Origin of the sequence: Pseudomonas akapageensis, assembly GCF_011355085.1 — a bacterium.
GTDB classification, from domain to species: domain Bacteria; phylum Pseudomonadota; class Gammaproteobacteria; order Pseudomonadales; family Pseudomonadaceae; genus Aquipseudomonas; species Aquipseudomonas akapageensis.
The window spans coordinates 1-57,671 of the sequence record NZ_VXCP01000025.1 but is presented as its reverse complement, the minus strand read 5'-3'; the positions used below and the strand labels follow the sequence as shown (position 1 = coordinate 57,671).

The 57,671-nt window shown below is 60.1% G+C and carries 43 protein-coding genes, 2 tRNA genes and 2 pseudogenes (1 of these 47 running past the window's edge); 25 read left to right on the top strand and 22 right to left on the bottom strand.

All coding sequences use genetic code 11. The annotated features are described in order from the left end of the window. Positions 1-59: pseudogene (locus tag F2S13_RS17090) on the bottom strand (aldehyde dehydrogenase (NADP(+))); its annotated part reaches 313 nt to the left of the window's first position; the annotation flags it as partial. 250 nt (positions 60-309) lie between these two features. Here F2S13_RS17090 and F2S13_RS17085 point away from each other — a divergent pair. The 4 genes from F2S13_RS17085 (at position 310) to F2S13_RS17070 (ending at position 4,464) form a co-directional block, all read left to right on the top strand. Continuing rightward, a complete protein-coding gene (locus tag F2S13_RS17085) occupies positions 310-1,731 on the top strand; it encodes an APC family permease (RefSeq protein WP_166362880.1) in 1,422 nt (473 codons plus the stop codon). 60 nt (positions 1,732-1,791) lie between these two features. Continuing rightward, on the top strand, positions 1,792-2,526 hold the full coding sequence (locus F2S13_RS17080; RefSeq protein ID WP_166362878.1) for an SDR family NAD(P)-dependent oxidoreductase: 735 nt from the start codon (positions 1,792-1,794) through the stop codon (positions 2,524-2,526). A gap of 72 nt (positions 2,527-2,598) precedes the next feature. Further along, on the top strand, positions 2,599-3,507 hold the full coding sequence (locus F2S13_RS17075) for an NAD-dependent epimerase/dehydratase family protein (RefSeq protein ID WP_166362876.1): 909 nt from the start codon (positions 2,599-2,601) through the stop codon (positions 3,505-3,507). A 63-nt stretch (positions 3,508-3,570) separates the two neighbouring features. Continuing rightward, positions 3,571-4,464: a polysaccharide deacetylase family protein gene (locus tag F2S13_RS17070; RefSeq protein ID WP_166362873.1), complete on the top strand. Its 894-nt coding sequence runs from the start codon at positions 3,571-3,573 to the stop codon at positions 4,462-4,464. Between the two features lie 64 nt (positions 4,465-4,528). Here F2S13_RS17070 and F2S13_RS17065 read toward each other — a convergent pair whose 3' ends face one another. Genes F2S13_RS17065 through F2S13_RS17055 form a run of 3 tightly spaced genes read right to left on the bottom strand, consistent with a single transcriptional unit; the run spans position 4,529 to position 8,942 of the window. Next, positions 4,529-5,857: a TolC family outer membrane protein gene (locus tag F2S13_RS17065; RefSeq protein WP_166362871.1), complete on the bottom strand. Its 1,329-nt coding sequence runs from the start codon at positions 5,855-5,857 to the stop codon at positions 4,529-4,531. Between the two features lies 1 nt (position 5,858). Then, positions 5,859-7,199: an HlyD family type I secretion periplasmic adaptor subunit gene (locus F2S13_RS17060; protein ID WP_166362869.1), complete on the bottom strand. Its 1,341-nt coding sequence runs from the start codon at positions 7,197-7,199 to the stop codon at positions 5,859-5,861. Between the two features lie 6 nt (positions 7,200-7,205). Next, the gene (locus tag F2S13_RS17055) at positions 7,206-8,942 is read right to left on the bottom strand and encodes a type I secretion system permease/ATPase (protein WP_166362867.1); all 1,737 of its coding nucleotides are present in this window, start codon (positions 8,940-8,942) and stop codon (positions 7,206-7,208) included. 694 nt (positions 8,943-9,636) lie between these two features. Between F2S13_RS17055 and F2S13_RS17050 the strand changes: the two genes are divergently transcribed. Both F2S13_RS17050 and F2S13_RS17045 read left to right on the top strand, forming a co-directional pair. Further along, complete coding sequence (locus F2S13_RS17050) at positions 9,637-20,694, top strand: peroxidase family protein (protein ID WP_166362864.1); 11,058 nt, start codon at positions 9,637-9,639, stop codon at positions 20,692-20,694. 176 nt (positions 20,695-20,870) lie between these two features. Beyond that, positions 20,871-21,749 (top strand): LysR substrate-binding domain-containing protein, encoded by an 879-nt coding sequence (locus F2S13_RS17045; RefSeq protein WP_166362862.1) that lies wholly within the window; start codon positions 20,871-20,873, stop codon positions 21,747-21,749. A gap of 215 nt (positions 21,750-21,964) precedes the next feature. Here the strand turns inward: F2S13_RS17045 and F2S13_RS17040 are convergent, their stop codons facing one another. Then, positions 21,965-22,801, bottom strand: coding sequence for a bifunctional allantoicase/(S)-ureidoglycine aminohydrolase (locus tag F2S13_RS17040; protein WP_166362860.1), 837 nt, complete (start codon positions 22,799-22,801; stop codon positions 21,965-21,967). A 183-nt stretch (positions 22,802-22,984) separates the two neighbouring features. Here F2S13_RS17040 and F2S13_RS17035 point away from each other — a divergent pair, with 183 nt between their 5' ends. Then, positions 22,985-23,428, top strand: a complete 444-nt coding sequence (locus F2S13_RS17035) for a hemerythrin domain-containing protein (protein WP_166362858.1) — start codon at positions 22,985-22,987, stop codon at positions 23,426-23,428. Between the two features lie 43 nt (positions 23,429-23,471). Here F2S13_RS17035 and lysA read toward each other — a convergent pair whose 3' ends face one another. Beyond that, on the bottom strand, positions 23,472-24,710 hold the full coding sequence (lysA, locus tag F2S13_RS17030; protein WP_166362856.1) for a diaminopimelate decarboxylase: 1,239 nt from the start codon (positions 24,708-24,710) through the stop codon (positions 23,472-23,474). A gap of 127 nt (positions 24,711-24,837) precedes the next feature. On the opposite strand from lysA, the gene F2S13_RS17025 reads away from it, so the two are divergent. Beyond that, positions 24,838-25,743 (top strand): LysR family transcriptional regulator, encoded by a 906-nt coding sequence (locus F2S13_RS17025; RefSeq protein ID WP_166362854.1) that lies wholly within the window; start codon positions 24,838-24,840, stop codon positions 25,741-25,743. Between the two features lie 245 nt (positions 25,744-25,988). After that, entirely contained in the window at positions 25,989-29,414 is a 3,426-nt protein-coding gene (locus F2S13_RS17020; protein WP_166362852.1) for a TIR domain-containing protein, read from the top strand. Between the two features lie 61 nt (positions 29,415-29,475). Here F2S13_RS17020 and F2S13_RS17015 read toward each other — a convergent pair whose 3' ends face one another. Next, positions 29,476-30,294, bottom strand: coding sequence for a helix-turn-helix domain-containing protein (locus tag F2S13_RS17015; protein ID WP_166362850.1), 819 nt, complete (start codon positions 30,292-30,294; stop codon positions 29,476-29,478). Positions 30,295-30,469: 175 nt separating this feature from the next. Between F2S13_RS17015 and F2S13_RS17010 the strand changes: the two genes are divergently transcribed. The 5 genes from F2S13_RS17010 (at position 30,470) to F2S13_RS16990 (ending at position 34,993) form a co-directional block, all read left to right on the top strand. After that, a complete protein-coding gene (locus F2S13_RS17010) occupies positions 30,470-31,918 on the top strand; it encodes an alanine/glycine:cation symporter family protein (RefSeq protein WP_166362848.1) in 1,449 nt (482 codons plus the stop codon). A 98-nt stretch (positions 31,919-32,016) separates the two neighbouring features. Next, positions 32,017-32,997, top strand: a complete 981-nt coding sequence (locus tag F2S13_RS17005) for an asparaginase (RefSeq protein ID WP_166362846.1) — start codon at positions 32,017-32,019, stop codon at positions 32,995-32,997. A gap of 94 nt (positions 32,998-33,091) precedes the next feature. After that, positions 33,092-34,282, top strand: coding sequence for a patatin-like phospholipase family protein (locus F2S13_RS17000; protein ID WP_166362844.1), 1,191 nt, complete (start codon positions 33,092-33,094; stop codon positions 34,280-34,282). A 34-nt stretch (positions 34,283-34,316) separates the two neighbouring features. After that, on the top strand, positions 34,317-34,517 hold the full coding sequence (locus F2S13_RS16995; RefSeq protein WP_166362842.1) for a hypothetical protein: 201 nt from the start codon (positions 34,317-34,319) through the stop codon (positions 34,515-34,517). A gap of 290 nt (positions 34,518-34,807) precedes the next feature. After that, positions 34,808-34,993 carry a hypothetical protein gene (locus F2S13_RS16990; protein WP_166362840.1) on the top strand — a complete coding sequence of 62 codons (186 nt, stop codon included), beginning with the start codon at positions 34,808-34,810 and terminating at the stop codon, positions 34,991-34,993. Positions 34,994-35,248: 255 nt separating this feature from the next. On the opposite strand, the gene F2S13_RS16985 is transcribed toward F2S13_RS16990, so the two are convergent. Continuing rightward, positions 35,249-35,680 (bottom strand): glycine zipper domain-containing protein, encoded by a 432-nt coding sequence (locus F2S13_RS16985; protein ID WP_166362838.1) that lies wholly within the window; start codon positions 35,678-35,680, stop codon positions 35,249-35,251. A 273-nt stretch (positions 35,681-35,953) separates the two neighbouring features. Here F2S13_RS16985 and F2S13_RS16980 point away from each other — a divergent pair. Beyond that, a tRNA-Val gene (locus F2S13_RS16980) sits at positions 35,954-36,029 on the top strand. A gap of 20 nt (positions 36,030-36,049) precedes the next feature. After that, positions 36,050-36,126 (top strand) — tRNA-Asp (locus F2S13_RS16975). 8 nt (positions 36,127-36,134) lie between these two features. On the opposite strand, the gene F2S13_RS29640 is transcribed toward F2S13_RS16975, so the two are convergent. Further along, positions 36,135-36,260 carry a hypothetical protein gene (locus tag F2S13_RS29640; RefSeq protein ID WP_281354560.1) on the bottom strand — a complete coding sequence of 42 codons (126 nt, stop codon included), beginning with the start codon at positions 36,258-36,260 and terminating at the stop codon, positions 36,135-36,137. Between the two features lie 56 nt (positions 36,261-36,316). Between F2S13_RS29640 and F2S13_RS16970 the strand changes: the two genes are divergently transcribed. Further along, positions 36,317-36,628, top strand: a complete 312-nt coding sequence (locus F2S13_RS16970) for a hypothetical protein (protein WP_166362836.1) — start codon at positions 36,317-36,319, stop codon at positions 36,626-36,628. A gap of 4 nt (positions 36,629-36,632) precedes the next feature. Here the strand turns inward: F2S13_RS16970 and F2S13_RS16965 are convergent, their stop codons facing one another. Both F2S13_RS16965 and F2S13_RS16960 read right to left on the bottom strand, forming a co-directional pair. Next, a complete protein-coding gene (locus F2S13_RS16965; protein ID WP_166362834.1) occupies positions 36,633-37,064 on the bottom strand; it encodes a hypothetical protein in 432 nt (143 codons plus the stop codon). A gap of 503 nt (positions 37,065-37,567) precedes the next feature. Further along, positions 37,568-37,804, bottom strand: coding sequence for a hypothetical protein (locus F2S13_RS16960; protein WP_166362832.1), 237 nt, complete (start codon positions 37,802-37,804; stop codon positions 37,568-37,570). Positions 37,805-38,024: 220 nt separating this feature from the next. On the opposite strand from F2S13_RS16960, the gene F2S13_RS16955 reads away from it, so the two are divergent. After that, positions 38,025-38,222: a hypothetical protein gene (locus F2S13_RS16955; RefSeq protein ID WP_166362830.1), complete on the top strand. Its 198-nt coding sequence runs from the start codon at positions 38,025-38,027 to the stop codon at positions 38,220-38,222. Between the two features lie 64 nt (positions 38,223-38,286). Here F2S13_RS16955 and F2S13_RS16950 read toward each other — a convergent pair whose 3' ends face one another. Beyond that, positions 38,287-38,979 carry an SOS response-associated peptidase family protein gene (locus F2S13_RS16950; protein ID WP_166362828.1) on the bottom strand — a complete coding sequence of 231 codons (693 nt, stop codon included), beginning with the start codon at positions 38,977-38,979 and terminating at the stop codon, positions 38,287-38,289. 346 nt (positions 38,980-39,325) lie between these two features. Then, complete coding sequence (locus F2S13_RS16945; RefSeq protein ID WP_166362896.1) at positions 39,326-39,622, bottom strand: DUF6388 family protein; 297 nt, start codon at positions 39,620-39,622, stop codon at positions 39,326-39,328. A gap of 163 nt (positions 39,623-39,785) precedes the next feature. On the opposite strand from F2S13_RS16945, the gene F2S13_RS16940 reads away from it, so the two are divergent. Next, a complete protein-coding gene (locus F2S13_RS16940) occupies positions 39,786-40,397 on the top strand; it encodes a LysE family translocator (RefSeq protein WP_166362826.1) in 612 nt (203 codons plus the stop codon). A 189-nt stretch (positions 40,398-40,586) separates the two neighbouring features. Here F2S13_RS16940 and F2S13_RS16935 read toward each other — a convergent pair whose 3' ends face one another. The 4 genes from F2S13_RS16935 to F2S13_RS16920 are packed head-to-tail and all read right to left on the bottom strand — an operon-like array spanning position 40,587 to position 44,043. Further along, on the bottom strand, positions 40,587-41,150 hold the full coding sequence (locus tag F2S13_RS16935; protein ID WP_166362824.1) for a PqiC family protein: 564 nt from the start codon (positions 41,148-41,150) through the stop codon (positions 40,587-40,589). 16 nt (positions 41,151-41,166) lie between these two features. Beyond that, a complete protein-coding gene (locus F2S13_RS16930) occupies positions 41,167-42,825 on the bottom strand; it encodes a PqiB family protein (RefSeq protein WP_166362822.1) in 1,659 nt (552 codons plus the stop codon). Continuing rightward, positions 42,806-43,450, bottom strand: a complete 645-nt coding sequence (locus F2S13_RS16925; RefSeq protein ID WP_166362820.1) for a paraquat-inducible protein A — start codon at positions 43,448-43,450, stop codon at positions 42,806-42,808. Before F2S13_RS16925 ends, F2S13_RS16930 begins: the two co-directional genes overlap by 20 nt. Next, the gene (locus F2S13_RS16920) at positions 43,447-44,043 is read right to left on the bottom strand and encodes a paraquat-inducible protein A (protein ID WP_166362818.1); all 597 of its coding nucleotides are present in this window, start codon (positions 44,041-44,043) and stop codon (positions 43,447-43,449) included. The genes F2S13_RS16925 and F2S13_RS16920 overlap by 4 nt, the downstream gene beginning before the upstream one ends. Before the next feature lie 164 nt (positions 44,044-44,207). Here F2S13_RS16920 and F2S13_RS16915 point away from each other — a divergent pair, with 164 nt between their 5' ends. Both F2S13_RS16915 and F2S13_RS16910 read left to right on the top strand, forming a co-directional pair. Further along, positions 44,208-45,710 (top strand): DNA-3-methyladenine glycosylase 2 family protein, encoded by a 1,503-nt coding sequence (locus F2S13_RS16915; protein WP_166362816.1) that lies wholly within the window; start codon positions 44,208-44,210, stop codon positions 45,708-45,710. Positions 45,711-45,868: 158 nt separating this feature from the next. After that, positions 45,869-46,888 (top strand): branched-chain amino acid aminotransferase, encoded by a 1,020-nt coding sequence (locus F2S13_RS16910; RefSeq protein WP_166362814.1) that lies wholly within the window; start codon positions 45,869-45,871, stop codon positions 46,886-46,888. Between the two features lie 13 nt (positions 46,889-46,901). On the opposite strand, the gene F2S13_RS16905 is transcribed toward F2S13_RS16910, so the two are convergent. The 4 genes from F2S13_RS16905 to bla all read right to left on the bottom strand — a co-directional run bounded on the left by F2S13_RS16905 (position 46,902) and on the right by bla (position 52,152). Beyond that, positions 46,902-47,975: a lipocalin-like domain-containing protein gene (locus F2S13_RS16905; protein ID WP_166362812.1), complete on the bottom strand. Its 1,074-nt coding sequence runs from the start codon at positions 47,973-47,975 to the stop codon at positions 46,902-46,904. Continuing rightward, positions 47,965-50,442, bottom strand: coding sequence for an ABC transporter permease (locus tag F2S13_RS16900; protein ID WP_166362810.1), 2,478 nt, complete (start codon positions 50,440-50,442; stop codon positions 47,965-47,967). Before F2S13_RS16900 ends, F2S13_RS16905 begins: the two co-directional genes overlap by 11 nt. Beyond that, complete coding sequence (locus tag F2S13_RS16895; RefSeq protein WP_166362808.1) at positions 50,442-51,107, bottom strand: ABC transporter ATP-binding protein; 666 nt, start codon at positions 51,105-51,107, stop codon at positions 50,442-50,444. Before F2S13_RS16895 ends, F2S13_RS16900 begins: the two co-directional genes overlap by 1 nt. Before the next feature lie 172 nt (positions 51,108-51,279). Then, positions 51,280-52,152 (bottom strand): class A beta-lactamase, encoded by an 873-nt coding sequence (bla, locus tag F2S13_RS16890; RefSeq protein WP_166362806.1) that lies wholly within the window; start codon positions 52,150-52,152, stop codon positions 51,280-51,282. A 267-nt stretch (positions 52,153-52,419) separates the two neighbouring features. Here bla and F2S13_RS16885 point away from each other — a divergent pair, with 267 nt between their 5' ends. The 3 genes from F2S13_RS16885 to F2S13_RS16875 all read left to right on the top strand — a co-directional run bounded on the left by F2S13_RS16885 (position 52,420) and on the right by F2S13_RS16875 (position 56,117). Then, on the top strand, positions 52,420-53,124 hold the full coding sequence (locus F2S13_RS16885; RefSeq protein WP_166362804.1) for a GlxA family transcriptional regulator: 705 nt from the start codon (positions 52,420-52,422) through the stop codon (positions 53,122-53,124). Positions 53,125-53,349: 225 nt separating this feature from the next. Further along, positions 53,350-54,561, top strand: coding sequence for a M24 family metallopeptidase (locus tag F2S13_RS16880; RefSeq protein WP_166362802.1), 1,212 nt, complete (start codon positions 53,350-53,352; stop codon positions 54,559-54,561). 218 nt (positions 54,562-54,779) lie between these two features. Continuing rightward, positions 54,780-56,117 carry an MFS transporter gene (locus F2S13_RS16875; RefSeq protein WP_166362800.1) on the top strand — a complete coding sequence of 446 codons (1,338 nt, stop codon included), beginning with the start codon at positions 54,780-54,782 and terminating at the stop codon, positions 56,115-56,117. A gap of 55 nt (positions 56,118-56,172) precedes the next feature. Here F2S13_RS16875 and F2S13_RS16870 read toward each other — a convergent pair whose 3' ends face one another. Beyond that, a complete protein-coding gene (locus F2S13_RS16870; RefSeq protein ID WP_166362798.1) occupies positions 56,173-57,186 on the bottom strand; it encodes a GlxA family transcriptional regulator in 1,014 nt (337 codons plus the stop codon). A 258-nt stretch (positions 57,187-57,444) separates the two neighbouring features. On the opposite strand from F2S13_RS16870, the pseudogene glyA reads away from it, so the two are divergent. Beyond that, a pseudogene (gene glyA / locus F2S13_RS16865) lies at positions 57,445-57,671 on the top strand (serine hydroxymethyltransferase); the annotation flags it as partial.

The following is a 57,671-nucleotide window of genomic DNA, read 5'->3' as shown; positions in this document are numbered from 1 at the left end:
AGGGTGGCGGTGAGTTGGCCGTGCAAGCCCTGCAATGCGCGTTGCAGTGATGCTCTCTCGTCGGAAGATGCCCGGCCCAGGGGCGTCGTCGGGCTGGCAGCTGCCATTCGCTCGATTTTCATAAAGCACTTACTTCGAAAATTCAGATGCAAACATCTGTGATTTTTGATGGTAGGTATTTTTTGGCTGTTCCTATACTTCTCAACCCCTCCCTCTCCGCGAGGAATCAGTCTTATATAAGGACCTATTGCATTTAGATTATTCGGCGTTGCGACATCTTCTATAGCTATTGAACAGAGCATAAAAATAATGAAACTCTATGAAATAATCGGCTATGACCATGATGGAACTGTTCGCGAGCTCAATACAGCTCTTAATAAAGGCACTCTAAATACCAGGGATGTAACCTTTTCGGCACTTGGCTTCAATGCGCCAGGCTGGATCGCTGCTTCTTCGATGTCGATTCTCTACTCGATATCAGGCCACCAGGCTCCGCTGGCCATCTTGATCGCTTACTTCTTTCCAATGTTGGTCATGGCCTTCTGCATGATTTCCCTGACTCGACAAGCACCGTCGGCCGGAGGGGTATTCACCTTCACGTCGCGGTTTTTGCACTCGAGTGTCGGGACCATTCTCGGCTGGGCATATTCCGTTGCCTGCATGGCCGTAATGGCAATGTGCGCAATCATTGGCACCGAATATATACAGGCACTGATTCCGGCAGTGGCGGGCGCGCTTAACGCCAAAATAATCGCCACGTCCATGGTTCTGATATTCCTCGCTATCTCCTGCAACGGCGTCAATGCCACAGCCAAAGTGGCGAGCGTCTTTCTGATCTTTGAAATCACTGTTGTCGCCGGACTCGGATTGATGGGGCTCATCAATCCTCAGGTCCAGGATTTGTCGGTGACTTCCATGTACTCGCTGGAAGGAGCAGGTGGGTGGTCCGCGATCGGGCCGGGTGTACTGTTCGGCGTCTGGATGCTTGCCAACTTCGATTCGGCGATCAACTACATTGAAGAGTCGCGTATTCCTGTGCGGACTGTTCAACGTTCCATGCTGCTCGTGCTCACGTCAGCCTTTGTTATTTACACGCTCGCGGCAATCGGCTGGCAGTACGCGGTGCCGGTAGAGAAGTTGGCGGCAATCATCGAAGACGGTAACGGCGGACCGATTGCCGCGGTCGCGAATGTCTACTTGCCGCCGGCCATGGCCTGGATTGCATTGTTTGTCGTGGTCACTTCGGCATGTGCCGGATTGCAGATTTCCTCCAGTGCGGCCGCTCGTACGCTTTACCGAATGAGTGAGGAAGGGCATCTGCCCGCAGCGTTTTGCTCAGTCAACAAATCAAGGTCCCCTTGGCTGGCCAGCGTTGTCGTTGCGGCCGTCGCTATCGCCCTGGTCTGGTGGAAGCCACTGGAAAAGATCTCCTGGTACTACGACGTAGTGACCATCACCCTGGTCATGTCCTACATGGCCGCTATCGCAGCCTTCATTGTCATGACCTGGCGCCGCCAACCTTTCGGGCTGGCCCTGGCATTGTCGATTCCGGCGTCTCTCGCGATTCTGGTGCTGGGTTACATCGGCTACACCGCCGGGGCGAATCCGGTTTCTCCCGAGGACCAGTACACCGCCTGGTACCTCGGTGCACTGACGATCCTGTCTGGCGCATTGATCCTGGTCTGGCAGTCACGTGTCTCCAAACGCGTCGTACTTTCTCAAGCGTCCTGATTTCGCAAAAACACAATGGGCGCCGCCCTGTGGCGCTCGCTAAACAACTTAGGTGAGCTTATGAAGCGTGTTGTCGTAATTACTGGCGCGGGAAGGGGCATTGGGCTGGCAATCGCCAAGCGTTTTGCTGCGGCTGGGGATCATTTGGTACTCAACTACTTCGACGACAAGGATCAACTGGACGCCGTGTTGCGTACCGCCGAGGAAAACGGCGGCGACGGCATCACTGTGCAAGCCGATGTCAGTAATCCGCAAGGCGCAGCCGGAATCATCCGGGAGGCGGAAAGTCGCTACGGGCGGGTGGATATTCTTGTCAACAATGCCGGGAGACTGGTATCGGCCACGGTAGCGCAGACCACCTGGGCCCAGTGGGAGCAGATGATCAGTACCAATCTCGGCGGTACCTGGGCCTGCATGCAGGCTGTGTTGCCGGGCATGCTGGCTCGCGGGCAAGGGCGGATTATCAATATCAGCTCGGAGCTGGGGTTGATCGGGTTTCCGACCTACGCAGCGTACTGCGCCTCCAAGGGCGGGGTTATCGCGCTGACCAAAGCGGTCGCCAAGGAAGTGGCTCCCCAAGGCGTGTTGGTGAACTCGGTGGCGCCGGGGCCGATCGAGACGGACATGCTGATCAACGACACCATCGAATTCAACGATGAAACACGCGCGACCCTCCCCTTGAAGCGCTTCGGCAAGCCGGACGAAATCGCGGCCATGGTTGAGGCGCTGGCCGGGCCCGCGGGAGATTATATGGTTGGACAAGTTGTCAGCCCCAATGGCGGGGCTGCGATCTAGTCAGGCGTTTCGAAAACAAAGTTCACTGAATCATGTGTTTTCTTATTTTGCCAATAACAAGAAGGATACAAGATGAGCGCTGTGATGATTACCGGTGGTTTGGGCTATGTTGGCAGGTACCTGACGAAAAAACTCAGCGAGCAGGGCGTCAAGGTGGTGAGTTACAACCGTGACTACTCGGAAGCCAGGTCGGAGTTCATGACGCCTGTACAGGGGGAGTTGTTCGATATCCCGAGGATTGTCAGGACCATCCAGGAATTTGGCATCGATTGTGTCATTCATACGGCAGCAATGTCGCACCCCGACTTGTCCATCGATCTTCCGATTACGACGGTCGCAGCGAATATCGATGGCACGATTCATTTGCTCGAGGCAATGCGTCTGGCGGGCATCAAGCGACTGGTCAATTTTTCTTCGGAAACCGTCTACGGGCATTTCGAAGGTGCGATTAACGAGCAGACCCCGGCTTATCCAACGACACCTTATGGTGTAACCAAACTTGCCAACGAGCATTTTGGCCGAGTCTACAATGATCTTTATGGCATGGAAGTGATCTCGCTGCGGATTGCCGAAGTGTATGGCCCTGAAAATAAAATGCCGCAGGTGCTCAGGGATATACTTAAAACAGTTCATCGGGGTGAAAAGTTCACCTTGCCTTCCGGCGGAGATCATCGCTTCCATTATATTCATGTCGAAGATGTTGTGCGTGCCGTGCTGATGGCGGCTGAAAGCAGAGACTTGAAGGGCGGTGTGTTCAATATTGCCGGTGACCGTTCCTGGAAACTGCATGAAGCGGTCGAAGTCATCAGGAAAATAATTCCTGAAGCCCAGATCGAAATCGGTGATGGCTACTGGCATCTGGATCGGCAAGGAGAGTGGGATCTGAGTGCTGCACAGCGGGAGTTGGGCTATCAAGCGCAATGGACACTTGAGAAAGGGCTGACGCATTACTCCAACTGGCTGATCGATCACGAATATTGATATCGGACTTGATCGCTGTATTGGGTAAGTCAAATAACCTTCAGCTTCACTTGGTGATTAAGCATGATCGAGAACCCTATTGTGTGGCCAAATGGCGCCCGCTGCGCCGTGTCCTTTACCTTTGATATGGATGCAGACAGCATTCTGCATGTGGCCCACCCCAAGGATTCAGCGACACGGGTAGCCAGTATTTCAATGCTGCATTACGGACCCAAGGTGGCGATTCCAAGGATTCTGGAGACCTATCGACGGTTCCAGATCAAGCAGACGTTTTTCATACCGGCCTGGTGCATCGAGCAATATCCCAAGGCCATTGAGGCGATCGTCGAAGATGGGCACGAGATTGGCCATCACGGCTACATTCATGAACATCCAAACGAGTTGAGTCGGGAAGAGGAGGCCTATTGGCTCGATCGTGGCTGCGACACCATCAAGCGCTTTACCGGCCGGGCACCACGAGGCTGGCGGGCGCCGCTCTACAACATGTCGGAGCACTCTGCCGATCTGCTGATCGAACGAGGCTTCACCTATGACGCCTCGTTGATGGGGGATGACGTTCCCTATCTGTTGCGCACAAAGGCGGGAGAACTGGTGGAGCTGCCCTCCAGCTGGGCACTGGATGACTGGCCTCAGTACATGCACAGCATCGACCTGAATTTTCAGATGCCGATTCAATCGCCACAACGGGCGGTCGAGGTTTTCAAGGCCGAATTCGATGCGGCCTGGGAATATGGCGGTCTGTTCGTTCCGGTCTGGCACCCGTTCCTTTCCGGTCGCTTGGCGCGATGGCATGAAGTGACGAAATTGATCGAATACATGAAGGAGAAAGGTGACGTCTGGTTTGCCCCCATGGATGAGATCGCGGCTCATGTGAAGCGCAGCGTGTCCGAGGGTGTCTACACGCCACGGGTTGACGAGTTGCCTTACTATCAGGGACCGGTTGTAGCCTACAAGTAATATGAATCAATGTTGGGTGGCGACCATCTCTGGATGGTCGCTCGACCAACGCTGAAGGAAAAAGTCAGTTGGTGACCAGCAGTTCCGGGCCGAGGTAGTCGTTGATCCGGTCGATATCGTCGTCACCCAGACTCCCCACCGAAGAGACCAGGCGCAGGTGCGACATCAAATAGCGCAACTTGGCCTCGAACAGATCGTGACGTGCAACGAAGAGCAGCTCTTCGGCATTGAGGACGTCCGAGTTGGTGCTGGTACCCCCCTCCTTGAAGCCTTTTCGTGCCGAAGCCAGGGAGCGTTCGTTGGACTCTACTGCCTTCTCCAGTGCGTGAATACGTTTGGCGCCGCTCTGTACGCCGCGATACTCACGGGTGGTTCCGGAGATGACTTCCAGTCGCGTGGCGTCGAGTTCGTCCTGGGCCTTGTCGCTATTGGCACTGGCCTGGCGTGCCAGGGCGCTGGTGCCGCCACCGTTGAACAGCGGGAAATTGACTTCCAGCCCGATGGAGCCGTAGCGGTTGCGTTGATTCAACTCGGAGATTGATTGGCTCGTGCCCGCCGTGTAGCCAGCCACGAAATCCAGTGTTGGCCAGTGACCCGCCTTGGCGCGTTTCACTTCTTCTTCGGCGAGGTCGTGGCTATAACGGCGCGCATGGATCAGTGGGCTATCGGCCTGGGCTTTGGCCAGCCAGTCCTGCAGTTCGCTCGGCAGCAGGGGTGGTGTATCAAAGCTCGGACGCAAGGTGGTCAGCGATTCGGGGCTTTCACCGATATATTCCTCGAACTTGCGGCGCGCGTTGACCAGGTTGTCCTGCGCTTCGATGAGCTCGGCCTCGGCGAGGTCGCGGCGAGCGACCGACTCGTCGATGTCGGTGATGGTGCCGGCCCCAAGCTGCATGCGTCGGTTCGCCGAGGCGAGTTGCTCGTCGAAACTGCTCAGTTTGGCCTTGGCCAGGACGATGGTTTCGCTGGCCAGGAGCACGTCGAAATAACTTTCGGCCAGGCGCACCGCGGCGTCCTGGCTCTTGGCATCGAACACCGCGACGCTGTAGTCGGCACGCTGCTGGCCCTGGCGGTACTCGGCCATCTTCTGTTTGTTGAACAGCGGCTGGCGCAGGCGCACGTTAGCGCCCTTGGAGTTGTAGTCGAGATCGTTGTCGATGCCGTTCTGGCGTTGGGTGCCATTGACCTTGTTGTCGTAGGCCGTGGCATTGATCTGCGGTAGCAGGCCGGCCTTGCCGATGGCGCGGTTTTCCTCGCCGGCATCTTTTTCATGCACGGCCGCGCGGTAGACAGGGCCCTGGTACTGCAACAGATCCCAGGCTTGTTTGAGGTCCATGGAGCTGGCCGGCAGGGACAGCCCCAGCAGGCAGAAAAACAGGCAATGACGGTCCATCTCATTGTTCCTTGAAAGAGCTGTCCACACGGTCGAGCATCGGTTTGAGCAGATAGCTCATCATGTTGCGCTCGCCGGTCTTGATGGTGACGCTGGCGGGCATACCGGGGCGAATGTGATTGCTGCCAAGCAGGCTCATGCCATCGGGCGTGACTTCCACCTGGGCCAGATAGAACGGTTGCTTGCTTTCCTCGTCCATCAGGCGGTCGGCGGAGATGGTCTTCACGCGGCCGGGAATGTTTGGCGTCTGGGCATGGTTGAAGGCCGGGAAGGAGATGTCCACGTCCAGGCCGGCAACCATCTTGTCGATGGCCTGCACGGGAATCATCGCGTCGACCTGCAGCGGTTCGTTGACTGGAACGATCTCCATGATCTTGAAGCCGGGCTGAATGATCCCGCCGACGGTGGCGATGCTCAGGGACTGGACCATGCCATCGATGGGCGATCGAATCACCGTGTGGGTCACTTCATAGTCCAGCGCGCGCAAGCGGTCGGCCAGGGTGGTGTTTTCCTTGGCGGTGTCGGTCAGCTGCGATTCGACTTCCTTCAGGTAATCGTGCTGGCGCTGCAGGATGCGCAGTTTGATTTCGGTGGCCTGGCTACGCGTGCGAGCGATGTTGTTGAGGTTCTCGGCCTGGCCGGCGGAGAGGTCGGCATTGCTGCGTTCCAGCTCAAGCAGGCGGTTGCGCGGTACATAGCCTTCGGCCGCCAGCACGCGGGTGCCTTGTAGTTCCTGGTTGAGGAAGTTGATCTGCGAGGCACGGGCGCCATAGACCTGCTGCAGGCCCTTGAGCTGTACCTGCGACGCCGCCAGGTTTTCCTCCAGTATGCTGATTTCGCCGGCGAGACCAGCGCGCCGGGTGTCCAGCAGGCGCTGTTGCAGGTCCATGGCGGCTACCAGGCGGTGGTCATCGCCGAAGCGCTTGAGCAACTCGGGATCGAAGTTCACCACATCGAGGCCGTCACGTTCCGCTTCCAGGCGGTTTTCCACGGTCTTGCTGACGATGTACTGGGCGCTGACCGCACCCTGTTCGGCAACGGCACGCAACGAGTCGAGGCGAACCACTTCCTGGCCTTTTTTCACGACATCGCCTTCGCGAACCAGTATTGCCTCCACGGTGCCGCCGCTGAGGTGCTGCACGGCCTTGCGATTGCTGGTGACTTTGACCGTGCCTGTCGCTACCACGCCGGCATCCAGCGGCGCCAGCCAGGACCACAGGAGGAAGCCGCCGAAGCCGGCGAGCACCAGCCACATGCCCCAGTGCACGGGTTTACCGACGTCCAGATCTACCACGCTCCTGGGATCGGCAGGAATCATCTCGGTGTGTTGGCTCAATTGCATGATCGGTCACTCCCGTGCTTTGACGGAGGCCAGCGGAGTCGGAGCGCCGGCAGGCATCACACTGGCCTTGCGCAGCGCGGTGAATACTTCGTCGCGCGTGCCGAACATCTGCACGCCGCCGTCGCGCAGCATCAGCATCTTGTCGACGGCGCTGAGTACGTTGGGACGGTGGGAAATCACGATGACGGTGGCGCCGCGGTTCTTGAGTTCGGCCAGTGCATCGACCAGGGCCTTTTCGCCGATGTCATCGAGGTTGGCGTTCGGCTCATCCAGCACGATCAGACTGGGTTCACCATACAGCGCGCGGGCCAGGGCGATGCGTTGCTTCTGGCCACCGGAAAGCGGGCTGCCATCGGTGCCCAGGCGGGTGTCGTAACCCTGTGGAAAGCGCAGGATCATCTCGTGCACGCCAGTGATCCTGGCGGCGCGGATGACCGCGTCGCTGTCCACTTCGCCAAAGCGCGCAATGTTGTCGGCGATGGTGCCCTCGAACAGCTCCACGTCCTGTGGCAGGTAGCCGAGCCAGGGGCCGAGTTCGCCCTTGTTCCAGGTGAATATGTCCGCGCCGTCCAGGCGCACCTTGCCGGCCTGCGCCGGCCAGACGCCAACCAGCAGGCGGGCGAGGGTGGATTTGCCCGAGGCGGATGGACCGATAACGCCAAGGCTTTCGCCGTGGGCAAGGCTCAAGCTCACCCCGCGCAGAATCGTGGTGTTGGTACCGGGGGCGCCGGCATACACATTCTCCACCGCCAGCATGCCCTGCGGCCGTTGCAGCGACATGCTCGGTGGCCGGCGCGGATAATCGTGCAGCATCTCGTTGAGGCGGCCCCAGGCCGAACGGCAGCCGAGCAGTTGCTTCCACGACGCAATGACCTGTTCCACCGGGCCCAGCGCGCGGCCGGTGAGGATCGAGCAGGCAATCATCATCCCCGGGGTGATCTTGCCTTCGATCGCCAGCAACGCGCCGGCACCGAGGATCAGCGACTGCAAAGTCATACGCACGAAGCGCCCGGTGCTGCTGATCAAGGCAGCGCGGTCGGAGGCCAGGGTCTGCATTTCCAGAATGCGCAAATGGTTTTGGAACCAGCGCTTGGTGATCGTCGGCAGCATGCCCATGGCCTCGATGACCTCGGCGTTGCGCAGGTTGTTGTTGGCATAGGTGGCGGAGGAGAGGGCGGCCTGATTGGCTTCGGCCAGCGGCTTCTGCGTCGCCTTCTCGGTGAGATAAGCCAGGCCCACCAGAATCAGCGAGCCGATCAGCGTGACCAGTCCGAGGAGCGGGTGGATCAGATAGGCGACCAGCAGGTAGATCGGCGTCCAGGGCGCATCGAAGAAAGCGAACAGGCCATTGCCGGTGAGGAACTGACGAACCTGCGCGAGATCCTGCAGGGCCTGGGCCGGATTACCTCCGGCGCGGCTCAGGTTGCGCTCGAATGCCGCGGTGAAGATGCGTCGGTTGAGGTCCATGTCCAGGCAGTTGCCGACCCGAATCAGCACGCGGGTGCGGACCATCTCCAGCGCGGCCATCAGCAGGAACAGACCAATCACCAGAACGGTCAACATCGCCAGCGTCGTGACGTTGCGACTGACCAGGGCCCGATCATAAACCTGCAGCATGTACACGGCAGGCGTCAACATCATGACGTTGATGACGCCGCTGAAGCCTGCCAGAGAGTAAAAACTGCGACGCAGGCGAAAGAGCGCGTCGGCCAGTTCGGAGCGGGTACTCGATGGTTTGCGCATTTGGGTCATCCCTCTCCGAAAGGCCATTGCCCTTGCGAATCAACAGCTAACAGTGGATGTCGTTGGCTGACAGCAGTTGGCTGACAGTCGATGTAATTCCGTAGGCAGCTGGTTGATACGCAGGTTGGTCGCTCTGTTGGCGAGTCTGCCGAAACCTCTGCACTGCCCCCGCAAGCAGCAGCGTAGTTTGCGTTTGTTTCTTTGACGATACAGCTCGCAAATAACATTTCGCTCTATAGCGGCGCTGTAAAAATCATTAGTCGTGATTAATCGGATGGTGATGTCAAATTGCCTTCCCCGCTAATGCCCAGCAGTCCCCAAAAGCCCCAGAACTGGGGTGGTCGCACCGTCTTTATGCTCCTCGAAAATCTCTCTCCAAGCCTTGCCGCACGGGCCTTTCAGCTGCGTTGGAATGAAAGTTGCGCAAACCCCTTCACCGTTCCATCCCACGGGTCTGGTTCATCGCAGGGGGAAGACTCATGCACCGCAAACTGTCCCCACCCCCCTGCACTGATTGTTGTAACGACAGCTGTCGAGGGATCGGTTATGGCAACGCTAGGCACGGTGATTTTCCTGCGGGTGCTCTCGCCAGAAAGTTGACATCAACAAACTGTGCACGCCAGCACCTGACAGGGCTAGGGAGGTCTTTATCGTCCCGTGCCATTCCCCAGATACAGCGAGGACAATCAACAAAATGGCCAATTTCAACAAGTCGGACCTGGAGTTCATCCTCAAGCAAATCTTCATCGCAGAAGCGCACGCCGACGGCGCCAATCTCAGTGATTTGCTACCCAACAGTCAGGTGCCATTCGGCCTGCGTACCGTCGATGGCAGCTACAACAACCTGGTTGCCGGCCAAAGCGAGTTTGGCGCCTCCGACAATTCCTTCCTGCGCCTGCTCGATGCCCAGTATCGAGCGGCCTATGCCGCGTCAGGCAATGTGGTCGATCCGCAGCCACGGATCATCAGTAACCTGATCGTCGACCAGACCGCCAACAACCCGGCCGCGGTTGCGGCGAATGGCGGTGCGGACCCTGTGATCAGCCCCGGTCTGGATGGCGTGTTCGGCACGGCCGACGACAAGGAAGTGTTCTTCATCCCCAACGTGTCGCCAGACGTCGGTCTGACCGCCAGCTTCAACTCGTGGATGACCTTCTTCGGCCAGTTCTTCGACCACGGCCTCGACCTGGTCACCAAGAGCAGTACCGACTTCGTGTTTGTTCCGCTGCAGGCGGACGATCCGTTGTTCGTACCGGGCAGCCCGACCAACTTCATGGTGCTGCCACGTGCAGTGCATACCCCCGGCGCGGACGGAATACTCGGCACTGCCGATGACGGCCAGCCCAACACCACCTCGCCATTCGTGGACCAGAGCCAGACCTACAGTTCGCACCCCTCGCATCAGGTGTTCCTGCGCGAGTACGTCCTCAACGCGGCAGGTGACCCTATTGCAACGGGGCGCCTGATCACCAACCGCGATCTCGGCGCCGATGGCAAGTTCGGTACTGCCGATGATGGCGACGGCGAAAATGGCGGCATGGCGACCTGGGCAGTGGTCAAGGCCCAGGCCCGTGACATTCTCGGCATCAACCTGACCGACGCCGATGTGCACAGCGTGCCGCTGCTGGCAACCGATGCCTATGGCAACTTTCTCCGCGGGCCGAGCGGCATGCCGCAGGTGGTGATGCGCGTCAGTAACGGTGCTGACGGTACTGCCGGGACGGCTGATGACATCACTCAACTGGTCGAAGGCAACCGGGATGCTCCGATCAGTCTGGCAAACGCCGTGAGCACTGGGCATGGCTTCCTCGACGATATCGCCCACAATGCCGCGCCGGTCATCGTCGACGGAGTACTGAAGGCGGATGGCGACACCGATGTCGGTAATGCGCAGGCGGTCGGCGCGGGCGGTAACAACCTGACCTATGACAACGAACTGCTCGACGCTCACTACATTGCCGGCGACGGCCGGGCGAACGAGAACATCGGCCTGACCACCGTGCACCATGTGTTCCACTCCGAGCACAACCGCCTGGTCCAGCAATCCAAGGACACCATCCTTGCCTCTCGCGATCTGGCCTTCATTAATGAGTGGCTGGTGGACGACGTGGCCGCGATACCGACGACACCCGCCGAGATCGCGGCGCTGGTGTGGGACGGCGAGCGCCTGTTCCAGGCCGCCAAGTTCGGCACCGAGATGCAGTACCAGCACCTGGTGTTCGAGGAGTTCGCGCGGACCATTCAGCCGCAGGTCGACGAATTCCTTGCACCCAACGGCTATGACACCTCGATCAACCCGGCCATCCTCGCCGAGTTCGCCCACGTGGTGTACCGCTTTGGTCACTCGATGTTGACCGAGACCGTCGATCGCTTCGACCCCGCGTTCAATCCGCTCCTCACTGACCCCAACAACCCGGACTCGCAACTCGGTCTGATCGCCGCCTTCCTCAATCCGCTGGCGTTCGCCGGCAGCGGGGCGACTGCGGACGAAGCGGCAGGGGCGATCGTTCGCGGTGTGACCCGCCAGGTGGGCAACGAGATCGACGAATTCGTCACCGAAGCGTTGCGCAACAACCTGTTGGGTCTGCCGCTCGATTTGCCGAGCCTGAACCTGGCGCGTGGTCGCGACACTGGCATCCCCACATTGAATGAGGCACGCCGCGAGTTCTACGCAGCAACCGGCGACAGCCAACTCAAGCCGTACATCAGCTGGGCCGACCTGGCGGACCACCTCAAGCACCCCGAATCCCTGGTCAACTTCATCGCGGCCTTCGGTACCCACGGGGCATTGACTGCGGCCGATGTGGATACGCTGGTGGAGATGCGTGCGGTCGCCGCTGCCCTGGTGTTCGGTGGCGCCGCGGTGATCAACGCAGGCACTGTCGATGAGCGTACCTTTGTCGCGACGGAAGCGGATCGCCTGGACTTTCTTAACAGTTCGGGCATCTACGCCATGGTCAACGGTGTCACCACCACCGGCGTCGATGACATCGATTTCTGGGTCGGTGGCCTCGCCGAGCAGAAGATGCCGTTCGGCGGCATGCTCGGCTCGACATTCAACTTCGTGTTTGAAACCCAGCTGGAGGCGTTGCAGAACGGCGACCGCTTCTACTATCTGTCGCGTACTGCGGGCCTGAACTTCGGCACCGAGTTGGAGAACAACTCCTTTGCCAAGCTGATCATGCTCAACACCGATGTCACCCACCTGTCGAACACCGTGTTCCTGACGCCGACTTTCACCCTCGAAGTGAATCAGGACAATCAGTTCACTAACCTCGGCGTGGACGGCAAAGCCGATCCGACTGGTGGCATCATGATCAACGGCGTGGAAATCGTGCCGCTGGTGATCCGTGACAACCCCAACACCCCTGGTGGGGACAGTAACTATCTGCAGTACACCGGTGAAGACCATGTCGTCCTGGGCGGCACCGCCGGCAATGACATCATCATCTCCGGTGACGGTGATGACACCATTTACGGCGACGGCGGCAACGACATCCTCGAAGGCGGTGCCGGCAACGATGCGGTACTTGGCGGCGCGGGCGATGACATCATCACCGACTCGTTCGGCGACAACCGTCTGGAAGGTAATGCCGGTAACGATGTGATCGTGGCCGGTAGCATGGGGGTTGCAGGCAACCTGATCCTGGGTGGCGATGGCCAGGACTTCATCGTCACCACCGAAGACATCTCCACCACCTTCGGTGGTCAGGGTGACGACTTCATCCTCGGTGCCAAGACCAACCTGCCACCTACCGGCAACGAAGGTGATGACTGGATCGAGAAGGGCACCCAGGACGGTGCGCCTGGCGATAACTTCTCGCCGTTGCTCAATGACGATGTGGTCGGCAATGACATCTTTGTCGGTGGTGGTGGCTTCGACGAAATGATCGGCGAGGGTGGCGATGACATCTTTGTCGGCAGCGATGCCCAGGACAAGATGGACGGCATGTCCGGATTCGACTGGGTGACCTACAAAAATGACAAGGTCGGCGTAACCGTTGACCTGAGCCTGGCCGCGCTGGCGCAGCCACACGGCAACGCGCCAAACCAGAATGCCGGGGTGTTCAATCCGGTCGGCGCCTCGCCGGCATCGATCCTCGACCGTTTTGCCGAGGTCGAAGGCTTGTCCGGTTCGAAATACAGCGATGTGCTCAAAGGCGATGATGTTGATGCGGTCACTATCGTCAACCATGGTGGTGCCACGGGCAGTGCGCTGACCAATGTGGATTTGATCCACGGTCTGAAGCAGTTTCTGGCCGATGCCGGTTTGCCGACTACCGGCTTTGCCACTGGCAATATCATCCTCGGTGGCAATGGCAGTGACCTGATCGAAGGTCGCGGTGGCGATGACCTGATCGATGGCGACAAATGGCTCAACGTCAGAATTGCCGTTTATGCCCCGGGTGATGTCAACCATACCGGTCCCGAGATCGCCAGCTTCGACAGCATGGTCGACATGATCCCGTTCATGCTGGACCGTACCTATAACCCCGGTCAACTCAAGGCCGTGCGGGAAATCCTGCCCGGCACCTCGACGGGCGGGGCGGCCTTCGACACCGCCATTTTCTCCGGGCTTCAGTCCGAGTATGTGGTTACCCGTGACACCCGCGGCACGCTCGATGTGGCGGACGATGTCTGGACGGTGGCAGATACCGTAGCGGGCCGCGACGGCACCGATACCCTGCTGCATATCGAACGCCTGCAGTTCGCCGATACCCAGCAAGTGCTGGTGACGGGGCTGAATGCTCAACCGCTTGGCAGCCCGACTGTCACAGATACAAACGGCGGAGCGATAACGGTGGGCGATACGCTGAGTGTCAGCGTGGCCGGGGTGCGCGATGCCAACAACATCGCGGCGGGTAATCTGCAGGGCTTTATCAACAACGCCTCGGTGTCCTACATCTGGCAGTTCGAGGCAACTCCAGGCAGCGGCGTATTCGAGGATATCATCCTGTTGCCGGCTGGCGACCTGGCGTTCCAGAGCGCCGACGGCACTGCGTTCAAGGTCTCTCCTGACCTCGCCGGGTTGTCGTTGCGGGTCAAGGCGATCTATCAGGACGGTCACGGTACCACGGAGATCCTGTTCTCCACGCCGACGGCTGCTGTGGTCGCCGGTGCACCGGTCACGCCAACGGCGCCGACGCCTGTAGTCGATGCCACCGAGGGTGGCGCGGGCCTGCACATGGTTCGTTCCGACCTCAACTTCATTCTTGATCAGATCAAGATTGCCGAGGCTGAAGCGGCCGGTCAGGACATCCTCTCGCTGATCCCGAATATCCGCGCGCCGTTGGGCCTGCGTGCGGTCGACGGGTCGAACAACAACCTGATGAACCTCAACGGCCACAACCACACCGAGTTCGGTGCCGCTGATAACGTATTCCCGCGCTTGACCGATCCGGTGTTCAACCCGGCGCAAGGGGCGCCTGCCGGTTTCTTCTTCCCCGGCTCGCCGGCGGGCCAGCCAACGTCGTATGCGCAGAATGCCGGCAACGTGTTTGACTCGCAGCCACGTACCATCAGCAACCTGATCGTCGACCAGACGGCGAAAAACCCGGCGGCCTATGCCACGGCGTACGATCCAGGTGCGAACGGTCATCTCGACTACGGTGTGGTGGGGTCGGGTAACGACGACGTGCTCAAGGACGGCGTACGGATAGTCGCCAGCCCCGGTCTGGACGGTCAGTTCGGTACCGCCGATGACCACGATGTCTACCTGTTCGAAAACACCGCGCCGGACGCGGGCTTGTCCGCACCGTTCAACGCCTGGATGACCTTCTTCGGGCAGTTCTTCGACCATGGCCTGGACCTTGTGACCAAAGGCGGTTCCGGCACCATCTACATCCCGCTGCAACCGGATGATCCGCTGTATGTACCAGGCGGGCACACCAACTTCATGGTACTGACCCGCGCGACCAACCTGCCAGGAGCCGATGGTGTGCTCGGCACGGCCGACGACATCCATGAGCAGACCAACACCACCACGCCATTCGTGGACCAGAACCAGACCTACAGCTCGCACCCCTCGCACCAGGTGTTCCTGCGCGGTTATGTGCTGACGCCCGACGGCCCGATCGCGACCGGCAAGCTGATCACCAACCGTGATCTGGGAGCGGATGGTCACTACGGTACCTCGGACGACACCGAGATCGGCGGCATGGCGACCTGGAAGGTGGTCAAGGCGCAAGCCAACGACATCCTGGGTATCCATCTGACCGATGCCGACGTCGATAACGCGCCACTGTTGGCGACCGACGCTTATGGCAACTTCATCAAGGGGCCCCACGGCTTCCCGATGGTCGTGATGAAGGGCGCTGACGGTCTGGCGGGTACGAGTGATGACTTCCAGGTCGAAGGCAATCCGCATGCCCCCATTGACCTGACCAATGCGGTGCGCACCGGTCACCAGTTCCTCGTCGACATCAACAACAATGCAGCGCCGGTGTTCAGCGGTGGCGTGCTCGTTCCTGACGGGGATAGCGATACGGGCAACGCACAGCCGTTCAATCCACAGACCGGGGCCAACCTGACCTACGACAACGAGTTGCTGGATGCGCATTACATCGCCGGCGACGGCCGGGTCAACGAGAACATCGGCCTGACTGCGGTGCATGCGATCTTCCACTCCGAGCACAACCGGCTGGTCGCGCAGACCAAGGACACCGTGCTCGATTCGGGCGACGTGGCCTTCCTCAACGAGTGGCTGTTGACGAAGGTAAACGCGTTGCCAGCCAACCAGGCCGAGATCGATGCGCTGGTGTGGAATGGCGAGCGCCTGTTCCAGGCGGCCAAGTTCGGCACCGAGATGCAGTACCAGCACCTGGTGTTCGAGGAGTTTGCGCGAACCATCCAGCCCAGGGTCGACCTGTTCTTCGCACCGACCCAGGTCTATGACGTCGACCTCGATGCCTCGATCGTCGCCGAGTTCGCCCACACCGTGTACCGGTTTGGCCACTCGATGCTGACCGAGACTGTCGATCGCTTCGACGTCAATTTCAACGTGGTTGGCGATCCGAACAGCGCTGATCCCGATCAGCAGCTCGGCTTGATCGCGGCGTTCCTCAACCCGTTGGCGTACGCCGCCAGTGGTGTGACGCCAGAGGATGCGACCAGTGCGATCGTGCGTGGGGTGACGCGGCAAGCCGGTAACGAAATCGATGAGTTCGTCACCGAGGCGCTGCGCAATAACCTGCTCGGCCTGCCGCTCGACCTGCCTGCGATCAACATCGCCCGTGGCCGCGATGTGGGGATTCCCTCGCTCAATGCGATCCGCCGCGACATCTACAGCCAGACCGGTGATACCCAACTCAAGCCGTACAACAGCTGGGTCGACCTGGTGCAGCACCTCAAACATCCGGAGTCGTTGATCAACTTCATCGCGGCCTATGGCACGCATGGCACGATCACGGCGGCGACCACGCTGGAAGCCAAACGCGCCGCGGCGATGATGCTGGTGTTTGGCGATGGTGGTGTCAATGAGCCAGCCGATCGGCTGGACTTCCTCAACGGCACCGGTGCCTGGGCCAACGTAACGCGAGCCGGCAAGGATGGGCTGTTTGGTACTGCCGACGATCTGAAGGGTGTGACGATCACGGGCGTCGATGCCATCGACCTCTGGATCGGTGGCCTGGCCGAAGAGAAAACCCCGTTCGGCGGCATGCTCGGCTCGACCTTCAACTTCGTGTTCGAGAACCAGCTGGAAAAACTGCAGGACGGCGACCGCTTCTATTACCTGGAGCGTACCTCTGGCCTGTCGATGAATGCTGAACTTGAAAGCAACTCGTTCGCCAAGCTGATCATGGCCAACACCTCGGCCACGCACTTGCCGGGCCTGGTGTTCTCGGACCCGGCGTTCTACCTGGAAAGGGACCAGACCAAGCAGTACAACGATGGCCTGGGCAATGCCGATCCGCTTGGCGAAAACAATGAGCAGGTGGTGTTCCGCGACAACCCGCTGACTGCGGGGCCGGACAGCAACTACGTGCGCTACTCGGGTGAAGAGCACATCGTGCTGGGGGGCACCAACAACGCTGACATCCTCATCTCGGGTGGTGGCGATGACACGGTCTGGGGGGATGGCGGCAACGATCGTATCGAAGGGGGTAACGGCAACGACCAGCTGCGCGGGGGTGCCGGCGACGACATCATCACCGACATGGGCGGTGACGATAACATCCAGGGGGGCGACGGCAATGACGTGCTGCACGGTGGCAACGGCATCAACCTGATCATCGGCGGGTTCGGCAATGACTTCATCATTACCGGTGAGGACGCCTCCGAGGCCATTGGTGGCCAGGGCAACGACTTCATCCTGGGCAGCAAAGCCAACGAACAGGACATGGGTAACGAAGGCGACGACTGGATCGAGAAGGGCACTTCGGACGGTGCGCCCGGCGACAACTTCGATCCGCTCGGCAACGACCCGGTGATCGGTAACGATGTCTTCATCGGCGGCAACGAGAACGACAAGTTCAACGGCGAAGGCGGCGACGACATCATGGTCGGCAGTCTCGGCTTCGGTGACCGCTATATTGGCGGCTCCGGCTACGACTGGGCGACCTTCAAGGATCTTGCCCAGGGCGTGACCATCGATTACAGCGACCGCTTCTTCGATGTACCGCCGATGCCAGGTTCCGGTGCTTCGGCGCTGGTGCGTTTCGACATCATGGAAGGTCTGTCGGGTTCGAAGCACGGTGACTTCCTGCGCGGTGACAACGAGGACGCCACCTCGCTACCCACCGCAGGTGCAACCGGCAGCGTGCTGACCAACATCAGCCTGATCAATGGTCTGTCTGATCTGCTGGCAGCCGGCGCGACGTTCTACGACGGTGGCAACATCATCCTCGGTGGTAGCGGCAGCGATCTGATCGAAGGTCGCGGTGGTGACGACATCCTTGATGGTGACAAGTGGCTGAACGTACGTATCAGCGTACGGGCGAACGCTGATGGCACTGGCCCGGAAATCGCTTCGTTCGACAGTATGGAGCCGATGGTGCCGTTTATGCTGAACGGTACCTACAACCCAGGCCAACTGGTCATCGTACGGGAGATCCTGACCGGCGAGGACAAGTTCGACACCGCGGTGTTCTCCGGCAATGCGGACGACTACAGCGTCGTTGTCGATGGCAACACTGTCATCGTCACCGATTCGGTGGTAGGGCGTGATGGCGTCGATCGACTGACTGGCATCGAACGTCTGCAGTTCGCTGACCGTGCCCAGGCATCCGGCGTTGGCACCGCTCAAAACAATGGCCCATCGGGTCATCTGGCGATCCTCGATGCAGCCACCGGTGTGCGTGACGATACGCCTGTCGCCGGCCAGCTGCTGCGGGTCAGCGATCGGGCGGTACACGACGCGGACAACCAGGGTGCAGGCAATACGACCGGCGCGGTTACCGGTCCGGTGTCCTACTACTGGCAGGTTGAAAACATTCCTGGTACGGGCGTCTTTGAAGACATCACCTTTGTCGCCGCCGGCGAGGTATCGCGGGCGACCGGCACCACCTACCGGGTGGCGGACGATGTGGCGGGGCTGAACATCCGCGTCCGGGCGGTGTATCAGGATGAAAAGGGCACGCTGGAGATCGTCGACTCGTCGGGCAATAGCGCAGCGTCCGCAGGGCCGACCGTAACCGGGATTTCGGTGCAGAACCAGGTGTTGATCGCTGACCCTTCGAGCATCATCGACATTGATGGCCTGAGCAATCCGCAGTTCACCTTCCAGTGGCAGACGAACCCCGGACTTGGCTGGGTCGACCTCGCTGGCGCCACCAGCAATACGCTCACGCTTGGCCAGGCACAGGTTGGCCAGTACGTGCGGGTGGTGGTCAGCTACGTGGATGACTTCGGCGTGGCCGAAAGCGTTGCGTCCGACATCCTCGACCCGGTGGTCAACGTCAACGATGCACCGACCGCAGGGCCGACCGTTACCGGGCTTGCGGCGCAGAACCAGCTGTTGACCGCTAACCCGGCGAGCATCATCGACATTGATGGCCTGAGCAATCCGCAGTTCACCTACCAATGGCAGGCGAACAATGGGTCTGGCTTCGTCAACATCGCCGGAGCCACCAGTAGTACGCTCGCGCTTGGCCAGGCTCAGGTCGGCCAGCAAGTGCGCGTGGTGGTGAGTTATGTGGATGACTTCGGTAAGGCCGAAAGCGCTTCGTCCAATGTCCTGGGGCCGGTGGCCAACGTCAACGATGCACCGACAGGAGCGGTGCTGATCAGCGATACGACACCGGATCAAGGGCAGGTACTGACCGCGCTGACTGCCGGGATTGCCGATGCGGACGGGCTGGGCACATTCAGCTTCCAATGGCAGCAAGGTACCGGTGCTTCCTTCACCAACATCAACGGCGCGACCGCCGCGACCTTCACCCCTGGTGCGGCGCAGGGCAATCTGCAACTGCGGGTGATCGTGCGCTACACCGATGGCTTCGGCACGCAGGAGTCGGTGACTTCTGCGGCGACGGCGGCGGTTGCTGCGACTGGCGTGGTGCTGACGGGCAACGCTTTGGCGAACACCCTCACCGGCACCGCGCTCAATGATGTGTTGTCTGGTTTGGGCGGGAACGATACGCTCAATGGCCTGGCCGGTAATGACCAGTTGTTTGGCGGCACTGGCAACGACATTCTCAACGGCGGGGACGACAACGACGTCCTCAATGGCGAGGACGGCAATGACACCCTCAACGGCGGGCTCGGCGCGGATGCCATGAATGGCGGTGCTGGCGACGACACCTTCGTGGTCGACAACGTCGGTGATTCCGTCACCGAGGCGCTCAATGGTGGTACCGATCTGGTGCAAACCAGTCTGGCGAACTACCTGCTCGGTGCCAACGTCGAGAACCTGACCTATACCGGTGCCGGTAACTTCACCGGTACCGGTAATGCGCTGGCCAACACCATCACCGGCAGTGTCGGTAACGACTTCCTCGATGGCGGTGCGGGTGCTGACCGGTTGGTGGGGGGCGCCGGCAACGATACCTACGTCGTCGATGCAACCGGGGACCAGGTGGTCGAGGTGACGGGGGGCGGTACGGATACCGTGCAGACGTCACTGGCCAGCTACACGCTGGGCACCAATGTCGAGAATCTGACCTACACCGGAGTCGGCAACTTCGTCGGCATCGGCAACGGGTCGAACAACGTCATCACCGCCGGGGCGGGTAATGACTCCCTCAATGGTGGTGGCGGCAACGACATCCTCATCGGCAACGGCGGTAACGACACGCTGCTTGGCGACATCGGTAACGACCAACTGTTGGGTGGCCTTGGCACGGATAACCTGAACGGCGGCAGTGGCGATGACAGCCTCGACGGGGGTGATGGGGCGGATGTCCTGGATGGTGGATCAGGCAACGACACGCTGCTCGGTGGTGACGGTAACGACACATTGTTGGGGGGTATCGGCAATGACTTTATCGATGGCGGTATTGGCAACGATACGGTCACTGGCGGTGCCGGCAACGACACGATGGTTGCCAGCAGTGGCAATGATATCTTCATGTTCGCAGCGGGCTTCGGGACCGATCAGATCATCGGCTTCGATGCCGACCCGGCGGGAGGCCAGGACCGGATCGATATTTCCGCGTTCGGCCTCACAGCTGCGAACTTTGCCAGCAACGTCATCATCACCGATGTCGGTGCGGATACCTTGATCAGCGCCCCAGGGATTACTGATTCCATCCGCCTGGTAGGTGTGGCCGACGCAACAACCGTCACTGCCGCAGACTTCATTTTCGCTACTTGAGGATCTGAATAATACTGTCGCAGGGAGCGTGGACAACGGAGGGGGAGGGCAATGATGCCCTCCTTTTTTTTTGTGTAACCTGGACCGGCGGGCTTTTGGTTGCTGGAGCGGCGGATTGCGCGCTACATCTGGCCATGTTAGAAATCGGTCAATTTATTAATAAGTTGAATATCGTCATGGCTGGCAGTGACAAATTGAATAGGCCGCTTTTCGATCTGGACTCGCTCAGGGCGCTGGTCATGGTCGCTGATTGCGGCAGTTTTACTACCGCTGCCGCGCGGTTGCATTCCACCCAGTCCACGGTCAGCCAAAAGGTGCGGCGACTGGAAGAGATGGTCGGGCACAGGCTTCTGGAACGGGGCAATCGCGATGTCCTGCCCACCGATGCGGGGCAGACGCTGCTGGGCTATGCCCGGCACATGCTGGCATTCAATGATGAAATGTTTGAAGCCATGTCGGGCGCTACCGTCGCGGTGACGGTGCGCCTGGGTGTGCCTGAAGATTTCGTTGCAGGGCGCACGACGCATCTGCTTTCGGCATTCAATCGCAAGCATCCACAGGTCAAGCTGGAAGTCACCAGTGGCCTGTGCCGCGACCTGAGCAGTGGCTACGACAATGGCGAACTGGACCTGATCCTGGTCAAGCAGCGCCGTAACAGCCGTGAGGCCGTGGCGAGCTGGCCCGAGAAGTTGCAATGGATCGACAGCGCCAGCAACCCCACCTTCGAACTGGACCCGATTCCGCTGGTAACCTTTCCGCCTCGTGGGCTGTACCGGGACGACATGATCAACGCCATCGAGCGCATGGGCCGGCGTTGGCGCATCAGCTTCACCAGCTCGAGCCTCAGCGGCATCCAGGCGGCGGTCGCTGATGGAATGGGCGTCAGCCTGCTTCCGCAGCGAGCGGTCACTGCCGATCACCGGGTGCTGACGAAGAACAACGGACTGCCCACGATCGATGCCATGGAGGTGGTCATCATTCACCGCCCTTCGGCGGATGTGATGGTCAAGGAGCTGGCGGGGGTTTTGGCGCAGTCGTTGGCTTGTCAGTATTAGGTGGACAGGGCCGGGGGCCGCTTTGCGGCCATCGCTGGCAAGCCAGCTCCCACAGGAAGCTCGGGTTGCCTCAAAATTTGTGAACAACCTGGGACTCTGTGGGAGCTGGCTTGCCAGCGATAGCGGTCTATCTGCAGGCAAATTCCTTATTTCTTGTAACCAATAAAAAATCCCGCCGGTGTCGAGTCGGCGGGATTCGTGTGCAGCCTCTGAACTCAGCGCGCAGCGTTGAGCGTCAGGTTCATGTGGCGGTTCACATCCTTGTACAGCAGGTAGCGGAAGCGGCCAGGGCCACCGGCATAGCAGGCTTGCGGGCAGAAGGCGCGCAGCCACATGAAGTCACCGGCTTCCACCTCGACCCAGTCCTGGTTCAGGCGATAGACCGCCTTGCCTTCCAGCACGTAGAGGCCATGTTCCATCACATGGGTTTCGGCGAAGGGGATGACGCCGCCCGGTTCGAAGGTCACGATGTTGACGTGCATGTCATGGCGCATGTCGGCCATGTCGACAAAACGCGTGGTGACCCAACGCCCCTCGGTGCCCGGCATCGGGATGGGTTCGATGTCTTGTTCGTTGGTCACGAAAGCTTCGGGGTAGGCCAGGCCTGGTACCGCCTGATAGCGTTTGCGCAGCCAGTGGAAGCGTACCGCTTCGCCACTGTTGTTGCGCAGGGCCCAGTCCGCCGCGGGCGGGATGAAGGCATAGCCGCCCGGCTTGAGGGTATGGACGTTGCCTTGCAGGGTCAGGTCGATTTCGCCTTCGACGACGAAGATCACGCCTTCGGCTTCCTTGTCCTGCTCGGGCGCGTTGCTGCCACCCCCCGGGCTCACTTCGACAATGTACTGGGAGAAGGTTTCGGCAAAACCGGTCAGGGGACGGGCCAGCACCCACAGACGGGTCTTGTCCCAGAAGGGCAGGTGGCTGGTCACGATGTCGCGCATCACGCCCTTGGGGATGACCGCATAGGCTTCGGTGAACATCGCCCGGTCGGTCAGCAGCTCGGTCTGCGCCGGGTGCCCCCCGTGAGGGGCGTAGTAAGTGGACTTGGACATGGAACACCTTCTGTCTTGTTGTTGTGGCCACCCTATAAAAGATCCCTGATATCCACAAATTAAATGTTGGAATGTACTTCATTCATTTTCTGGATGCGAAAATCCATGGCGGAACCGGGGCGTTCGCCAGGGTGTCTAGTCAGTAGTGCTTGCGCCACTGCAAGCGATATCGAGGATTCACCCTTGAACATCTTTGAAGCGTTGCGTGAAAGCCATGAAAGACAGCGCACCTACGCCAGGGCGGTGGTGCGGACCAGCGGAGACAGTGAAAAGCGGGTTGAGGCATACAAGCGGCTGAAGTCCGAGCTGCAGGCTCACGAGACTGCCGAGGAGCGTTTTTTCTACATCCCGCTAATGTCTGATGACAACGGGGTCGACCTGAGCCGTCATGCCATTGCCGAGCACCACGAAATGGATGAAATGATGGAGGAATTGGACAAGACGGAAATGTCCAATCCCAGCTGGCTGGCGACGGCAAAAAAACTGTCGGAAAAGGTGCATCACCATCTCAAGGAAGAGGAAACCAAATTCTTCCAGATGGCGGGGAAGATTCTGGATGACAAGCAGAAAGAGTCGTTGGCCAAGGGCTACGTCAAAGAGTACGAAGCCCAGCTCACTTCGGCTTGAGTCCGTGCGCGCAGGCTTGGGCGCGCACGTCCGGGTACCTCTGTTAAAGCCCCAGTTCCAGGGCCAGCAGATCCGACAACGGCTGCGCACGACGAATCAATTTCGCCTGCCCTTGATCGATCAACACTTCCGGCAGCAGTGTCCGGCTGTTGTAGTTCGATGACATGGAAGCGCCGTACGCGCCGGTATCGTGCATGACCAGCAGATCACCCACCTGCGCCTCAGGCAGCAAGCGCGGTGTGACCCCTTCGTCATCCTGGGTAAAGATATCGCCGGATTCGCACAGGGGGCCGCCCACGACATAATCGAGCACCGGGCGATCGACCGGGACCCCCGCGCAGTCCAGCAGGGTCATGTGGTGATAGGCGCCGTACATCGCCGGACGCATCAGGTCATTGAAGCCGGCGTTGACCAGCATGAAATCCCGGCTGCCGACTTTTTTCACAGCGCGAACTTCGGTCACCAGGCAGCCGGACTCGGCCACCAGGAAACGACCGGGTTCGATCTCCATCCGTACCGGATGCTTGAGCCAGGCTTCGATGTCCTGCCGGGCCTGGCGCCATGCGTCTGCGTAGCGCTGAATGTCCACCGGCTCATCGCCTTCGCGGTAGGGCGTGGACAGCCCGCCACCGATGGAAAAGGCTTCGATATCGTGGTCCAGCGACTTCACAGCCGAGACCATGGAATTGCCCACTTGCTCCAGGTGCGCGTAATCCACGCCCGAGCCGATATGCATGTGCAGGCCCACCAGCTTCAGGCCGTATTGCCGAATGACGCCGAGTGCTTCGTCAATCTGATCATGCCAGATGCCATGCTTGCTGTTTTCACCGCCGGTATTGGTCTTGCGGCTGTGGCCGTGACCGAAGCCCGGGTTGATCCGCAGCCAGACGCGATGGCCCGGAGACCTTGCGCCCAGTTGACGGAGCATGTCGATCGAGCCGGTGTTGACCTCGACCTTCAGCTCGACCACGCGCTGCAGGGTGGCTTCATCGAACAGATCACAGGTCAGGACGATGCCCGCAGGAGCGCCGGCCGGGCTGTAGCCCGCGAGCACGGCGCGCTCGAGTTCACCCAACGACACTGCATCGACCCGCACCCCCAGTTCGCGCATCAAGCGCAAGACATGCACATTGGAACAGGCCTTCTGGGCGAAGCGAACGGTCTCGAAGCAGGCCAACTGCTCGATGCGCGCCTTGATGGTCTGGGCGTCATACACCCAGAGCGGGGTGCCGTGTTGTCTGGCAATGGTGGCGAGTTGCGGGAAATCATGTTGGCTGGGCATGGCACACGTCGATCTGCGATGAAGTAGGCGTCCATCATGCAGATCGCCGATCATTCAATAAAATATCTATTCTTTCTTCATCTATTCAGTTCTGATATGGGTTTCACTCGTACAACCAAGGGCAGGTATGGGCATTTCCTTGCGGCATATCGAAGTTTTCCGGGCCACCATGCAGGCCGGCAGCGTCACGGGCGCGGCGCGCCTGCTGTTTACCTCGCAACCGACGGTCAGTCGGGAACTGGCACGGCTTGAAAGCCTCTCGGGTCTGCGCCTGTTCGATCGGGAGGGCGGCAGGCTGGTGCCAACGGCCCAGGCGATGATGCTGCTCGAAGAAGTCGAGCGCTCCTATATAGGGCTGGAACGGATCAACAGCGTTGCCCAATCGATTCGTCGCTTCGAGCATGGCCAGTTGAGCATCACCTGCCTGCCGCTGTTTTCCCAGACGCTGTTGCCCAGAGTCTGCAAGCACTTTCACCAGCAGCATGCCGGCATCGGCTTGAGCATCACTGCGCAGGAATCACCCTTGCTCGAGGAATCGCTCAGCGCCCAGCGTCATGACCTCGGCTTGACCGAAAGTGAACATGTGCCCCGAGGTACCCGGGGGGAACTGCTCTTTTGTGCCGACATGGTTTGTGTATTGCCCGAGGGGCACCCTTTGCTGTCCAGGTCGTTGCTGGCCATGGAGGACTTTCGCGGTGTGGATTTCATCAATCTTTCGGGTCTGGATATCTATCGCCAGCGGCTCGACGAGCACTTTCGCCAGGCGGGTGTCGAGCGTCATACCGTTATCGAAACAACCAGTGCGGCGTCGGTCTGTGCCATGGTCCGGCAACAACTGGGGGTGGCGATCATCAACCCGCTGACCGCGGTGCAGGAGGCGGGCAGAGGGTTGGTCATTCGGCCGGTCGCGGTGTCGATTCCCTATCGCGTCATGTTGATCAGGCCGGATTATCGGCCGTCTTCGATCTTCGTCGATACCTTTTGCAAGGCGTTGAGCGAGGAGGCGTCGGGTCTTGCCAGTGCGCTTGAATAGAGGGGGAGTGTGTTCTTTGAAGACTCACGCCACAGCAATGACGTCGTCCAGACTAAAACTGGCAGAACTCACTACCTGTGCTTGACTTTACATACGCTGTAACAGTGAAGAGTTGTTATCCAGCATCCTGTTGAATAGCGAAATGTTAGTGCAGTATCTGGCCGCTACTTTGCAGCTTTATAGTTCTATCGGCAGCAAAGGCGGTGTCCATCCCCAAACGCACTGCCTTGCCATCGGGATGAATCATGCAAAACGATAGAAAGCGTTACGCCTGCTTTATTTCATACAAACATGGTAAGTATGAAGTAGATCTTCCAGGCGAGGGGGGCGACAGCGAGCTTGCGAAAGCCGTCCACACAGCGCTGCATAAGCTGGCAAGACCTTGGTGGAAGGTGCGAGCTCTACATGTTTTTCGAGATGAGACAATACTAGGAGCTGAAGCTGATCTCACGGCTGCGATTCATTCTGCTCTGGAGAATTCCGAGTATTTTCTGCTGATAGCATCCCCTCAAGCTGCCAAGTCTCCCTGGGTCGCGAAAGAACTGAATCACTGGCTGAAAAAAGATCCTCGCGCAGAGCGCGTGCTTATCGCAAGAGCGAGCGGTGATCTGGTGTGGAATTCGAGCACCGAAAGCTATGATCCAGTTCTCAGCACAGCCTTGCCCCCCCTTCTTTCGCGTGCTCTCAAAGGGGAACCATTGTGGGTTGATTTAAACGGCGCAACATCTCCGGAGCGGCGCTTGCTGGATGATCCGGACTTCCGGGCGGAATCCTTGAAGTTAGCAGCACGGCTTCATGGGAAAACGCCGGAGCAATTGAACGGAGAAGACTTGAAGCGCCGGAGGCAAGTGTGGAACACGTTGACGCTGGGTTTGATCATAACTACGGGGTTGGCTGCATTTGCGTGGTGGCAGCGTGATAATGCGGTTTGGGAACAGGCGCGTAGCGAAGCTGGACAATTGGCGCTTCAGGCCCAAGCCTCCCTGGAAAAAGAACCTCGCAGAGCATCTGTTCAACTGTCCGCGGCGCTGGAGCGTTTGCACTCTGTTGAAGCACCTGTCGAACACAACATACAGCTAGCCATCAGGCAATCGCTGCATACATTGCGGGACACCATTCACTGGTCTACAAATATGACCATGGTGCGCGGACTCCATTTCACTGATAGTCAGTTGCTTATCGGCGGTGTGGATCTGATGAAGTTGCTTGATAGCAAGTCAGGCAAAGCCGTTACATTACCCTGGTCGGACAACGATGGACTGCCTCTGGGCATTGCTGCCATGAGCTTTTCCCCCAGGAAACGGGCTGCCTATATTATCGGACCGGACTTTACAAATCAGACACAATGGCGGCGAATATCGCTGGACAGCAAAGCGCTTCTTTCCGTTCCTCAAGATGCTTTCACTAAACCTGTTGGTTTGGATGTTCTCGAAAACGAAGACACCCTCATTTCCAGCCGAGATGGAACCGTGCGGTTGCTTAATGAGGGTGGAGAGCTGATTTACGAGTGGAAATTTGACAGTGCGGGAGTCGTTTCGTGTTCTGGAACGAGCAGACTGTGCGTGGTCGCAGACCGGTCTCCGACGTTCACGGGGGATGCCGTAACTCCGGGAGATTCAATCAACAAAAACGCACGTGTGATACTTGTTGACCTGGAATCCAAGCATACTTTTGAGTTCGAGTCTCCTCACGCCGCAATATCAAAACTGCTGATTGCAGGCTATGACCTATGGAGTATAGGTAGCGAAGGGTTGGCGCAAAGATATCGGATTCGTCGAAACGAACTTGTGCGTGAAGATGATCCGATACGAGCTCATTCAGAGCCTGCAACTGCTCTCGCCAGTGATGCCGAGAGGCTTGCAATTGGCTCGCGCGCGGGATTGATACGCGTGTGGCTAGGAGGGGCAGATCCCGTCTTCGAGTTGCGTGGGCACATTTCTCCTATTCGGGGAATGACCTTTGATCCGACTGATAAATGTCAGCTTTGGAGCCTGTCGGATGATGGTGAGGTTCGTGCTTGGGACCTGTGTTACCCGATTGCCGAGCATGACAAAAACGAGCGTTGGGATTTGCAAAGCCCAAGTGGGAACTGGTTGGTAAGCTCTTTGAATGACGGATTGCTGATTTGGCATGATGGATTAATTTCGCATCGAACAACAGCTTGCGCGGAAAGGGGCACGAGAGAGGGTCAACCTTTAGCGATTTCAGATGCTGGAGATGTGCTCGTCAAATGTCCTGGAACAGACCAAACCATCCGCGCAGCCGAATGGATACCGTTTCAGGAGAGCAAAAAAAACATACCCCTACCGGAGGATGAGTACCTGGGCGCCTGGTTTTTATCCGACGGTACGGCTGTTTTATCGGTTGGGTCCTTTTTAACAGTCATCGAAGGCTTTCCTGCACCCAGTACTGCGAAAACAGCACGGTTATTGCGGTTTTTTTCGGATGGCCGTATAAAAACCCTGGACCTGCAGCCATTCGGTCTGGCTCAGAGTATTGCAGAGATCCCTGGTGCGGATGAGTTATTGGTCGGTACAGGGAACGGCCTTCTACTCAAAGTTTCTACCCGCGACTGGTCGCTCATTGAGAAAATACCATTAACCAATATTGTCACACCGAACTCGCAACGGCCCTTGGAAGTAGTCAAGAGCGTGTCTTGCTGCCTGATGGGGCATGAACTTATTGCCGTTATTGGATACAACGGCGTTTCCGCAGCGCTCGGTGAAATGATGAGTGACAAAGTTGTTGTATTTGATTTAGAAACACAAACCGTTAAAGCGCGAATGGCATCGGGAAGACGGTTGGTGCGAGGGCTTTTGGCACTCGAAAACTCTGATCAGATGGCTATTGTTTTTGGCGGGGCCAACCCTTTCTCATATTCTGATTTGACTGCAACTCTACAGCTGTTTGACCGAGAGCTACGTGCAGAAAGCCCCTCCTATCCACTACAGATTGATATGCTGAAGGGATTGGCTTTCGATAAACGTCATCAACGGCTTAGTGTAATTGGAGAAGGGGAGCGATCCTGGATAGATATAAATCTTGAAAAGTCCATTAATACTATTATTTCGATGGCAGAGGAGCAGAGCAGGAAAGAGAAAATCGACCAGTGGCTGGAAACTGCGGATAAAGCAAGGGTGGAGAAGAACTGGCCAGTTATGGAGAGTCTCTGCACGCGAGTCGTAGAGGTAGACCCTGATCACGAAAAGTGCTGGATACGCCGAGGTAATGCTCGCTTGAACCAAGGAAATCCCAAGCAGGCGCTAATCGACTACGAAAGAGCTGATCGTTTGGAGCCATTTGATGCTTTTGTGCCCCTGCAGCGTACCAAGGCGCTCATTGCTCTACGCCGTTATCAGGATGCTGAAAATGAAGCCTCCAAGGCTATCGAGCGTGCTTACCTGGCCGTGCGACCTCCTCCGTTTGATAATGAAAGCGCTCTGGGTAACTTTAACAGGAGTATTGCAGAAAGTACGCTCCGGATAGCTCGCATTGGTCAGGCAGAGCCATGGGTTTTGCGGGCACAGATCAGAATTGAGCTGGGGAAATTTGAAGAAGCGAGATCTGATCTGGATAAGGTCAGCGAACTAGGGCTCGATAATCAATTAGTCAGGGATTTACGACAGAGGGCGCAACAAGAACAGCCCACGTTAAACCTTGGCCAAGAGTAAGCCCAGGAATCTGAAGCGAAATTGTCTCTCCATTACGAGCAAATGCCCCTGCAAATAATTGCTACTCAATCTCGAACAACCCATTACGCACCGGCGCCGCCGCCAACCGCTGACGAATATCCTCATCGATATGCGGGTCATCCGGACGGTACAGCATTACCTGGCGGTAGGTACTGACCCGGTTGATCTCCGGCCCCAGGTACTCCCACACCACGCGGGTGCAGGCCGGCGTGCGTCGGTCGCCGCTGGAGACGCCGGTCTTCAGGCCGTTGAGGCGAGTGATGCGGCTCTTGAAGCTGGGGATGAGGATGGTCTGGCTCATCTCGTTGACGGTCAGCGACTCGTAGTCGATGAGGAACAAGCGGTCCTGCAGGTGGAACGCGGCGCCCAGGTAGCGGCAGCGCACCCAGTCTTCGGCTTGAACATCCGTGCTGCTGGACCGTTCCTGACGCTCCTGGCGTTCGAACAGGAAATTGCCGCGCTCCTCGCGCAGGTGCACCAGCGACAGCAGGATGCTGCCGGGTACCGACATGCAGTTGGCGTATTCGAAGTAATAGCCGCAGTAGCGCGACAGGCTGCTGGACTGTTCACGCAGGGGCTTGAGCAGGTTGTAAAGCGGGTCGCTGTCCGGCGCCTGCGCGCTGTCGGCATGGCGTACGCCGATGAGGCGGGCGAACTGCTCGGGCGGCAGGCCCAGTTCGTAGTCCTCGACCCCGAAGAAATCGCCGATGCGCTTGAGGTTGTACGGCGCAGGCGTGCTCTGGCCACTGAGGTACTTGTTGAACTGCGTGCGGTTGATCGCCAGTTTGCGGCAAACCTCGGCGATCGAGCGGTAATGATTGCACAACAGCAGAAGATTGCTGCCCAGGTTGTTTGGCATGGTCGGTCTCTGGTGATGCGATCGGCGCGACTATAGCATCAACTCGCATCATGTAGAGCAGCGTCGCGAAATTGTCTGACCGGCTGCGCTGGCCAATCATGCTCGCCACATTCGCGGTCCGGTCGTCGTGCCGCCCGTCGTTGTCGTTCGAACAATAAGAATCGAGGAATCCTCCATGCTTGAAGCGCTTAACGACTTCCTGTCCGGGAAGCTGCTCATTGTGCTCATCGTCGGGTTGGGCAGCTATTTCACGCTGCGCTCCCGCTTCGTCCAGTTCCGTCATTTCGCCCATATGTTCAGCGTGTTCAAGGAATCCCTGCGGGGCAGTTCCGGGCAGTTGAGTTCGTTCCAGGCGCTGATGCTCAGCCTGGCGGGTCGTGTCGGCGCCGGCAATATCGCAGGCGTCGGCATCGCCGTGACCCTGGGCGGCCCCGGTGCCGTGTTCTGGATGTGGGTGACCGCGCTGGTCGGCATGTCCAGCAGCTTCTTCGAATGCTCCCTGGCCCAGGCCTACAAGCGCAACGACGGCAATGGCCTATACCGTGGTGGCCCTGCGTACTACATCCAGCACGGCCTCGGCCAGCGCTGGCTGGGCATGGTCTTCGCCGCCCTGTTGCTGGTGACCTTCGGCTTCGCCTTCAACGGCCTGCAATCCCACGCGGTGACCCACTCGCTGGAAAACGCCTTCGCGTTCCCCGTGCAATACAGTGGCATCGCCCTGGCCGCGCTGCTGTGCCTGGTGTTCATTGGCGGCATCAAGCGCATCGCCGCGGTGGCCGACTTGTTGGTGCCGGTGAAAACCCTGATCTACATCGCCGTGACCCTCTACGTGATCGTGCTGCAAATCGACCACGTACCCGGCATGCTGGTGACCATCGTCAAGAGCGCCTTCGGTCTCGATCCTGCCTTCGGCGGGCTGATCGGCAGCGCCATCGTGATGGGCGTGAAGCGTGGCGTATTCGCCAACGAAGCGGGCCTGGGCAGTGCGCCCAACGTCGCCGCCGTGGCTGCCGTGCGGCATCCGGTGGCGCAAGGCGTGGTGCAGGCGTTCAGTGTGTTCCTCGACACCTTCGTCATCTGCACTTGCACTGCATTGCTGATCCTGTTGTCGGGCTTCTACACCCCGGGCTTCGAGGGTGACGGTATCGTCCTGACCCAGAACTCCCTGGCCGCCGTGGTCGGTGACTGGGGCAGGGTGTTCGTCAGCGTGGCCCTGGCGCTGTTCGTGTTCACCTCGATCCTCTACAACTACTACCTGGGCGAGAACAGCCTGCAATACCTGTTCGGCCGCAGCCGCATGGCGTTGATCGGCTACCGGGCGCTGGTGGTGGTACTGATCCTCTGGGGCTCGATCCAGAACCTGTCCACGGTGTTCGCCTTTGCCGACATCACCATGACGTGCCTGGCATTCGTCAACCTGATTGCGCTGGCCCTGCTGTTCAAGGTCGGCCTGCGCCTGATGCGTGACTACGACGAACAGCGCAGTGCCGGGATCAAGACCCCGGTGTTCGACTCGGCGAAGTTCGCCGACCTGGATCTTGACCGTGACGCCTGGCCTGTGGGGCAGGTCGCCGAGACGCCAGCAGGCAAGCCGGTGGCGAGCCTGGTGCAAAACCACCGCTGATCATTCGACAACGTCTGGCACAGTGCCGCTCCTGCGCCTGGCGCGGGGGAGCGGCATTGTTGCATTAGCCTCTTTTCAAGACTTCCAGGGACTACGGCATGAGCGCAGTCAAAAATCTTTTCGTGCTCTATACCGGAGGCACTATCGGCATGCAGCAGACACCTGAAGGGCTGGCCCCTGGTGGTGGTTTCGAAGCACGCATGCGCGCGGGTCTGGGGCGCGAGGCCCTGGACTGGCGGTTTCACGAATTGCTGCCACTGCTCGACAGCGCCAACATCAGCCAGGCCAACTGGCTGGCCATGCGCGATGCCATCGTGACAGCGGTGACCGATGGCGGCCATGATGCGGTGCTGCTGTTGCATGGCACCGACACCCTGGCCTACAGCGCAGCCGCGCTGAGCTTCCTGTTGCTGGGCCTGCCGGTGCCGGTGGTGCTGACGGGCGCCATGCTGCCCGCCGGCGTGGAGGGCAGTGACGCCTGGCCCAACCTGTGTGGCGCGATGCAGGCCCTGCAGGCGGGTATCGCGCCTGGCGTGCACCTGTATTTCAATGGTCAATTGATGCATGGCGCACGGGTGAGCAAGCTGCGCAGCGATGCCTTCGATGCCTTTGGCGTGTTGCCTCGGCAACGTCACGGCGAACGCGCAGGTTCGATTCCTGCGACGCTGGACTACCTGCAACCACGGCAATCGGTGAACCTGGCGGTGCTACCATTTTTCCCGGGCATCCAGGCCTGTCATGTGCAGGCGTTGCTCGACAGTGGCGTGCGTGGGTTGTTGCTGGAGTGCTACGGCAGCGGTACAGGCCCTTCGGACAACGCCGAACTGCTGGCCGTTCTGCACGCAGCCCATGAGCGTGGCGTGGTGCTGGCGGCCATCAGCCAGTGCCCGCACGGCCATGTCGAGTTCGGTCTCTACGCTGCCGGTAGCCAGCTGCGAGCCAGCGGCCTGGTTAGCGCTGGCGGCATGACCCGCGAGGCGGCGCTGGGCAAGCTGTTCGCCTTGTTGGGCGCAGGTTTGCAGCAGGCAGAAGTGGAGCGCTGGTTCGCCCTTGACCTGTGCGGTGAGCGGGTGGCTTGATCACCAGGAAACGCACCCCGCGAATTCGTTTATCCTTTAAGGATGCGCAAGACGAGCACATTCGCTGTCGACTGCTGGGGCCGGAGGTGAGGTTTTGAAACCATTCCCGCTCAAACCGAGTGCCTCAACGCTGAACATGTTGCTTCAAGCGTGCCTGCAACGCCGTGACGCTGTGCCGCCCATGTTGACGGAAAAAGCGGTCATCCCCGGCATTCCCGCTGCCCGCTACTGGGTAGACCGTGACATTACGCCCTTCATTCAGGATGCGATTCTGTCCAACAAGCGCGAGAGCGAGCTGCTCGCTAGAGGGGGAAAATCGCCCGATGTGCTGCCGCAGGCCAATATGCTGGCCGTTTCGGGGGGCGGAGATGCAGGCACCTTCGCCGCGGGGCTGATTGCCGGGTGGACCGCCCACGGGACTCGTCCCCCGTTCAAGGTCGTCACGGGCATCAGCGCGGGCGCCCTGGTCGCGCCGTTCGCTTATCTGGGATCGGCGTACGACGACGTCATCCACACGATTGCCAATGCGATCGGTCCCAAGGACGTATTTCATCCGCGCAACATGCTGACTCGTCTTGCCAGTGACGGTATCGCGGACAGCAAGCCGCTGTCGCGGCTCATCACAAAGTACGTGACCACGGAGCTGCTGGCGGCGATTGGTCTGCAATACGCAGAAGGACGCATCCTGCTGATCGGCACGACCGACCTCGATTCGTGCCGGCCGGTGACCTGGAACATGGGTGCCATTGCTGCAAGCCAGGCGCCAGGTTCACTCGATCTGTTTCGCAACATCATGATCGCCTCGATGAGCATTCCCGGCGCGGTTTCGCCCGTCATGATCGATGTGGAGGTCGACGGTCAGCAGTTTCAGGAAATGCACGTGGACGGTGGGGTCATCACTCAGGTGTTCCTGTACCCGCCGGGGCTGGTCATGTCGATGAGCAAAGTTGTCGGTGCGCCGTATCGACGCGACCGCAATTTCTATGTCGTGCGCAACGGCAGGCTGGCGCCGGAGTGGTCTGGCACCAAGCGACGTACATTGAGCATTGGCGGTCGGGCCATCAGCGCCTTGATACAAACCCAGGGCATCAGTGACCTGGATCGCATTTACCGAATTGCGCAGCGGGATGGGGCGGATTTCAATCTTGCGTACATCGACGATGACTTTCAGTGCCCGCACAGTCAGAAATTCGATGGCGAGTACATGAGACGTTTATTCGATTACGCCTATCAACTCAGTGCCAAGGGCTATCCATGGCGTAAATCGCCGCCGAACGAGGCGTAGAATAGGTGTGCTACCTCTTGAAAAGGAGCCGGATATGATTACCGACCAAATCAACCAACAGGCCGATACGCAAAGAGCCGTGTGGGATCAGTATTTTTGTGCCGCGTTGATTGCGGAAAGTCACCTGTCGGCACCTGTGGTGGGGGGCCCGAAGTCGAATCACGAGGACAGGCAGAATCTGTTGGTGGAGAGGGCCAGGGTACTCGCTGACAAGATGATGGAACACAGGAGATAAACAAAAGCCCAGCCTTCGTGCTGGGCTTTTCAGGTTGCGCGTCATCGGGCACGCGCTATATTCGGGGCAAAGCGCAGCCCTGTAGCCGCTGCCGCCAGGCTGCGCTCGCCCGCGAAGCGGGCGCAGGATTTCAAGATCGCAGGGGAGCCCCTGCGGGACTCCAGCGCAGCCTGCGGCAGCGGCTACAGGGGCCGCCAGTTGACCTCCCGGTACGATGGAAATTCCCCCTCTGTAACCCCTGCAAAACTGGTCTAAGCTCATGGCGATAAAAAAACGCAGGAGTGACGACTGTGACGAAAAAACTCAACTGCCAGAAATGCAACCAGGACACGGCCGTAGAGCTGTGTTTTGACGAAGATATCGACGCTCAGGTCTACAATTGCGAGCATTGTGGTGGGCGGCATGTCGAGGTGGAAATCACCACACCGTCGGGAGGGCATGCCGTGAGCCGGTTCCGGCTGGATGAAGATGATTGAACATGGCGGAGTAATCGGCTTGCGCGTGCAGAATGAAAAAAGGCCGGTACGACATGTGCGGGGGAGCACATCGAGACCGGCCATGCTCTTAACAGCGAGCAGCTTTTCAGCACTTCCGAGCACTGATGAGGCAACCATAGCAATGGCCAGGTCACTTGGCCATGTGTCTGGTAGCTGAATACAACTAAGGTCTAATACCAGCCAAGCAGTAACGAAAAGCCCGGCGCGGGGCCGGGCCTGGTCGAGCCAGTGACATCAGTGATGTTTGTGCTTGTGCTTGTGTTTGTGCTTGCCGTTGTAGTGCTTGCCACTTGAACCGTGATCACGGTCGTCGTCGGCGATGTTGTTGCCCAGCGCACCACCCGCCGCGCCGCCAAGGCCGGCACCAATGGTGGAACCGGCCGAGCCACCCACGGCATTACCCAGGACGGAACCTGTCGCCGACCCCAGTCCGCCGCCAATCGCCGCTTCGGTTCTGTTGCCTTTTGGCGCACCCACGGCGCTGCCGGCAGCGCCGCCTACGCCGGCACCGATTGCAGCGCCTGTGCTTCCGCCAATCTGCTGGCCGACCACATTACCCAATGCGCCGCCAAGACCGCCGCCGATTGCCGTGGTGCCATCTCCTGCAGCCATTGCTCCTTGTGTGATCAGCATTCCTAGAAGAAGAGAAGGCAGTACTAAGCGCATGGTGTTGACCTCGATGGAATTGTCATTTCGTTCAAAAACTCAGGGTTTTGAGTTCGGGATGAGATTCCCGTCGTCCCCGGTGGAAACTGGAAATATGGATATTGCTGCACGCTTAAAGTTCGAATTGTGGGCATGAATGACGGGCTGCCCTTGTAACAAAATGTGCGCTGGCGCGTGGCGGAGGACCATTTTTAAATTTTTTTCAAAAAATTAGTAATTAAAACAGCACGTTGCGATTTTTTGTGAGAGAATGCCCCCACACCGAGAGAGAAAGGGTGATTAGCTCAGCCGGGAGAGCATCTGCCTTACAAGCAGAGGGTCGGCGGTTCGATCCCGTCATCACCCACCAATCTCTTCTCAGTGTTATGCGCAGCGGTAGTTCAGTCGGTTAGAATACCGGCCTGTCACGCCGGGGGTCGCGGGTTCGAGTCCCGTCCGCTGCGCCATATTCGCTTCAGATCAGGCCCACTGAACGCCTGGAAGCTACCAGAAAAGCGGCCTTGAGCCGCTTTTCTTTTTTCTGTTCCCGGACGAATGCCAAGCCATGCAGGCCCACCGACAAGTGGAGGCCTTTTGCCATTGCAGACTCCCCGCTCATGTGCCTTACTCATACCGCTTAGATGAGGAGCATGTGCCATGCGCCAACGGGGTAGCCAATACTGGGATTGGGCAGATTGCCAGCTCAATAGTCGTTGCCATGACGAGAAGTTGAGCAATGGTGCCGAGATCGATGTTCAAGTTCGCTTGTCTCGCGAGGGTGTCACCCAAGCGTTCATCGGGATCTATGCCGATAACGGGCGGATGCTCTACGAGGAATATCATGATGCTCGCGAATCCGAGACCATGACCCAGGCGATGCTGTGGTGTGTCGGCAGGGCGCGCACGCTCGCTACCGGTCACGCCTCCTCGGGTCCCTGGAGTATTGCCAGCCTGCATAAGGTGATCTGACCATTCATTCCTTCGCGGCGTGGCCTTCACGCTGGGCTATGCCGTGGCGGTCAAACTCCACCACCATGCCGATCAGGTGCTGCCAGGCTTTTGACCGACCTGGCCGGGCGTGGCGTTCGAGGGTCAGATGCGGCTTGTATTCCCGCTCGGTCGAGCCATGGATGCCAACCAATGCGGCATTGAGTGAATGGCTCCAATGGTCTTCGCAATCCAGTTCTGCAACGACACAGCGCCCACGCCTTGTGGTCCATTCGGAAATACTCGCTATGGTCGCCAGGCAGCACGGCAGTGGTTCGGAAAAGCTCAGCCGGACCTTCGCATTGTAAAAGGTCGTCAGGTGGACCTCTCGTTGCACGCCAGCCTGTTTCAAGGCCTCGGCGGACGTCTGCGAGGGCCAGGCAGCGGCCCAGCAGGCCGTGTGCTCGGTATCGTTCATGGTCTTTTTCCGATTCGGGTTCGTTACAACCTCTTGCAAGCCCGGCCATGTGCCAGACTTTCAGTTATCCGCTGGCGAGTGCAACCGTCAACCCAATCTTCAGAGATCGAATGTTGAACTTCAAATGACCGGGAGCAGGCTATGAGGTGCATCAATTGTGGAGCAGAGGCGCGAAGGATTGACCCGGCAAGCGAGGGGGTCGAGCTTGTTTGCCCTGAGTGTGGGCGTTTCTGCGTTTCCGACAGTGTAATGAGGCATAGAAAGTCCCAGGCGTTCGATATCGAACAGACCCGGATCTGGCTGCATCGTGAACGTGAAATCAATCCGGATCGTTGCCCACAGATCAACAGTGAGAACGTCATCTGGGCGAATCGATGAGTCGTGGCAGGGAAGGGGGTGATTATCTGATCATCTGCGGATTTTCGAGCGAGCGCAGATGAACAGGCACCTTTCCTGCCTCGAGTGATTGCACCGGGTGCATCGATGAAGCCGGCGAATGGGGTTCAAAACTGCCGGAACCGCGGGAGCGGTGCATCAATGACCTTGAGGGACGTCAGCGCTTTCTTCACCTGTTGCTCATCGGCCTCTACGGCCTTCAGGGTGTCCCGTATCTTCAAGGCTGCAGGCACGTCACCCTGGCGGTCGATCCAGTCGGCGATTTCCTTGCAGGTCGAAGCCAGCCGAGACTGACGGGAATTGATGATCGTGAGCAATGTGGCGATGGTTTCTTTATCGGACATTTCGCATTCCTCCGTTCAGCGAACAAAGTGTAGCAGTGCTCTACAAAGCCTGCACAAGGCGGCATTGTGAATGCATGGGCGCCGGGCCATTGGTCGGACTTTCTCCGTTGTGACCTTTAAATCACAAAATGACCGGCTAGTCTAAGGCCCCGTATCGGTCAGTATTTTCCAGGCAATCAGTCGTTTGCCGATACTGATCAGCTGTCGGAGGGAGCCATTGATGGGTGAGCATTTCCTTGAAGACCATGAGGAGGAATTTCCGGTAAACAGTTGCGTGCATTGCGGCCAAACCCCGTACCGGGTCGGTTTCGAAGGCGCGACGATCGATGACTCATCGGCCAGGAACCCCATACAGAAGCCAGCAGGGCGTTCGCGCAACAAGTTCCTGCCCAGGGCGATTTTCCAGGCGAAAAAGTAATTGGAAATAACCAGCGAACCCCGCCATCGAGCGGGGTTTTTTCTGCCGTCGGACAGGGTCGGGCTCAGCGCTCAGCCCCCTCGATCGGCAGCAACAGCTCGGCGCCCTGGTTGCGCACATTGCCCACCGCCTTGCTGACCTTGAACCATTCGAAGGTCTCGGAAGGTTCGCCCTGAAGCAGCGCCAGGTGTTCGGCTCGCTCCCTGGGTGTTGCCGGATCCAGCCATTCGCGGGCCAGTTCAGGGGCCAGCACGACCGGTCGTCGGTCGTGGATGTCGACCATGCCTCCGGCGCTGTCGGCCGTGATGATCACGAAGCCGTCGCTGTCCTGGCGGTCACAGTCGGCACGGGGATATTGACCGATGGCCGCGCAGAGGATGGGCGCAGTATCCCGGCGGCGGATGTAGTAGGGCTGTTTCTTGGGCTCGCCTTCGTCGACCCATTCATACCAGCCATCGATGGGCACCACGGCACGGTGCGGCCAGATGGCCCGGAAGAATGGCCCGTGGGCGACTTTCTCGACCCTGGCGTTGACAGGCGGGGCACGATCGGTGGCCCAGTGCGGTCGCCAGCCCCAGCGCACCAGGTCGGCATGCAGCCGGTCATCTTCGAGGTGAAAGAGGGCCAGTTGCGTCGATGGCGCCGCGTTATAGCGGCCCAGTGGTTGTTCGTCAACGGAATTGGCCAGGGCATTGGGCATGCTCAAGGCATCGACGAAGTCGTGAATGCCGCGGTATTGCGAGAGCCTTCCGCACATCGGCCTGACCTCCGGGCAGAGTGCAAAGCATAGCATTGCAGCTGTGCTTCACTTAGGGGTGAAGGACTTGTTCGATCGGATTAAAACGAGGTGAACATGGACACTTATCCAAGATACCCGGGTGGTACTCATTCTGCCGGGCCGCGGACACCAGACCCCGACACCGAAACCCCTGATACCGAGGATTGGCCTGACGATGTGGACGATCCAGTGGAGCCGGACCCGACCTGGAAACATCCGGATGACGGCAAGGAACTTCCGGAACGTGACAGGGAATTCCCGCTTAAACCCTGAAACCCGCAATTAACCTCGTTCCTACGCTCTGTGGGAACGAGAAGCTTAAATCCTATTCAGAAATTTCATTGAAGCCGCAATACTCTTCCCAGCTCATCCCAAGGGCATCTGCGACTTCCCGATGGGTTTCGATGCGCATTGCGTGAAGCTCTTCCGGGCTTCGGGCGATCAGCTCTAGAGCCAGCTCCCAGGGCTCCAGCCCTCGCGATTCGGCTTCATCTTCAAACGCCCATTCGATTTGCTGCTGTTGCTCTTTTGGGCTCAAGGCCTGGATTTCTTCCAGCAGCGTGGGGTTGGCGGCCTTGAATTTTTCGATGGCGCAATCGTGCCTCGATTCTCTTGCAATCATGTCGTTCTCACTCACTAAAAATACGCGCGACCACTGCTGAGTATTCTACGGCCCAATCGTCACGGCATACACTGTTGCGCTCAAATACCGGCCAACTGTAGCGCAGCACCCTGCGGTCTATCCGCTAGTGTGGCCTGGTACCCCGCCATCTCTGGATAACATCATGTTGTACTCAGTCGATCTGCTGTCGGCCTTTGCCTTGTTTGCGTTCGTCTCCTCGATCACGCCGGGCCCGAACAACACCATGCTGCTGGCCTCGGGTGTCAATTTCGGTTTCCGGCGATCGATTCCCCATGCCCTGGGCATCAGTGTCGGCTTCATGGTCATGGTGGTGGCCGTCGGGCTGGGCCTGGGCGAGGTGTTCAAGGCCGTGCCCATGGCGTATACGGTCCTGCGTTACCTGGGCGGTGCCTACTTGCTCTACCTGGCCTGGAAAATCGCGACCTCGGGGCCTATGTCCCAGGAGTCGAACAGCACCAGCCGGCCCCTGGGCTTCTGGGGCGCTGCGGCGTTCCAGTGGGTGAACCCGAAAGCCTGGGTCATGGCCATCGGGGCCATCACCACCTACACACCGTCCCAGGGTTATTTCGTCAACGTATTCGTCATTGCGCTGGTCTTCGCCATCATCAACCTGCCCAGCGTCTGCTTCTGGGCCGGCTGCGGCAGCGCCTTGCGCAACCTGCTGCGTAACCCGCGCTGGTTGATTTCGTTCAATGTGCTGATGGCGGTGTTGCTGGTGATTTCGCTGTATCCGCTGGTGTTCAGTCATCAGTAGGAGATTTCACTCGCGATTTTAAGAAACGTCTGAATGCGGTGGGTAGCATGTCGCTCTAAGCTGTCACCTGTTCGCCCAGCGCCATGGCTCTTTACCAGCGCACGGATTGCCGAGGCCATGGCACTGGGCGCGCTTGCCGATCGAGTCGCTGCTTTGATGAACCCGGTCGATGGCTTGCGCGCTCCTGGATTACTGGACCTTCGGACAATCACTTGAAGTCCCGCGAGTGGCCTGGCTGATGGTCGCGGCCAGCCGTTTTACATTGTTCTGGTGCGCCATCACCAGGTCCTCGATGGATGCACCCGCAGGCGTCTGCAGGGTGTTGTGGCAGGTCATTTCGATCACATTCTTGCTGGCACCCATGCTGCGCAAGCGCCACGTGGCTTCGAGCAGGGCGTACTGCCCCGGTAACGAGTCGAAGCGTTGCACATCGACCCGCAAGAAGGATTTGCGTTGCGAACCGCCGGCGTTCAATTGGTCTTCGAGGGCGCTCTGGAACTCATCGGCGAGGCTGGCCCCCCACCATTCGAATTCAAGGACCGCCAGGCCGCTGCTACCCTGGCGAATAACGATCTCGGTGCGATCGACCTGGGGCGGCACCGTGATTCGCTCCAACTGGATATCGGCGCTGGCACCTTGCGGCGCACCGCCTGCATGGGGCGCCATCAGGGTGTGGTAATGAACCGGATCACTGGCGCAGGCGCCCAGGAACACGAACAGGCTCACCAGCGGTATTTTCAACGAAAAGGGCATAGGCTAACTCCTGTAATCAATCGCTCGAAGAGGGTTGCAGGCTTGGCGGCAGCGCGCTTTTCGGACGGCCGCGAAGCAACGATTCCGGATGCCGGCCCAGGTAGTTGGTCAACTCGCGCAAGGAGCGAGAGGTGCGGGTCAATTCCTCGATGGTATCGCGCAGGCGTTCGCGCTGCGGGGAGTCTTCGGCCAGCGTCGAGTTGGTCGATTGCAGGGTCGTACGCATGTCCTGCAAGGTTGTATTCACACCCGGCAAGGTCTTGCCGTTGAATTGGACGAGGCTCTTGTTCAGTTCCATCAGGCTTGAGTCGAGGTTATTGGAGATGCGATCAAGCGGCATCTTGTTGAACTTGTCGACCATCGCCTGCAAGCGTTCCTGCAGTTGTTCCAGGCTGCCTGGAACGGTAGGAATCCGGAGCGGCCGCTCGGTGGCGTCGAAGGCGACCTTGTCGGCCTTGGGGAAGAAGTCCAGGGCGATGTACAACTGCCCGGTCAGCAGGTTGCCGCTGCGAGCCTGGGCGCGCAGGCCATGCTCGATGAAGGTGCCGATGATGCGCGCGCCGCCTTCTTCGTCATTAGGGTCGTGCTTGAGGACTTCAAGCATTTTCTGGTGAGCCTGGCCGAGGCGCTGGGGGTAGATCACGATACCGACATTCACCGGGAACCTTTGCCGTTTCTCGTCGTAGTCCAGATTGACCGAGACCACCTTGCCGATCTCCACGCCCAGGAATTCGACCGGCGCGTCGACCTTCAAGCCGCGCATCGGGTCGTCGAAGCGCAAGACCAGGAATTGTGGCTTGCCGCTGGGTGGGGCGAGGGCGGTGACCTCGTCGTCGAACAGGTCGAAGCCCTTGTCTTCGGCCGCTACCTTGTCACCCGGGCTGAAAGCGGGAGCACGGAAGGCAATCCCGCCGACCAGCATCGCCGACAGTGATTCGGTCTTGACCGAGAAACCATTGGCCCCTGCGCTGACGTCGATGCCGCTGACGTTCCAGAAGCGGGTGTTTTCAGTGACAAAGGCATCATTGGGCGCCTGGATGAATACTTCGATGTCCACGCTCTTGCCGTCGGGAGCCAGGTTGTAGGCCACTACCTGGCCGACCGGGATCTTGCGGTAATAGACCGGCGAGCCGATGTCCAGCGAACCCAGGTCCTGGGTATGCAGCATGAAGCGCTTGCCCGGTTCGCCATAGGTGATGGGAGGTGGCGTTTCCTTGCCGATGAAGGTTTTGGTGCGTTTGTCGGCCTTCCCGATATCGGCACCGATGAAGTCACCGGACAGCAGGGTATCGATCCCGGAAACGCCACCGGCTCCGATGCGCGGCCTGACCACCCAGAACACCGAGTCTTCACGGGTGAAGGATTCGGCCTGCTTCTCCAGCTTCACCGTCGCATTCACGCTTTTTTGATCGTCGCTGAGTTCGACTTCGCTGACGTGACCGATTACCACGTTACGGTATTTGACTTCGGTCTTGTTGGCCGTGAGCCCTTCGCCGGTCTTGAAGTTGATAGTAATGACCGGGCCGGCCTGCATGCGGTCATGCACCACCAGCGATATACCCACCAGCACGGCGACGATGGGCACGATCCAGACCAGTGACACACTCCAGCGGCTGGTGGTCTTGACACTTGGGTTGCCGGGCAGGGAGCGCCCGTCAGTGGCTTCTTGCTTCATCCATGACCTCCTCGGAATGTCGGTTTTCCCACATCAGGCGCGGATCGAAACTCATCGCCGAGAGCATGGTGCAGACCACCACCAGGCCAAAGAACAGGATGCCGGCCCGCGGTTCGATATCGCCCAATGCCTGGAACTTGACCAGCGCCGCGACCAGCGCGACCACAATGACGTCCAGCATCGACCAGTAGCCGATCAATTCGACGAACCGGTACAACTTCGAGCGTTGCCTGCAGGCCCACTGGCTGCCCCGTTGAGCGGTGACCAGAAGCAGGGTAATGGCAACGAACTTGATGCCCGGCACCGCGATGCTGGCGATGAAAATGATCAGGGCGATGTCCCAGGCGCCGTGTTCCCAGAACTCCAGCACACCGCCGATGATGGTGCTGTCGGCACCGCTGCCGAGCATGACGGTGTTCATGACCGGCAGTACATTGGCAGGAATGTAGAACACCAGGGCGGCGAGCATGTAGGCCCATGTCCGTGCCAGGGAGTTGGCCTTGCGCATGTGCAGGGGCGCGTTGCAGCGCGGGCACTGATGGGGATGGCCGGTCATGTCGCAGGCCAGGCCGCAACTGTGGCACAGGCACAGGTTCAATTCGCTGGCAAATGGAGGCGAGTTCATAGGGTGTCCCACAGGTCGCGGACATCACGTCCGGCCACCTTGATCAGCAAAATGCTAAGGACGGCGAGGGCGATCAGGCCGATGCCCGGCAACACGTCGAGCATTCCCGCCAGTTTGAAGACCGCGACCATGGCGCCCAACAGGCACACTTCGAGCATGCTCCAGGGTCTGAGTGTCTCCAGCCAGCGCATGCACGGGGCGAACCCGGGCGAGCGCCTGTTCGTGAGCGCGAACAGCAACACCCAGATCAACAGAGCCAATTGAATGATCGGCGCGATGATCATGGCGATGGCCGCGACCATTGCCATGAACGTAATGGGACCATCGCTCAGTGCCAGCACCGAGTCCCACAGCGTCGCGGAATTCTTCAGGCCCTGCAGGCTGATGCTCATGACCGGATAAAAGTTGGCGAAGATCCACAGCACGGTCGCCGTCAGGGCCAGGGCCAGGCGCTGTTGCACGGTCATGCCGTTGTAGCGCTGGATCACCGCGCCGCAGCGTTGGCAAAGTGCCTTCTGACGCTTGGCAAGGACGACCTTTTCATAGACGCTGTCGCAGTGTTCGCAAATGATCAACCGATCGGTCGTGGCCATGAAAAATGCTCACCGGGAGGCTTTGAAAGTCAGCTGACTCGCTAGATCAATATAGAAGCGTGGTGTGATTGAGCAAATATATAGAGTGACTGCCGAGAAAAAGGCTCCATGATCAAGCCCGAAAACCGCTAGTGTGCCGGCGCAATCGGGATGATCATGGCGTCATGAACCTCGATCACGCTATTTGCTACCGGGCCCTGGCCAGCCGTGACGCCCGCTTTGACGGGCGGTTTTTCGTCGGAGTGCGCACCACCGGCATCTACTGCCGGCCCATCTGTCCGGCGCCCACGGCCAAACCGGAAAATACCCTGTTCTTCCCGACGGCCGCAGCCGCCCAGGAGGCTGGTTTTCGTCCTTGCCTGCGCTGTCGACCGGAAGCGGCGCCCGACTCGGGAGCGTGGCGCGGAGTGTCGAATTCGGGGTACTCCAATACCGTTGCCAGGGCGCTGGGCCTGATCGAGGCGGGGGCTCTGGATGAGTGCGGCATGGCGGCGCTGGCCGAACGCCTGGGTGTCGGCGAGCGTCAGCTGCGGCGCCTGTTCGCCCAGCATGTCGGTGCCTCGCCTCTGGGAGTGGCGCAGACCCGGCGGGTACTGCTGGCCCGGCAGCTGCTCCATGAAACCGCGATGCCCGTTACCGATATTGCCTTTGCCGCGGGTTTCGGCAGCATCCGGCGCTTCAACGAGGTGTTCCAGAAGCTCTACGGGCGCCCGCCCAGCGCCTTGCGCCGTGGTGCACAGGCCGCACGCGCGAAGGTGGCGGGTGAGGGGGTGACGCTGCTGCTGCGATATCGGCCGCCCTATGACTGGCAGGCAATGCTGGACTTCCTCGCGGCACGGGCCATACCGGGGGTCGAAAGCGTGATCGGCGGTGTCTATTCGCGCAGCATCGGTATCAATGGTGCGCAAGGTACCGTTCAGGTACGCATGGGGCAGGGCAATGCCCTGGCCGCAACTATCCATTTTCCTCAACTGGCAGCGTTGCCGGTGATCATTGCCCGCTTGCGTCGGGTGTTCGATCTGGCAGCCGATCCCGAGGCTATCGAAGGGCAGCTGGCGGTCGACCCGCTGATGGCCAAATTGGTCGATACGCGCCCCGGGCTGCGCGTGCCCGGTGGCTGGGACGGTTTCGAACTGGCAGTGCGTGCTGTGCTGGGGCAGCAGATTACCGTGGCGGGGGCGATCAAGCTGGCGGGAAAGTTGGTGGCCAGCCATGGGCAACCCCTGCAGCTGCTCGATGGCCATCCATCGGGATTGACCCACGTCTTCCCGGAGCCCTCGGCCTTGATCGGGGCGGACCTGACGAACCTGGGCATGCCGCGCTCGCGCAGGGCGACGCTGGAGGCGGTCAGCGCCGCGCTGGTCGCCGACCCCCGGCTGTTCGATAGCGGCGCAACATTGCAGGATGCCATCGCCAGGTTCTGTGAGCTGCGTGGCGTCGGGGACTGGACGGCGCAGTACATTGCCTTGCGGCAGTTGCGCGAGCCTGATGCCTTTCCGGCGGGGGATGTGGCGTTGGTCAAGGCGCTCGGGTTGCTGGAGGGGGCTGCGTCGACTTCGGCGCACTTGCTTGCCAGGGCACAGGCGTGGCGGCCGTGGCGGGCCTATGCGGCTCAGCATCTGTGGACGTCCTTGGGGGACAAAGTTAGGACCATCGTTCCGGGTTGAGTGGCTTGCCCGCGATGCAGGCGCCGCGCTATTTCAGGCATACGTCAGACACCTATCGAAATTCCCTCGCTATTAGCCGATACTGCCCCGGTGGCCAAATGTGGTATCTATTTGTCAGCCTGGGCTTCCAGGTGTTTTTTTCAAGGTTAGAGGGCATCATGAGCGACGAAAGCATGAATTGGGCAACGCTGGGTTTCGACTACATCAAGACAGATCTGCGCTATCTGTCTTACTGGCGTGATGGAAACTGGCAAGACGGCGTGCTGACCGAAGACAACGTGCTGCACCTCAGTGAAGGCTCCACCGCACTGCATTACGGCCAGCAGTGCTTCGAAGGCCTCAAGGCCTACCGCTGCAAGGACGGCTCGATCAACCTGTTCCGCCCAGACCAGAATGCCCTGCGCATGCAGCGCAGCTGCTCGCGCCTGCTGATGCCGCACGTGCCCGTCGACGCGTTCATCGAAGCCTGCAAGGAAGTGGTTCGTGCCAACGAGCGGTTCATCCCGCCTTACGGCACCGGCGGCGCCCTGTACCTGCGTCCATTCGTCATTGGCGTGGGCGACAACATCGGCGTGCGCACCGCACCGGAATTCATTTTCTCGATTTTCTGCGTGCCGGTCGGCGCTTACTTCAAGGGCGGCCTCAAGCCCAACAACTTCCTGATCTCCACCTACGACCGTGCAGCGCCGAACGGCACCGGCGCGGCCAAGGTCGGTGGCAACTACGCCGCCAGCCTGTTGCCCGGCGCTGAAGCGAAAAAGGCTCATTTCGCCGATTGCATCTATCTCGACCCGCAAACGCACTCGAAAATCGAGGAAGTGGGCTCGGCGAACTTCTTTGCCATCACCAGGAACGATGAATTCATCACGCCCAAGTCGCCATCGGTATTGCCAGGCATCACCCGCCTGTCGTTGATCGAACTGGCCCAGAGCCGCCTGGGTCTGAAAGTGATCGAAGGCGACGTGTTCGTCGACGATTTCGCTCAGTTCAAGGAAGCCGGTGCCTGCGGTACCGCTGCGGTGATCACGCCGATCGGCGGGATCCAGTACAAGGATCACCTGCATGTCTTCCACAGCGAGACCGAAGTCGGCCCGGTGACCACCAAGCTCTACAAAGAGCTGACCGGCATCCAGTCCGGCGACATCGAAGCGCCTGCAGGCTGGATCGTCAAGGTCTGATCGACGCCAGCCTTCAATAACCGGTCATCTCCAGGTAGCCACGCCCGCCGTGGCTGCCGCTGATACGCACCGGTCCTTCCCAATAGGGAAACGAGGTTCCCATCCAGGCGTGTGCCTGGGTGGCCTCGACCTGCACATCCACCTTGTGATCCGGAACGCGCACCTGCCAGCGGGTCGGCACCTTGCGGCCGTTTTCCTGAACGGTCCAGGCCTGTTCGCTCAATTGGATCTGGTCGCTGCGCAGCGACTCGGCTTGGCCATCGGCATTGATCCAGGTGCCGGCGCGGTAGGGCTCGGCACCGGTCTGGCGCACCTGGAACAACATCAGCCCGGCGCCACCCTCCAGATGCAGGGAAAACCAGTCCCAGCCGTGTTGTTCGGCGGTCAGCGGCTGGCTGCTCCATTCCCGGTCCAGCCAGGCCAGCCCGGTGACCGGGTAATGCTGGCCTTCGCGCTCGATCTCTCCTCTGACCCGATAGAACGGCTGGCTGTAATACCAGGACGCTTGCCCCTGTCCGGATTTCACGCTGTAGCCCTGGTTGCCGTGCAGCACCAGCGGGCCGTCGCTGCGCAGTTGCAGGCGATAACGGAAGTCCTTGCCCGAGGCCTGCATCTGCAGTTGTTGCAGCCCTTGGCCCGGGACACCCTGCAGCGACCAGTCGTCGATCCAGGCGAGGAAGGGCTGCGCCTCCACGCCCGCCTGCCCGATGCCGCCACGGGCCAGCGCCTCGCTGAACTGATGGCCATACGGGCCGCTCAGCGCTGCGTGGCCCATCCACAGATTGGGGCTGTTCCAGCCGGGTACCTCCGGGCCCGGGCGCAGCGCCGAGCGGAACAGCGTCCACTGTGCGCCCCAGTCGCGCCCCTGTTCGTCGGTGAGGTTGGCGGTGATGTACCACCATTCGATGCGATAGCCCGTGTGGGCACCGTGGTCGGCGGGGAATTGCAGCGCTCGGCCCCGTTCGACCTGCAGGAAAGCCGCGGCGTCCCGGCCCAGGCCCGCATAGCTTTTGCGCGGCTCCGGAGTCTGCTCGCAGGCGCCCAGCAACAAGGCCAGGCTCAAGGCCAGGGCGCGGTTAAGGTTCATCGGCAAACTGCCTCAGCAATTCGGCGGGTTGGCGCCGCGCCAATTGCCAGAGTGGTCCGGCGGCGGCGAGCAGGCTGGTGAGCAGGCCGAGCAGGCCCAGTTGCAGCAGTTGCCCGGCAAATACATGCAGGGGCAGGCGCCAGCCGAAGGCCTGCACATTGACCACCGCCACCAGGCACCAGGCCAGCAGCAGGCCCAGCGGTATCGCCAGGAGCACGGTCAGCAGGGCCAGCATCAGGGTCTGTCCCAGGCAGAGCCAGACCAGCGAGGCACGACCGACGCCCAGTGCCCACAGCGGTGCCAGTTGGCCCAGGCGGCTCTGGCCCAGGGTCAACAAGCTGATGAAAAGCGCCACGCCGGCGACACCGAGGGTCAGGCTGTTGAGTGCGGCGGTGGCGGCGAAGGTGCGATCGAATACTTCCGTCGACCAGCGCTTCAACGAGCTCTGGTCGACCACCCGCGAGCTGTCCAGGCCGTAGCGTTGCTCGAGCGCTGCCTTCAGCTCCGGGACGCGTGCAGGTGCCATGCGCAGGTTGAGTGTACTCACGCGCGCCTCGCGCCAGTAGCGCCGCAACCAGTTCGCGTCGACCAGCACATGGCCCTTGGAGTTGCCATAGTCGGCATACAGCCCGACGATGGTCAGGTGTTGTTCGGTCTGGTCGGTCGGTAGCAACAGGTCATCGTCCAGCCCCAGTTTCAGGCGCCGTGCCAGTTGCTCGCTGAGCATGGCGCCCTGGCCCGCGGCCAATTGCGTCCAGGCATCGCTGCGCTGTTCCAGTAGCGGCCAGTGCTGGCGGTAGCTGGGATGGTCGGCGATGCCTTGCAGTTGCACCGGCCAACCCTGCAGGCGTGTATCGACCCGCCAGTTCGGCAGGACCGCATCGACCCCCGGCTGACCGCTGAGCCAGGCACTGATCTCAAGGGCCTGGGGGGTATCCCGGGGCGTCACATACAGGTCGGCGGACAGGCGCTGGTCGAGCCAGCCGACGAAGGTCCGGCGAAAGCCCTCGGTCATGCTGCCGACCCCGACACTGGCGGCCAGGGCCAACAACAGGGCCATCAACGCCAACGCCAGGGCTGGTAATTGCTGGCGGCTGTCGGCAATGAACCACTGGGTCAGCGGCCCACGAGAAAAGCGCGTCAGCACGGCCAATGCGGCGTCGAGCAAGGCTGGCAGTAACAAGGCCGCTGTCAGCAGCACGGCAGTTACCATGACAAAAGCGCTGAGCAAGCTGTCACCGAACCACCAACAGGCCATGGCCAGCACAACCAACACGATGGCCAGGAGCACTTGCCGGCGTAGCCACACGCCTTGAGCCAGGCGCCAGGCTTGCGGTTGCGCCAGTGCCAGCAGTGGCAAGCGCATGGTGCGCAACAGGCTGCTGCAGCCGGCCAGGAAAGCGCCGAGCAGGCTGATGGCCAACCCCGCGAGCCCCCATTGCGGCGACAGGCTCAATTGTCCGGCCACCTGGGCGCCGTACAGGCCACGCAGGCTGGCCGCCACATCGGGCAGCAGCAGGCTGGCCAGCAGATAACCGCTGATCACCCCGGCCAGGCCGCCGAGCAGGGCGAACAAACCCAGTTCCAGCGTCAGTGCGCCAATCAGCCCGCTCAGGCTCACACCACAGGCGCGCAGGGTGCGCAACAGGCCGCGACGCTGTTCCAGCGCCAGGCCAATGGCCGCATGCACGATGAACAGACCGACGACAAAGGCCAGCATTCCGAGCGCGGTCAGGTTGAGGTGAAAGCTGTCGGTCAGGCGCTGTAGATCATCGGTATCAGTTGACGCTTGCAGCCTCAGTATCGCTGCCAGCTCGACAGGAAGGGGCGGTGCAAGGGCTGCGAATGCCTTGGGCAGCAACAGTCGAGATAACTGTCCCGGTGCTCGCAACAGCGTCTGCGCATGGCCAATGTCGACTACGATGACCCCGGGTGCCAGTTGCGCCTGTACCTGCAATGGTGGCAAGCGCTGCCCGTCGCCGCTGAGCGGTTGCTCCCCGGCTTTGAGGCCCAGGCGCAGCAGGGTGTCCGGGGCAATCCAGGCCTGCCCTGGCGGACCGATGAACCCATCGAGGTCGAAGCCTGTGGTGAGTTGCCCGGCGATCGACGCCTCGCGGGGCAGGGTCAACGGTTCGATGCCGAGCAGGCGAAGGGTCGATGGTTCTTTTCCGGCAATGCTCAGGCGACCCTCGAGTATCGGTGAAACCGGCCAGCCACTGCGGCGCAATTGAACATGGGCCGCCTGGTCGAAGCGTTCGCCCTGGCGCGCCACCAGTTGCGCCTGTGCAGCGCTCGCGAGCAGGGCGCCGGCGCGGGCATAGTCGGCCCGGGCCTGGTTGTTGAGTGCTTGTACGCCGGTCCATAACGCAGTAGCCAGCCACAGGCCGGTGAGTATGCTGCAGAACTGCAACGGATGACGCCGCCAATGACTGAGTAGTGCCAGCAGGCTGATGCGCAGCATGCCCATCACGCCTCCCCGGGCTGTATGCGACCCAGATGCAGGCACAGGCGGCGTGTCAGGCGGGAGGCAAGGCGTGCGCTGTGGGTGACCATCAACAGGCTGCTGCCGGCTTCTGCGACCAGCTGCAGCAGCAGGTCGAGCACTGTATCGCTGGTCGCTTCATCCAGGTTGCCGGTGGGCTCGTCGGCCAGCACCAGTGGCGGCCTTGGGGCCAGCGCCCGGCCGATGGCCACGCGCTGTTGCTGGCCGCCGGACAGCTGCTCGGGATAGCGCTGCAGCAAGGGCATCAGCCCCAGTCGCCCGGCCAGGTGCTCGACCCAGGCCGGATCATGCCGCCCGGCCAGGCGCGCCTGGAATGCCAGGTTGGCGGACACCTGGAGGCTGCTGATCAGGTTGTACTGCTGGAATATCAGGCCGATGCCTTCGCGTCGCCAGCGCGCCAGTTCCGCTTCGCGGCGGCCCTGCAGCGGCTCGCCGTCGACCAGGATCCGTCCACTGTCGGCGCGTTCCAGGCCGGCGATCAGGTGCAGCAGGGTGCTCTTGCCGCTACCCGATTCCCCCATCAATGCAAGGCTGGTGCCTGTCGACAATTGGAAATCGACCCCGCGCAACACCGGCAGTTTGCCTTGGGCGGTGATGAACGACTTTCGCACGTCCTCGACGACCAGCATGTGCGCAATTCCTCACTGTGAAATGTGAAGGATAGCTGGGAGGAGGGAAGCGCCTGTGAGCCTCTCTGTCGCCTGCCAAGGCCTCATCGCTGGCAAGCCAGCTCCCACAGGGGAAATGCGTGCGCCTCGGTCTTCTGTGGGAGCTGGCTTGCCAGCGATGCAGGCGACACGGTCAACGCAGACTATCCACCACAATCCTTGTCGCCGCCGCGATCACATCATCCCGCGGCTTGGCATCCGCCGCCAGTTGCGTGTAATAGACCGCCAGAACAATCGGCCCGCCAGCCGATGGCCAGATCACAGCGACATCGTTGGTCGTACCATAGTCGCCAGTACCCGTCTTGTCGCCGACCTGCCAATCGGTAGGTACACCGGCCCGAATGCGTTTGGCACCCGTGGTGTTGCCGCGCAGCCAGGCCTGCAACTGCTCGCGCTGGGCCACCGCCAGGCTGTCGCCCAGCGCCAGTGCGTGCAGGCTCTGGGCCATGGCGACGGGAGACGTCGTATCGCGGGGATCGCCAGGCAGGGCCGAGTTCAGTGCGGTCTCCCAGCGGTCGAGGCGAAAATCGCGGTCACCGATCGATCGTGCGAATGTGGTGACAGCCTCGGGGCCGCCGAGCAGCTTCATCAGCAGGTTGGAGGCGGTATTGTCGCTGTACTGCAGTGCAGCGGCGCACAACTCGGCCACCGTCAGGCCGTCGGTGAGATGCTTCTCGGTCACGGGCGAGTAGGTGACGAGATCGTTTTTTGTGTAGTGGACTTGCCGCTGCAGAAATCCGTCAACCCGGGCACTGTGGGCGAGGATGGCACCGGCCAGGATCACCTTGAAGGTGCTGCAGAAGGGAAAGCGCTCTTCGGCCCGATAGAGGATTCGCCTGCCGTCGGCGGTGTTCCAGGCACAGACGCCCAGACGACCTCCGGCAGTGCCTTCAAGCGTTTCGAACAGGGCACTGGCGTTGTCGCTTGCACGGGCGCCGAGGGCCAGGGCGAACGGGGCGGTGAGGGCGGCGAGCAGAAAGGTGCGGCGGTTTGGGCATTGAAGCATGGCTTCGTCTTTCCTTTTACGAGTGATGGTTCTCGTTCCCACGCTCTGCGTGGGAATGCCGTGCAAGACGCTCCAGCGTCGACGTCCCAGTGCGCGACGCAGAGCGTCGCCGGATGCATTCCCACGCAGAGCGTGGGAACGAGGACGCCGCCGAGGGCGAATGCGAACACTTTCGGGTCGGACCCGAACAATTTTACCCCTGTCGAACCCCTGATAATCCAACGCAAGGCGTGCTCCGTCCGTGCGCCAGTTCGATCAGGAACCGGCATGGCTACCCCCTTATTACACACGTTCGATTCGAGTCGGGTCTACACCCAGGCGCAACAGCAGTCCATTGGCTTTCTGCTGGAAGACAACTTCTCGTTGATGGCCCTGGCTTCGGCCATCGAGCCATTGCGCCTGGCCAATCAATTGTCCGGGCATGAACTGTATCGCTGGCACACCCTGACCCAGGATGGGCGCCCCGTGTGCGCCAACAACGGCCTGCAGGTGTCGCCCAATGCCGCCGCCAGCCTCGCGCCGACCATGGACGCGCTGTTCGTCTGCGATGGCGAGGGCGTCGCCGTCGAACACCAGCGTAATGAGCCAGGCGCGCGACAGTTGCCGTTCAAGCACATGCTCGGCCAGGTGCATCCCAAGCTTCAGGAGGTGGTGGAGCTGATGGAAAACAATGTGCGCGAACCCTTGAGCCTCGACGAACTGGCCAACTACCTGAGTGTCTCCAGGCGGCAGCTGGAACGCTTGTTTCTCAAGTACCTGCACTGCACCCCCTCGCGCTATTACCTGAAGCTGCGGCTGATTCGTGCGCGTCAACTGCTCAGGTATTGCGCGTCGCCGGTCATGCAGGTGGCGGCGGAGTGCGGGTTCATTTCGACCCAGCATTTCACCAGACGCTATCGCGAGCAGTACGGCGTGTCGCCAAAGCGCGACCGACTACAGGGAGTGGGTGCGAAGCTGCAAACGGTGCCGTGAGCACCCTTGCCGTTCACCTGCTGTCACCCAACCGGCCCCGAGATCTTCGGGGCCGGTTTTTTTATTTTTTTGGAGGGGAGGGGCCAGAAACGCAGTGTTTCGGATTCGACCAATTTCGGGTCGTGTCCGTACAAAAACCGCAGGTCGATACCTGCTGCAATGCTCTCCACGGACCCGGCCAAAAGCGGCGTACCGAATCGCTAACAATGACAAGGAACACAGACGATGCAAATGCCAAAAACCATCCAGATCCGCAACGGCGAGAAAGTCCAATCGACCTTTTCCGAGCAGGAATACGCCGAGCGCCAGGCCAAGCTGCGCGCCTACATGGCGGCCCAGGACATCGATGCGGCGGTGTTCACTTCGTACCACAACGTCAACTACTACAGCGATTTCATCTACTGCTCCTTCGGCCGTCCGTATGCACTGGTCGTGACCCAGGACAAGGTGGTATCGATCAGCGCCAACATCGACGGTGGCCAGCCATGGCGCCGCACCGTGGGCACCGACAACATCGTCTACACCGACTGGCAGCGTGACAACTTCTTCGTCGCCATCCAACAGGCGCTGCCCAAGGCCGGGCGCATCGGTATCGAGTTCGACCACCTCAACCTGCAGAACCACGAGAAGCTCGCGGCACGTTATCCGCAAGCGCAACTGGTCGACATCGCTGCACCGTGCATGCGCATGCGCATGATCAAGTCGGCAGAAGAGCAGGTGATGATTCGCCATGGCGCCCGTATCGCCGACATCGGCGGCGCGGCAGTGGTCGAGGCCCTGCGTGACCAGGTGCCGGAATACGAAGTGGCGCTGCACGCCACCCAGGCGATGGTGCGCGAGATCGCCCGGACCTTTCCGGAAGGCGAACTGATGGACACCTGGACCTGGTTCCAGTCCGGAATCAATACTGACGGCGCACACAACCCGGTGACCAGCCGCAAGGTCAACAAGGGTGATATCCTGAGCCTTAACTGCTTCCCGATGATCGCCGGCTACTACACCGCCCTGGAGCGCACCCTGTTCCTCGATCATTGCTCCGATGAGCACCTGAAGTTGTGGAACGTCAACGTCCAGGTACACGAAGCGGGTCTCAAGCTGATCAAGCCGGGCATGCGTTGCAGCGACATTGCACGCGAACTGAACGAGATCTTCCTCCAGCACGACCTGCTGCAGTACCGCACCTTTGGCTACGGCCATTCGTTCGGCACCCTCAGCCATTACTACGGCCGTGAGGCAGGCCTGGAGTTGCGCGAGGATATAGACACGGTTCTGGAGCCGGGCATGGTGGTGTCGATCGAACCGATGATCATGTTGCCCGAAGGGCTGCCAGGCGCAGGCGGCTATCGTGAACACGACATCCTGATCGTCAACGAGCATGGCTCGGAAAACATCACCAAATTCCCGTACGGGCCTGAACACAACATCATCAGAAAGTAACGTGAAGCGCCGTACAGGGATGTGCGGCTTTTTTATTGAAAAAGGAGCACCGCAATTCCGTAGCCGCTGCCGCAGGCTGTGCTGGAGTCCCGCAGGGGCTCCCCTGCGATCTTGAGCCTGCGCCCGCTTCGCGCGCGAGCGCAGCCTGCGGCAGCGGCTACAGACCCCGGAATTCCTTGAAGAGCCTTAACCGATAGAACAATAAAAGGGTATCAGTCATGTCCAGCACTTCCACACTGACGTCAGCCCAATTCCATGCAAGCGAGCAGGACGCCGAGCGTCGAGCACTGCGCAAGGCTGCGCGGGCCAGCTTCATGGGTAACTTTGTCGAGTGGTTCGACTACGCAGCATACGGTTACCTGGCGACGGTCATCGCCGCCACCTTCTTCCCCCAGACCGATAAAGCCACGGGCCTGCTGGCGACCTTCGCCGTGTTTGCCCTGTCCTTTATCGTGCGGCCATTGGGCGGTCTGGTATGGGGTCACTTCGGTGACAAATACGGGCGCCGCAATGCGTTGTCCTGGTCCATCCTGATCATGTCCGTCTCGACGTTCTGCATCGGTGTGCTGCCCACCTACGGGCACATCGGTCTATGGGCGCCTGCATTGCTGTTGCTGATACGCCTGGTCCAGGGGTTTTCCGCGTCTGGCGAATACGCCGGGGCGTCGGCGTTCCTGGCCGAATATGCACCCCAGGGCAAACGCGGGCTGTACACCAGCATCGTGCCGGCCAGTACCGCGGCCGGGCTGCTGTTCGGTGCTGCGTTCGTGGCGGGGATGCATGCACTGTTGACCAGTGAGGACATGCAAAGCTGGGGCTGGCGCCTGCCGTTCCTGCTGGCGGCGCCCTTTGGCCTGGTCGGTCGCTACATCCGCATGAGCCTGCAGGACACGCCCAAGTTCCTGGAAATGGAGCAGCGCCTGGAAAGCAAAGAGGGTGCGACCCACGCACCGATTCGCGAGCTGCTGACCGTGCACCGGCGCAGCGTCATCATCGGTATTGGCGTCACCTGCCTCAATGCGGTCGCGTTCTACCTGTTGCTCAGCTACATGCCAACCTACCTGTCCACCGAAATGGGCATGAGCGAAAACGACTCCTTCATCGCCTCGACGGTTTCGCTTGCGACCTATATCGGGCTGATTTTCCTGATGGGCAAGCTGTCGGACTTTTTCGGGCGCAAGACGATGCTGGTGATGGCTTCGGTCCTGTTTCTGCTGCTGACGTTCCCGTTGTTCGGCATGCTGGATCATCAGCCGCTGGTGGTTATCCTGATGATCCAGATTGTCTTCGGCGCCATGCTGGCCATGAACGATGGCACCTTGCCGAGCTTCCTCGCGGAAATCTTCCCGACCCGGGTACGGTTCAGTGGTTTTGCCTTCAGCTTCAACATCGCCAACGCCCTGTTCGGCGGTACCGCGCCCTTTATCGCCACCTGGTTGATTCAGCTGACCGGCAACAAGATGGCGCCGGCCTGGTACCTGCTGGCGGCGGCAATGGTTGCCTTGATCGCCATGCTGGCGTGCCGGGAAACGGCGCACAAGGCACTGCAGGACTGATTTTGCGCAAACCATAGGCAGCGAAGGCGCTTGTTTGGCGCCTTCGCTTTTGCCGTTACTGCAACGCGCCCTGTTTACGCTCGCCCATCGGTGACAAGCCGAAGAAGCGGCTGTAGCACTTGGAGAAGTGCGCCGGTGAGGCAAAGCCGCAGGCCAGGGCGATGTCGCGCACCTGGGACTCGCTGCGCAGCAGCAATTGACGCGCCCGGGACAGACGCAACTCCAGGTAATACTGGCTTGGCGTGCGTTGCAGGTACTTGTGGAACAGGCGTTCGAGCTGGCGCACCGACACTTCGTTCAGGCTGGCCAGTTCATCCAGGCCCACCGGCTCCTCGAGATTGGCTTCCATGATGGCCACCACCTGGCTGAGCTTGGGTTGCGACGTGCCCAGCTTGCTGCGCAACGGCACCCGTTGCTGCTCCCGCGCTCCGCGTACCCGATCACATAAAAGCAACTCGGCAGCACGTGCGGCGATCTCTGCGCCGTCGGGCTCGCGGGCGACCAGTTGCAGGGTCATGTCCATGGAGGCGACACCGCCCGAACAGGTGTAGCGGTCGCGGTCCAGCTCGAACAGCTGGTTGGAAATGATGATCCCCGGGAAGCGGTCCTTCAGCTGTTCGATGTCTTCCCAGTGAATGGTGCAGCGGTAGCCCTTGAGCAGGTCGGCGCGGGCCAGCAGGTGGCTGCCCGTGCAGATCCCGCCCAGGGGAATGTGCTGGTGCGCCAGTTTGCGCAGCCAGTTGAGCAGGGGGCGGCTGCTGTGATCGGAGACGATGGGGTTGGAGCCCACGACGAAGAGAATGTCCAGGGCGGGGGCGTCGTCGATGGAGTGGTCGGGCAGCACGCGCATGCCATTGCTGGCGGTCACCGGGTCGTGATTGGCGGCAATGATGACGGTTCTGTACAGGGTTCGGTGCGCGGCCATGTTGGCGATGCGCAGGGTTTCCACGGCGGAAGCGAAGCCGATGGTGGTGAAGTTGGGCAGCACCAGAAACCCGATGGTTTTAACCGGCCTGTGCGCCTTGGCCGAATGCTCCGCGACGGATTTTTCCTTCAATGTCTGGGCCATGTTCTTTCCTCTTTGCATCGGTAATGCGTTCTCCGGCATAGGCATCGAGACATCGCAGTACGAGCGGTTTTTCTTTTTGTACATGCCTGCATCCAGGCCCTTGGATAGTACACCTTGTGCGGGGGACGGTGGCTGGCCCTTCGCGGTTCTGGCGAGCATTTCGATGTCGATATCAGACAACTCGGGTGTCTGTCGTTTTTGCACAATCGGCTCAACAAAAAAAACAGCGACGGAAGGTTTCCGTCACGAGGAGAGCACATGTTCAGCAAAAACGATCGACTCCAGGGTTATGACGATGCACTGCTGGCGGCGATGAATGCCGAAGAGCTGCGTCAGGAAGATCACATCGAACTGATCGCCTCGGAGAACTACACCAGCAAGCGTGTCATGGAAGCCCAGGGCAGTGGCCTGACCAACAAGTACGCCGAAGGTTACCCGGGCAAGCGCTACTACGGCGGTTGCGAGCACGTGGACAAGGTCGGGCA

Excerpts from the sequence above, each read along its gene's own strand:
- F2S13_RS17085 (WP_166362880.1), top strand. The coding sequence starts at position 310 with ATGAAACTCTATGAAATAATCGGCTATGACCATGATGGAACTGTTCGC.
- F2S13_RS17080 (WP_166362878.1), top strand. The coding sequence starts at position 1,792 with ATGAAGCGTGTTGTCGTAATTACTGGCGCGGGAAGGGGCATTGGGCTG.
- F2S13_RS17075 (WP_166362876.1), top strand. The coding sequence starts at position 2,599 with ATGAGCGCTGTGATGATTACCGGTGGTTTGGGCTATGTTGGCAGGTAC.
- F2S13_RS17070 (WP_166362873.1), top strand. The coding sequence starts at position 3,571 with ATGATCGAGAACCCTATTGTGTGGCCAAATGGCGCCCGCTGCGCCGTG.
- F2S13_RS17065 (WP_166362871.1), bottom strand. The coding sequence starts at position 5,857 with ATGGACCGTCATTGCCTGTTTTTCTGCCTGCTGGGGCTGTCCCTGCCG.
- F2S13_RS17060 (WP_166362869.1), bottom strand. The coding sequence starts at position 7,199 with ATGCAATTGAGCCAACACACCGAGATGATTCCTGCCGATCCCAGGAGC.
- F2S13_RS17055 (WP_166362867.1), bottom strand. The coding sequence starts at position 8,942 with ATGCGCAAACCATCGAGTACCCGCTCCGAACTGGCCGACGCGCTCTTT.
- F2S13_RS17050 (WP_166362864.1), top strand. The coding sequence starts at position 9,637 with ATGGCCAATTTCAACAAGTCGGACCTGGAGTTCATCCTCAAGCAAATC.
- F2S13_RS17045 (WP_166362862.1), top strand. The coding sequence starts at position 20,871 with ATGGCTGGCAGTGACAAATTGAATAGGCCGCTTTTCGATCTGGACTCG.
- F2S13_RS17040 (WP_166362860.1), bottom strand. The coding sequence starts at position 22,801 with ATGTCCAAGTCCACTTACTACGCCCCTCACGGGGGGCACCCGGCGCAG.
- lysA (WP_166362856.1), bottom strand. The coding sequence starts at position 24,710 with ATGCCCAGCCAACATGATTTCCCGCAACTCGCCACCATTGCCAGACAA.
- F2S13_RS17025 (WP_166362854.1), top strand. The coding sequence starts at position 24,838 with ATGGGCATTTCCTTGCGGCATATCGAAGTTTTCCGGGCCACCATGCAG.
- F2S13_RS17020 (WP_166362852.1), top strand. The coding sequence starts at position 25,989 with ATGCAAAACGATAGAAAGCGTTACGCCTGCTTTATTTCATACAAACAT.
- F2S13_RS17015 (WP_166362850.1), bottom strand. The coding sequence starts at position 30,294 with ATGCCAAACAACCTGGGCAGCAATCTTCTGCTGTTGTGCAATCATTAC.
- F2S13_RS17010 (WP_166362848.1), top strand. The coding sequence starts at position 30,470 with ATGCTTGAAGCGCTTAACGACTTCCTGTCCGGGAAGCTGCTCATTGTG.
- F2S13_RS17005 (WP_166362846.1), top strand. The coding sequence starts at position 32,017 with ATGAGCGCAGTCAAAAATCTTTTCGTGCTCTATACCGGAGGCACTATC.
- F2S13_RS16995 (WP_166362842.1), top strand. The coding sequence starts at position 34,317 with ATGATTACCGACCAAATCAACCAACAGGCCGATACGCAAAGAGCCGTG.
- F2S13_RS16985 (WP_166362838.1), bottom strand. The coding sequence starts at position 35,680 with ATGCGCTTAGTACTGCCTTCTCTTCTTCTAGGAATGCTGATCACACAA.
- F2S13_RS29640 (WP_281354560.1), bottom strand. The coding sequence starts at position 36,260 with ATGGCAAAAGGCCTCCACTTGTCGGTGGGCCTGCATGGCTTGGCATTC.
- F2S13_RS16970 (WP_166362836.1), top strand. The coding sequence starts at position 36,317 with ATGCGCCAACGGGGTAGCCAATACTGGGATTGGGCAGATTGCCAGCTC.
- F2S13_RS16965 (WP_166362834.1), bottom strand. The coding sequence starts at position 37,064 with ATGAACGATACCGAGCACACGGCCTGCTGGGCCGCTGCCTGGCCCTCG.
- F2S13_RS16960 (WP_166362832.1), bottom strand. The coding sequence starts at position 37,804 with ATGTCCGATAAAGAAACCATCGCCACATTGCTCACGATCATCAATTCC.
- F2S13_RS16955 (WP_166362830.1), top strand. The coding sequence starts at position 38,025 with ATGGGTGAGCATTTCCTTGAAGACCATGAGGAGGAATTTCCGGTAAAC.
- F2S13_RS16950 (WP_166362828.1), bottom strand. The coding sequence starts at position 38,979 with ATGTGCGGAAGGCTCTCGCAATACCGCGGCATTCACGACTTCGTCGAT.
- F2S13_RS16945 (WP_166362896.1), bottom strand. The coding sequence starts at position 39,622 with ATGATTGCAAGAGAATCGAGGCACGATTGCGCCATCGAAAAATTCAAG.
- F2S13_RS16940 (WP_166362826.1), top strand. The coding sequence starts at position 39,786 with ATGTTGTACTCAGTCGATCTGCTGTCGGCCTTTGCCTTGTTTGCGTTC.
- F2S13_RS16935 (WP_166362824.1), bottom strand. The coding sequence starts at position 41,150 with ATGCCCTTTTCGTTGAAAATACCGCTGGTGAGCCTGTTCGTGTTCCTG.
- F2S13_RS16930 (WP_166362822.1), bottom strand. The coding sequence starts at position 42,825 with ATGAAGCAAGAAGCCACTGACGGGCGCTCCCTGCCCGGCAACCCAAGT.
- F2S13_RS16925 (WP_166362820.1), bottom strand. The coding sequence starts at position 43,450 with ATGAACTCGCCTCCATTTGCCAGCGAATTGAACCTGTGCCTGTGCCAC.
- F2S13_RS16920 (WP_166362818.1), bottom strand. The coding sequence starts at position 44,043 with ATGGCCACGACCGATCGGTTGATCATTTGCGAACACTGCGACAGCGTC.
- F2S13_RS16915 (WP_166362816.1), top strand. The coding sequence starts at position 44,208 with ATGAACCTCGATCACGCTATTTGCTACCGGGCCCTGGCCAGCCGTGAC.
- F2S13_RS16910 (WP_166362814.1), top strand. The coding sequence starts at position 45,869 with ATGAGCGACGAAAGCATGAATTGGGCAACGCTGGGTTTCGACTACATC.
- F2S13_RS16905 (WP_166362812.1), bottom strand. The coding sequence starts at position 47,975 with ATGAACCTTAACCGCGCCCTGGCCTTGAGCCTGGCCTTGTTGCTGGGC.
- F2S13_RS16900 (WP_166362810.1), bottom strand. The coding sequence starts at position 50,442 with ATGGGCATGCTGCGCATCAGCCTGCTGGCACTACTCAGTCATTGGCGG.
- F2S13_RS16895 (WP_166362808.1), bottom strand. The coding sequence starts at position 51,107 with ATGCTGGTCGTCGAGGACGTGCGAAAGTCGTTCATCACCGCCCAAGGC.
- bla (WP_166362806.1), bottom strand. The coding sequence starts at position 52,152 with ATGCTTCAATGCCCAAACCGCCGCACCTTTCTGCTCGCCGCCCTCACC.
- F2S13_RS16885 (WP_166362804.1), top strand. The coding sequence starts at position 52,420 with ATGGCTACCCCCTTATTACACACGTTCGATTCGAGTCGGGTCTACACC.
- F2S13_RS16880 (WP_166362802.1), top strand. The coding sequence starts at position 53,350 with ATGCAAATGCCAAAAACCATCCAGATCCGCAACGGCGAGAAAGTCCAA.
- F2S13_RS16875 (WP_166362800.1), top strand. The coding sequence starts at position 54,780 with ATGTCCAGCACTTCCACACTGACGTCAGCCCAATTCCATGCAAGCGAG.
- F2S13_RS16870 (WP_166362798.1), bottom strand. The coding sequence starts at position 57,186 with ATGGCCCAGACATTGAAGGAAAAATCCGTCGCGGAGCATTCGGCCAAG.